Source organism: Mesorhizobium qingshengii (assembly GCF_900103325.1).
Classification (GTDB): Bacteria; Pseudomonadota; Alphaproteobacteria; order Rhizobiales; family Rhizobiaceae; genus Mesorhizobium; species Mesorhizobium qingshengii.
In genome coordinates this window covers 1-49,182 of record NZ_FMXM01000030.1, presented here as the reverse complement: position 1 = coordinate 49,182, position 49,182 = coordinate 1, and the positions used below count along the sequence as shown (strand labels likewise).

General features: G+C 63.8%; 47 protein-coding genes. 27 read left to right on the top strand and 20 right to left on the bottom strand.

Features of this window, described 5'->3' with window-relative positions:
* On the bottom strand, positions 1–524 hold a 524-nt coding region (locus BLS48_RS31120; RefSeq protein ID WP_143019559.1), incomplete at its 3' end, for a sulfate ABC transporter substrate-binding protein.
* 758 nt (positions 525–1,282) lie between these two features.
* Positions 1,283–1,840 (bottom strand): transglutaminase-like cysteine peptidase, encoded by a 558-nt coding sequence (locus BLS48_RS31115; protein WP_091586030.1) that lies wholly within the window; start codon positions 1,838–1,840, stop codon positions 1,283–1,285.
* A 174-nt stretch (positions 1,841–2,014) separates the two neighbouring features.
* Between BLS48_RS31115 and BLS48_RS35355 the strand changes: the two genes are divergently transcribed.
* Entirely contained in the window at positions 2,015–2,479 is a 465-nt protein-coding gene (locus BLS48_RS35355; protein WP_143019558.1) for a hypothetical protein, read from the top strand.
* Positions 2,480–2,594: 115 nt separating this feature from the next.
* On the opposite strand, the gene BLS48_RS31110 is transcribed toward BLS48_RS35355, so the two are convergent.
* The 5 genes from BLS48_RS31110 to BLS48_RS31085 form a co-directional block, all read right to left on the bottom strand.
* Entirely contained in the window at positions 2,595–3,272 is a 678-nt protein-coding gene (locus BLS48_RS31110) for a YjbE family putative metal transport protein (RefSeq protein ID WP_091586051.1), read from the bottom strand.
* A gap of 522 nt (positions 3,273–3,794) precedes the next feature.
* Positions 3,795–4,895, bottom strand: coding sequence for an alcohol dehydrogenase family protein (locus tag BLS48_RS31100; RefSeq protein ID WP_167365318.1), 1,101 nt, complete (start codon positions 4,893–4,895; stop codon positions 3,795–3,797).
* A gap of 18 nt (positions 4,896–4,913) precedes the next feature.
* Entirely contained in the window at positions 4,914–6,293 is a 1,380-nt protein-coding gene (locus BLS48_RS31095; protein WP_091586026.1) for an aspartate aminotransferase family protein, read from the bottom strand.
* 32 nt (positions 6,294–6,325) lie between these two features.
* Positions 6,326–7,819 carry an NAD-dependent succinate-semialdehyde dehydrogenase gene (locus tag BLS48_RS31090; protein WP_091586049.1) on the bottom strand — a complete coding sequence of 498 codons (1,494 nt, stop codon included), beginning with the start codon at positions 7,817–7,819 and terminating at the stop codon, positions 6,326–6,328.
* 135 nt (positions 7,820–7,954) lie between these two features.
* A complete protein-coding gene (locus tag BLS48_RS31085; RefSeq protein WP_091586046.1) occupies positions 7,955–8,446 on the bottom strand; it encodes an Lrp/AsnC family transcriptional regulator in 492 nt (163 codons plus the stop codon).
* Between the two features lie 83 nt (positions 8,447–8,529).
* Here BLS48_RS31085 and ehuR point away from each other — a divergent pair, with 83 nt between their 5' ends.
* The 11 genes from ehuR (at position 8,530) to BLS48_RS31030 (ending at position 19,021) form a co-directional block, all read left to right on the top strand.
* Complete coding sequence (gene ehuR, locus BLS48_RS31080) at positions 8,530–9,915, top strand: MocR-like ectoine utilization transcription factor EhuR (RefSeq protein ID WP_091586024.1); 1,386 nt, start codon at positions 8,530–8,532, stop codon at positions 9,913–9,915.
* 125 nt (positions 9,916–10,040) lie between these two features.
* Positions 10,041–10,832 (top strand): ectoine/hydroxyectoine ABC transporter ATP-binding protein EhuA, encoded by a 792-nt coding sequence (gene ehuA, locus BLS48_RS31075; protein WP_091586022.1) that lies wholly within the window; start codon positions 10,041–10,043, stop codon positions 10,830–10,832.
* Positions 10,833–10,921: 89 nt separating this feature from the next.
* Positions 10,922–11,773 carry an ectoine/hydroxyectoine ABC transporter substrate-binding protein EhuB gene (gene ehuB / locus BLS48_RS31070; protein WP_091586020.1) on the top strand — a complete coding sequence of 284 codons (852 nt, stop codon included), beginning with the start codon at positions 10,922–10,924 and terminating at the stop codon, positions 11,771–11,773.
* Positions 11,774–11,880: 107 nt separating this feature from the next.
* Positions 11,881–12,540: an ectoine/hydroxyectoine ABC transporter permease subunit EhuC gene (ehuC, locus tag BLS48_RS31065; RefSeq protein WP_091586018.1), complete on the top strand. Its 660-nt coding sequence runs from the start codon at positions 11,881–11,883 to the stop codon at positions 12,538–12,540.
* Between the two features lie 34 nt (positions 12,541–12,574).
* Positions 12,575–13,234 carry an ectoine/hydroxyectoine ABC transporter permease subunit EhuD gene (gene ehuD, locus BLS48_RS31060; RefSeq protein WP_091586016.1) on the top strand — a complete coding sequence of 220 codons (660 nt, stop codon included), beginning with the start codon at positions 12,575–12,577 and terminating at the stop codon, positions 13,232–13,234.
* A gap of 3 nt (positions 13,235–13,237) precedes the next feature.
* Positions 13,238–14,017 carry an ectoine utilization protein EutA gene (gene eutA / locus BLS48_RS31055; protein WP_091586014.1) on the top strand — a complete coding sequence of 260 codons (780 nt, stop codon included), beginning with the start codon at positions 13,238–13,240 and terminating at the stop codon, positions 14,015–14,017.
* Between the two features lie 5 nt (positions 14,018–14,022).
* Positions 14,023–15,015 carry a hydroxyectoine utilization dehydratase EutB gene (gene eutB / locus BLS48_RS31050; protein WP_091586043.1) on the top strand — a complete coding sequence of 331 codons (993 nt, stop codon included), beginning with the start codon at positions 14,023–14,025 and terminating at the stop codon, positions 15,013–15,015.
* Positions 15,012–16,004: an ectoine utilization protein EutC gene (eutC, locus tag BLS48_RS31045; protein ID WP_091586012.1), complete on the top strand. Its 993-nt coding sequence runs from the start codon at positions 15,012–15,014 to the stop codon at positions 16,002–16,004. Before eutB ends, eutC begins: the two co-directional genes overlap by 4 nt.
* Before the next feature lie 135 nt (positions 16,005–16,139).
* Positions 16,140–17,318, top strand: coding sequence for an ectoine hydrolase DoeA (gene doeA / locus BLS48_RS31040; protein WP_091586010.1), 1,179 nt, complete (start codon positions 16,140–16,142; stop codon positions 17,316–17,318).
* A 5-nt stretch (positions 17,319–17,323) separates the two neighbouring features.
* Complete coding sequence (doeB, locus tag BLS48_RS31035; protein ID WP_091586008.1) at positions 17,324–18,322, top strand: N(2)-acetyl-L-2,4-diaminobutanoate deacetylase DoeB; 999 nt, start codon at positions 17,324–17,326, stop codon at positions 18,320–18,322.
* A gap of 444 nt (positions 18,323–18,766) precedes the next feature.
* Positions 18,767–19,021, top strand: coding sequence for a DUF768 domain-containing protein (locus tag BLS48_RS31030; RefSeq protein WP_091586006.1), 255 nt, complete (start codon positions 18,767–18,769; stop codon positions 19,019–19,021).
* Positions 19,022–19,177: 156 nt separating this feature from the next.
* Here BLS48_RS31030 and BLS48_RS31025 read toward each other — a convergent pair whose 3' ends face one another.
* Both BLS48_RS31025 and xseA read right to left on the bottom strand, forming a co-directional pair.
* The gene (locus BLS48_RS31025) at positions 19,178–20,296 is read right to left on the bottom strand and encodes a DmpA family aminopeptidase (RefSeq protein WP_091586004.1); all 1,119 of its coding nucleotides are present in this window, start codon (positions 20,294–20,296) and stop codon (positions 19,178–19,180) included.
* A 4-nt stretch (positions 20,297–20,300) separates the two neighbouring features.
* Positions 20,301–21,866, bottom strand: coding sequence for an exodeoxyribonuclease VII large subunit (xseA, locus tag BLS48_RS31020; RefSeq protein ID WP_091586002.1), 1,566 nt, complete (start codon positions 21,864–21,866; stop codon positions 20,301–20,303).
* A gap of 105 nt (positions 21,867–21,971) precedes the next feature.
* On the opposite strand from xseA, the gene BLS48_RS31015 reads away from it, so the two are divergent.
* Both BLS48_RS31015 and BLS48_RS36635 read left to right on the top strand, forming a co-directional pair.
* Positions 21,972–23,804: a bifunctional diguanylate cyclase/phosphodiesterase gene (locus BLS48_RS31015; RefSeq protein WP_280142558.1), complete on the top strand. Its 1,833-nt coding sequence runs from the start codon at positions 21,972–21,974 to the stop codon at positions 23,802–23,804.
* Positions 23,686–24,129: an EAL domain-containing protein gene (locus tag BLS48_RS36635; RefSeq protein ID WP_483127885.1), complete on the top strand. Its 444-nt coding sequence runs from the start codon at positions 23,686–23,688 to the stop codon at positions 24,127–24,129. Before BLS48_RS31015 ends, BLS48_RS36635 begins: the two co-directional genes overlap by 119 nt.
* 5 nt (positions 24,130–24,134) lie before the next feature.
* Here BLS48_RS36635 and BLS48_RS31010 read toward each other — a convergent pair whose 3' ends face one another.
* Entirely contained in the window at positions 24,135–25,091 is a 957-nt protein-coding gene (locus BLS48_RS31010; RefSeq protein ID WP_091586000.1) for a LysR substrate-binding domain-containing protein, read from the bottom strand.
* A gap of 179 nt (positions 25,092–25,270) precedes the next feature.
* Here BLS48_RS31010 and BLS48_RS31005 point away from each other — a divergent pair, with 179 nt between their 5' ends.
* Entirely contained in the window at positions 25,271–25,561 is a 291-nt protein-coding gene (locus tag BLS48_RS31005; RefSeq protein ID WP_091585998.1) for a DUF1127 domain-containing protein, read from the top strand.
* A 173-nt stretch (positions 25,562–25,734) separates the two neighbouring features.
* Here BLS48_RS31005 and BLS48_RS31000 read toward each other — a convergent pair whose 3' ends face one another.
* From BLS48_RS31000 to BLS48_RS30985, 4 genes are all read right to left on the bottom strand, one after another.
* Positions 25,735–26,745 (bottom strand): DUF937 domain-containing protein, encoded by a 1,011-nt coding sequence (locus BLS48_RS31000; protein WP_091585996.1) that lies wholly within the window; start codon positions 26,743–26,745, stop codon positions 25,735–25,737.
* Positions 26,746–26,835: 90 nt separating this feature from the next.
* The gene (locus BLS48_RS30995; RefSeq protein ID WP_091586041.1) at positions 26,836–28,209 is read right to left on the bottom strand and encodes a glutamate--cysteine ligase; all 1,374 of its coding nucleotides are present in this window, start codon (positions 28,207–28,209) and stop codon (positions 26,836–26,838) included.
* Positions 28,210–28,454: 245 nt separating this feature from the next.
* Positions 28,455–29,189 (bottom strand): 16S rRNA (uracil(1498)-N(3))-methyltransferase, encoded by a 735-nt coding sequence (locus BLS48_RS30990; protein WP_091585994.1) that lies wholly within the window; start codon positions 29,187–29,189, stop codon positions 28,455–28,457.
* Between the two features lie 31 nt (positions 29,190–29,220).
* Complete coding sequence (locus BLS48_RS30985; protein WP_091585992.1) at positions 29,221–29,868, bottom strand: hypothetical protein; 648 nt, start codon at positions 29,866–29,868, stop codon at positions 29,221–29,223.
* Between the two features lie 87 nt (positions 29,869–29,955).
* On the opposite strand from BLS48_RS30985, the gene BLS48_RS30980 reads away from it, so the two are divergent.
* Complete coding sequence (locus tag BLS48_RS30980) at positions 29,956–30,654, top strand: type 1 glutamine amidotransferase (protein WP_091585990.1); 699 nt, start codon at positions 29,956–29,958, stop codon at positions 30,652–30,654.
* Positions 30,655–30,947: 293 nt separating this feature from the next.
* Positions 30,948–31,079 carry a hypothetical protein gene (locus BLS48_RS36630; protein WP_256750304.1) on the top strand — a complete coding sequence of 44 codons (132 nt, stop codon included), beginning with the start codon at positions 30,948–30,950 and terminating at the stop codon, positions 31,077–31,079.
* Between the two features lie 37 nt (positions 31,080–31,116).
* Here the strand turns inward: BLS48_RS36630 and BLS48_RS30970 are convergent, their stop codons facing one another.
* From BLS48_RS30970 to BLS48_RS30960, 3 genes are read right to left on the bottom strand one after another with little or no spacing between them, the layout of a single operon-like run.
* Entirely contained in the window at positions 31,117–31,884 is a 768-nt protein-coding gene (locus tag BLS48_RS30970) for a metallophosphoesterase (protein WP_091585986.1), read from the bottom strand.
* A gap of 35 nt (positions 31,885–31,919) precedes the next feature.
* Positions 31,920–33,056, bottom strand: coding sequence for an alpha-hydroxy acid oxidase (locus BLS48_RS30965; RefSeq protein ID WP_091585984.1), 1,137 nt, complete (start codon positions 33,054–33,056; stop codon positions 31,920–31,922).
* A gap of 18 nt (positions 33,057–33,074) precedes the next feature.
* On the bottom strand, positions 33,075–33,878 hold the full coding sequence (locus BLS48_RS30960) for an FCD domain-containing protein (RefSeq protein WP_091585982.1): 804 nt from the start codon (positions 33,876–33,878) through the stop codon (positions 33,075–33,077).
* A gap of 209 nt (positions 33,879–34,087) precedes the next feature.
* On the opposite strand from BLS48_RS30960, the gene BLS48_RS30955 reads away from it, so the two are divergent.
* The 5 genes from BLS48_RS30955 (at position 34,088) to glcF (ending at position 40,545) form a co-directional block, all read left to right on the top strand.
* Positions 34,088–35,410, top strand: a complete 1,323-nt coding sequence (locus BLS48_RS30955) for a DUF3422 family protein (protein WP_091585980.1) — start codon at positions 34,088–34,090, stop codon at positions 35,408–35,410.
* A 373-nt stretch (positions 35,411–35,783) separates the two neighbouring features.
* Positions 35,784–37,280 (top strand): FAD-linked oxidase C-terminal domain-containing protein, encoded by a 1,497-nt coding sequence (locus BLS48_RS30950; protein ID WP_091586038.1) that lies wholly within the window; start codon positions 35,784–35,786, stop codon positions 37,278–37,280.
* A gap of 221 nt (positions 37,281–37,501) precedes the next feature.
* The gene (gene glcE / locus BLS48_RS30940) at positions 37,502–38,743 is read left to right on the top strand and encodes a glycolate oxidase subunit GlcE (RefSeq protein WP_091585978.1); all 1,242 of its coding nucleotides are present in this window, start codon (positions 37,502–37,504) and stop codon (positions 38,741–38,743) included.
* Positions 38,744–38,754: 11 nt separating this feature from the next.
* Positions 38,755–39,150 carry a DUF4870 family protein gene (locus BLS48_RS30935; protein ID WP_091585976.1) on the top strand — a complete coding sequence of 132 codons (396 nt, stop codon included), beginning with the start codon at positions 38,755–38,757 and terminating at the stop codon, positions 39,148–39,150.
* A 69-nt stretch (positions 39,151–39,219) separates the two neighbouring features.
* Positions 39,220–40,545 (top strand): glycolate oxidase subunit GlcF, encoded by a 1,326-nt coding sequence (glcF, locus tag BLS48_RS30930; RefSeq protein ID WP_091585975.1) that lies wholly within the window; start codon positions 39,220–39,222, stop codon positions 40,543–40,545.
* 15 nt (positions 40,546–40,560) lie between these two features.
* Here glcF and BLS48_RS30925 read toward each other — a convergent pair whose 3' ends face one another.
* Together BLS48_RS30925 and BLS48_RS30920 are read right to left on the bottom strand one after the other, a co-directional pair.
* Positions 40,561–41,481: a bifunctional 5,10-methylenetetrahydrofolate dehydrogenase/5,10-methenyltetrahydrofolate cyclohydrolase gene (locus tag BLS48_RS30925; protein WP_091585973.1), complete on the bottom strand. Its 921-nt coding sequence runs from the start codon at positions 41,479–41,481 to the stop codon at positions 40,561–40,563.
* Positions 41,482–41,753: 272 nt separating this feature from the next.
* Complete coding sequence (locus BLS48_RS30920; protein WP_091586034.1) at positions 41,754–42,491, bottom strand: L,D-transpeptidase; 738 nt, start codon at positions 42,489–42,491, stop codon at positions 41,754–41,756.
* Between the two features lie 215 nt (positions 42,492–42,706).
* On the opposite strand from BLS48_RS30920, the gene BLS48_RS30915 reads away from it, so the two are divergent.
* Entirely contained in the window at positions 42,707–43,345 is a 639-nt protein-coding gene (locus BLS48_RS30915) for a DNA-3-methyladenine glycosylase I (RefSeq protein ID WP_091586032.1), read from the top strand.
* Between the two features lie 3 nt (positions 43,346–43,348).
* On the opposite strand, the gene BLS48_RS30910 is transcribed toward BLS48_RS30915, so the two are convergent.
* On the bottom strand, positions 43,349–43,603 hold the full coding sequence (locus BLS48_RS30910) for a hypothetical protein (RefSeq protein WP_091585971.1): 255 nt from the start codon (positions 43,601–43,603) through the stop codon (positions 43,349–43,351).
* Between the two features lie 257 nt (positions 43,604–43,860).
* On the opposite strand from BLS48_RS30910, the gene hisS reads away from it, so the two are divergent.
* The 4 genes from hisS to BLS48_RS30890 all read left to right on the top strand — a co-directional run bounded on the left by hisS (position 43,861) and on the right by BLS48_RS30890 (position 49,055).
* Positions 43,861–45,357: a histidine--tRNA ligase gene (gene hisS / locus BLS48_RS30905; RefSeq protein WP_091585969.1), complete on the top strand. Its 1,497-nt coding sequence runs from the start codon at positions 43,861–43,863 to the stop codon at positions 45,355–45,357.
* 12 nt (positions 45,358–45,369) lie between these two features.
* A complete protein-coding gene (locus tag BLS48_RS30900) occupies positions 45,370–46,491 on the top strand; it encodes an ATP phosphoribosyltransferase regulatory subunit (protein WP_091585967.1) in 1,122 nt (373 codons plus the stop codon).
* Positions 46,488–47,186 carry an ATP phosphoribosyltransferase gene (gene hisG / locus BLS48_RS30895; protein ID WP_091585964.1) on the top strand — a complete coding sequence of 233 codons (699 nt, stop codon included), beginning with the start codon at positions 46,488–46,490 and terminating at the stop codon, positions 47,184–47,186. The genes BLS48_RS30900 and hisG overlap by 4 nt, the downstream gene beginning before the upstream one ends.
* Before the next feature lie 96 nt (positions 47,187–47,282).
* Complete coding sequence (locus BLS48_RS30890) at positions 47,283–49,055, top strand: AMP-binding protein (protein WP_091585962.1); 1,773 nt, start codon at positions 47,283–47,285, stop codon at positions 49,053–49,055.
* The last annotated feature ends 127 nt before the right edge of the window (positions 49,056–49,182 follow it).

Genomic DNA, 49,182 nt, shown 5'->3' with positions numbered 1-49,182 from the left:
TTGGCGTTGGCGTAGGCCCAGGCGGCAAGATAGTTCCAGCGCGCGCCGCCCGAGGTCTTGGGGTTGGGGGTGATCACCTGGACGCCGTCCTTGACCAGGTCGTTCCAGTCGTGAATGGCCTTGGGATTGCCCTTGCGGACAAGGAAGATGATGGTCGAGGTGTAGGGCGCCGCGTTGTTGTCGAATTTGGTACGCCAGTCCGCATTGATCTTCTTCGACTTGGCGACGATGGCGTTGATGTCGCCTTCGAGCGCCAGCGTCACCACATCGGCGTCGAGGCCGTCGATCACGGCGCGGGCCTGGGCGCCCGATCCGCCATGCGATTGCTGGATGGTGACCGTCTCGCCGGTCTCGGCCTTCCAGTGCGCGGCGAAGGCTTCGTCATAGGCCTTGTAGAGTTCGCGTGTCGGATCGTAGGACACGTTGAGGATGGTGGTGTCGGCGAACGCGAAACCGAGCGTGCCGAACTGGACAGACGTGGCGACCAGCGCGCCGAGCAGTTTCCGGAAATGAGGTTTGGTCATTTCTGCCTCCGTTGAACTCGCGCCAAATCTACGGAATTGATAGAAATAAGATGCATTCATCTTAATGGGCAAACATGCCGGACCAGCTAATCCAAAAGTGGAGCCTTGGCTGGGATACCCGCCAAAATGCGGCCGCACGCAATTCTGGCCTGTTCATTGCTTCAGCAATCCCGAGGGCAACCAGTGCATCGACGTGATGCGAAACTGCCAGCGTGCGAGCGCATTGGCACTACGATCCATCATCGTTCAAAGACTGTGTGGATCGCGGCAGGAAGCTAGCAACTGGATTTGAGGTGAAAGGACTGTCGCCAGCACTTGCGCTGGCGTTGTGGATGAAAGCAGCCCCGTGTGGAGGATCTGGGATACCTCCCCGCCGTGACCAAGGCCGGTCGCTCTGCAACCAGGTCTTTTTGCGGGAAGAACTTCTCCGTCACGATCGTTTCTACAGCTTCGATGGCAATGGGATTGGAAAAAATGTCTCGAAATCACGCAGAGCTATGCGCTCGGGCGAGTGCGCGCGGCATCACGATCTATCAACGTTCAAAGACAGTGTGGATTGCGGCGGGGAGCTATCGGGGACGGGATTTTGAAGTGAAAGGACGGTCTCCAGCAATCGCTCTCGCATTCTGGGTGGAAGCCGCCCGGTATAGAGGCTCGGAAATATAAAGCCGTCCAGGCCCCGTTGGGCGGAAATTGGTCGGCGCCAAGTCTAGCCTGACACGGAGCAGTGAAGTCGGATGCAAGGAACTCGAAAGCCGTCAAGAGCTGATCCGCACCCACTTCCCGCTGGCGGACTGGGATTGGCGGGCAAAATAATGGTACGAAGTGCGTGACCAGTCCCTGATCACGCTGCCACGGTTATCCAGAATCAAGTCTCCCTTGTCGGTTCGCACTGTAAGCACCGTGTGACCTTCGCCGCCGAGTGTCGCGACCGTCAGGAGCAAGGCGGAAGCCGGCCATCCACGCTTCAAAAGCTCGCTCTTTTTCAGGATCGCAATATCCTCGCAGTCGCCCTGTTTGGTCGGCACGCGCCAATCGTCGACGCTGCCCGCCGTGACGAGGTCGCTACGCTCCTCGATCCGGCGATTGACGGAGGTGTTCACGGCTTCGAGTTCGGCCTTGCGTGCCGGCGTCAGCGTCACCAGCTTGACCTGCCCGTCGGTGCTGCAGAGTCTCGGATGGCTGACGCAGAAAACACGAGCGGCCGGTGGTGGGAATGCATACCCCTTTGTGACCATCATCGCATTGGTTGTCTGCATGGTTTCACTGCAACCAGTTGCCACCATGGCTACGGCAACAAGCGTAGCGAAACGCATCACGTACCGTCTCCTTTAGTTGTCAACATGACGAACAAGCCTCGCAGAATAAGGTAAATCAATCCTTAAAAAGGTATTTTCAGTCAATATACATAACAATATGTTACCAAATTGTAGAAATTGGTTGATAGCGCCTTGGTTTGGGGCCATGTGCGCTTTCCGTTGGAGGAAGAAATGTTACGATATCTGGCTTGGAGGGGAAGAACTCATTCGGCCTTACTCATTTCATCTGCTCTTCTGGCTGCGAATTGGGCGAGTTCCGCAGCAGCACAGGACAGTATTCGGCCGCGGCTGACAGCAGCCCAATGCCAACCACTTACCGACGCCAACTATGCGCGGTGTTGTATCGCGATCAATCGCAGGAGTATCCTTTCGTCAGACCAAATTGAGCAATGCCCACCCCTCACAACCTCGCTGATAGCGACAACGCTTACACGTCTTGGCGACAGCAACGTTCCCGGCGGTGGAGATGATACCAGCGGCGGTGACACTGGTGGCAAGGGCGGCGACACTGGTGGCAAGGGCGGCGACACCGGTGCCAAGGGCGGCGATACCGGCGGCAAGGGCGGTGACACCGGCGGCAAGGATGGCGATTCCGGCGATAAAGGTGGCGATTCCGGCAGGGGTTCCGGCAACTAGGTTCCGGGTGTTGCCAAAGCGGCTGTTTGGGGCATCACTTCACGCCCAGCGTACGGCGAGGCTACTCTCCAATACTGCCGGTTGAAGATCCGGGGCCGCCGAGCGCCCCGGAGGTCTAATAAGTCTGGGCCGATGAGGCCTTCGAAAAAAACGTTCCGTAGTCGAGCGCTTTCAACTGCCCGACGCCATCCAGCACCATGCTGCCCGCGACATAGACAATGACCGCAAGGCCGAGCCAGCCGATCCAGCGGTATCTGGCCAGCAGCGCCGCCGCCAGCGTCGAGGCGACCGCCATCAGGACCACCGACAGGATGAGACCGAAGATCAGTGCATCCATGTCGTCGCTTGCCGCGCCGGCCACGGCGAGCACATTGTCCAGCGACATCGAAACGTCGGCGACAATAATCTGAATGATCGCGGTGCGTAGCGCCTTGGCCGGTCGTTTCGCCACAAGGCTGGCCGTGTCGAGATCGACGTCTGTGCCGTTTCCGTCACTGGCGTCGCCGGCGGATCGCAATTCCTCGAACATGTTCCAGCAGACCCAGAACAGCAGCAGGCCGCCGACAAGCATGATGCCCGGGATTTCCAGCAATTGCACCGCCACCACGGCAAAGACGATACGGATCACCGCCGCGGCGGCGATGCCGGTCATGATCGCCTTCTGGCGCAGGTCTCTTGCCAGGCCGACCGCCGCCATGCCGATCACCACGACATTGTCGCCCGAGAGAACGAGATTGATGGTGATGACTTCCAGATAGGCCGCGATCGTCGCCTGGTCGATCTCAAACGGCATCAGGCAAGCTCCGCTGGGGGTGGCAAGCACCAGGCCCATCGCCGGCATTGCCCGAAAAAGACAGCAGCATGCCGGTCATGCTTGTCAAAAAAATCACCGACAATGTGACGTCCCCCGCCCCCACGGCGACCAGCAAGATGGCTGGATCGTACCATATGGTGTTTCGCGTCCGAGAAGATAGGGGTAGGCCGTGGCCACCGAAGTGGAAGCGACGCAAGGCAGGATGCCGTGGACCGTCAGGCGATGGAAAAGCCGCCGCCGATCGGTCGGCCGCGCTTCACCACATCATGGAGTGAAGCGACGCAGGCTGAGATTGCTTACGGCACCGTCTCCGTCTGCTATGCGGGCAGTGCCGCCGCCAGGCGGTTCGCCCACTCCTCGATGCCGGACCCTGTCGACAAAAGGTCCTGCCGGATCTCGACGAGGACGGCGGGATCCCGCGATCGTCGCCATGGATGGGGGCGGCGTAGTCGGCGTCGCGGCTGATCACATAGGGCACGTTGGCCGCGACGTCTGTTTGGCTCAGAAACCGGATCCGCTTTTCCACATGGCGTCCGGCACCACCACCAGCTTGCCGACGAAATCCTTGGCGATGAAATCCGCCTGAGCATGGTGGAAATCGGAGAGCTTGTAGACGCCGCCGACCAGCGGCCAGATTTTCTTCGCCTCGATGTATCCAACGATGCGGCGAAAATCGGCGCGCGTGCCCTGGCTTGAACCATGCAGCTGCAGCTGTTTCAGATACATGGTCCTCAGATCGAGCTGGACGACCGGACCGGCGATCGCGCCGGCGGTGGTGTAGCGGCCCTCGGGCCGAAGGATGCGCAGCAGGTCGTTGAAGATCGCTCCACCGACGAGGTCAGCCACGACGTCGATCGGCTGACCGCTGGTCGCCTCGTTCACGGCTTGCGGCAGGTCGGCGATGCCACGGGTGATGACAGCCTCGGCGCCGATGTCGAGCACCGCCTGTTCCTTGCCCTTGCCGACGACGGCGTAGGGAACGGCGCCGCGCGCCCGCGCCAGTTGCACGATGCCGGAACCGACGCCGCCCGAGGCGCCGGTGACCAGCACACGCTCGCCGGCCTTCAAGGCAGCGCGCTCCAGCATCTGTTCGCCGGTGAGGTAGGCGCAGCAGAAGGTGGCGAGCTCTACGTCGCTCAGGTTCGTGTCGACGACATGGGCGTTATCGGCCGGCACGGCTTGGTACTCGGCGTAACCGCCATCGCGGCCATGGCCCATATAGTCGATGTCGGCCAGGGAATCGTCTTCGCGATTGTAGATGGAGAAATCGACCATCACTCGTTCGCCGATACGGTACGGCGAAACGCCTTCACCGACGGCAACGATGGTACCGACCGTGTCGGTGCCCTGGATGCGCGGGAAGGTCAGCGTGTTGCCTTGGCGCCGCCAAGTCGACACCGCTGCCGCGTCCTCTTCGGTGCCGTAGGCGCCCTGGCGCACCCAGACATCGGTGTTGTTCATGCCGCAAGCTGTGACCTTGACCAGCACTTCACCAGGCGCGGGCGAGGGCACTTTGACATCGGTGCGGTAGACGAGCTTTTCCGGGCCGCCGTGCCCGGTCAAAAGCACGGCGGCCATGGTGGCGGGGAGGATTTTGGTCATGGCATTCACAGGTCGATTTCAGAGATTGGCAAACACGCTCTTCACCGCATCGGCGGTCTTGGCCACCACGATGTCGGCCTCTTCACGCGTCAGGCAGAGCGGCGGCGCAAAACCCAGGATGTCGCCCTGCGGCATGGCGCGGCCGATGACGCCGCTTGCCGCAAGCGCTGTCGCCACCTGCGGGCCGACCTTCTGCGAGGCGTCGAAGAACACCCGGTCGTCCCTGTCGGCGACGAATTCGACCGCCGCCAGCATGCCGTCGCCGCGCACGTCGCCGACATTCTTGTGGCCGCCGACCGCCTTGCCGAGCTCCGCGCGGAAATAGGCGCCGGTCTCGCGGGCATTTGTCACCAGGTCCATTTCGTCGATCAGTTCTAGATTGGCCACACCTGCGGCAACGCAAATCGGATGCGCCGAATAGGTCCAGCCATGGCCGAGCGAGCCGAGCTTGTCAGAACCCTCGACCAGCACCTGCCACATCTTGTCGGCGACAATGACGCCCGACAGCGGCGCATAGGCCGAGGTGAGGCCCTTGGCGATGGTGATCAGGTCCGGCTTGATGCCGTAATGGTCGGAGCCGAACATGGTGCCCAGTCGGCCGAAGCCGGTCACCACCTCGTCGGCGACCAGCAGCACGTCGTACTTCTTCAGCACGGCCTGGATTTTTTCCCAGTAACCGGCAGGCGGCGGCACGATGCCGCCGGTGCCGAGGATCGGCTCGCCGATGAACGCGGCGACGGTTTCCGGACCCTCGGTCAGGATCATCTCCTCGAGCTTGTCGGCGCAATGCTGCGAGAACTGCTCCTCGCTCATCGAGCGATCGGCGCGGCGGAAATAATAGGGCGCCTCGGTGTGCAGGATCGGCGCGCGCGGCAGGTCGAAGGCATTGTGGAACAGGTCGAGCCCGGTCAGCGATCCCGTCATCACGCCCGAACCATGATAGCCGCGCCAGCGCGAGATGATCTTCTTCTTCTCCGGCCGTCCGAGCACATTGTTGTAGTACCAGATCAGCTTGATGTTGGTTTCGTTGGCGTCCGAACCGGAGAGACCGAAATAGACCCTCGACATGCCCTTTGGCGCGCGGTCGATGATCATCTTGGCAAGCGTGATCGAGGCCTCGGTCCCGTGACCGACATAGGCGTGATAGTAGGCGAGGTTCTTGGCCTGGGCTGCGATCGCATCAGCAATCTTCTGGCGGCCATAGCCGACATTGACGCAATAGAGTCCGGCGAAGGCATCGATGCTCTTCCTGCCATTGTTGTCCCAGACGGTGACGCCTTCGCCGCCGGCCATGATGCGGGTCGGGCTCTCGCCGCGCGCATGCGTGCCCATATGCGTCGAGGGGTGGAAGAAGTGGTCGCGATCCCAGGCGGCGAGTTCGTTGGACTGGTCGAGCATTTTTTGACTCCTTGAGGGATGGCCGGACGAACCTATGCGACGTCCAGGCAGAGGTATTTGAGATCCGTGAAAGCTTCGAGCCCGTGGCGCGAGCCCTCGCGGCCGATGCCGGATTGCTTGACGCCACCGAACGGGATCGGCGCGCCGGTGATCTTGACGCGGTTGATGGCAACCATGCCGTAGTCGAGCGCGCGGCCCATGCGTTGCTGGCGGGCGCCGTTCTCGGTCACGACATAGGCGACAAGGCCATATTCGGTGGCGTTGGCGCGGGCAATCACCTCGTCCTCGCTGTCGAACGGAGTGACGGCGGCGACGGGGCCAAAGGTCTCCTCGCGCATGATCAGCGCTTCATCGGCGACATCTACCAGCAGCGTCGGCTGGTAGAACAGTGGCCCGGCCTGGTGCCGCGCACCGCCGGTGAGACAGCGCGCGCCATGGGTCAGCGCATCGGCGACCTGCGCTTCGACCTTCAGGACGGCGCGCTCATGCATCAGCGGCCCGATCTCGATTTCCTGGGCAAGGCCGTTGCCTGTCCGCAATTGTTCGATGCGCCTGGCGAAGGCGGCGCAGAAGCGATCGTAGATCGGACGCTGCACATAGATGCGGTTGGCGGCGAGGCAGTCCTGCCCCGACGTGGCGAATTTGGCGTCGATGGCGATGCTCACGGCCTTGTCGAGATCGGCGTCGGCAAAGACGATCAGCGGCGCGTGGCCGCCAAGCTCCATCACCAGTCGCTTCATCGTCGCGGCACTTTGTGCGGCGATCAGCCTGCCGATCTCGGTCGAGCCGGTGAAGCTCATGGCGCGAACACGCGGGTCTTCGCACATCCGGCCGACGATCGTCGAAGCCTTGCCGGTGACGATGTTGAAGACGCCTGCGGGCAGGCCGGCGCGCTCGCCGAGTTCGGCCAGCGCCAGCGCCGAGAGAGGCGTTTCCGAGGACGGATGCGCGACGATGGTGCAGCCGGCGGCGAGTGCCGCGGCCGCCTTGCGGGTCAGCATCGCCGACGGAAAATTCCACGGCGTGACGACACCGACGACACCCAGCGGCTCGCGTCGCACCATCATTTCGGCGTTCGGCAGATGGCTGGTGACGCTCTCGGCGTTCTGGCGCCTGGCCTCCTCGGCATACCATTCGACGAAGGAGGCGGCATAGTCGATCTCGCCCAGCGACTCTTGCAGCGGCTTGCCCTGTTCCAGTGTCATCAGCAGGGCCAGATCATCCTTCGCGGCGATGATCAGCTCGAACCATTTTCGCAGAATCCTTGAACGCTCCTGCGGCAGCAGCGACCGCCAGGCCGGCAAGGCTCGCGCGGCGGCATCGATCGCGTTTGTCGTCTGCCGCGCATCCAGCGCGGCAACGAAGGCGACAGTGGTGCCGGTCGCCGGATCGGTGACCTCGAAGCTCTCGGCCGCCTCGCTCGCCGTCCAGTGGCCATCGACATAGGCAAGCTCACGCAGCAGCCGGCGGTCGGCGAGGCGGTCAAGCGCTTCGTGGCGGTGCGAACGGGCAAAATGCGCGGACATCATCGGCTGCTCCCGGTTGGGGTGATGCCGCAAGAGTAGGTCTGTCCCGCGAAGGAAAGAGGCTGTTTAAGCGCCGGTGCGTAGAGAGATTATCTCTATTGCGTGGCCCATGCAGATGATCTCTCTCGGATGTTGCTACATCTGTACCGGCAACAGATCGGCCACCGGCAGAACGGTCTCGTCCTTCACCGTCTTGATGACGATGTAGGTGAAGTAGCGGTCGATGCCGATTTCGCGCTCGAGCAAGCCGTCGACCAGCCGTTGATAGGCGTCGATGTCGCGCGCCATCACCTTCAGCACATAGTCGACGCCGCCGCCCACCGACCAGCAGGCGACGATCTCGGGGATGTCGCGGATGACGCGCTCGAAGCGGTCGAAATCGGCCTGGCGGTGGTTGGCCAGCGTCACCTCCATCAGCACTGTGGCAACGGGTGCCACGACGCGCATGGCGATCCGGGCGTGATAGCCCGAGACGATGCCGGCCTTCTCCAGCTTGCGCAGCCGCATCCAGCAAGGCGTCGGCGACAGCCCGACCTGCTCGGCCAGCGCCAGCTTGGTGATGCGTCCGTCACGCTGGATGGCTTCGAGGATTTTCAGGTCGATCGGGTCGAGTTTCGCTGATGTCATCGGCGTCCACTTTTTCGTCCACCGCACCATGACGGCGCATTATTTCGATTGTCAATTGCACTGATTTCGATCTCTAATAAGTCATGACATTGTGGCAACCCGATCCCACGCTCATCCGGCGGCCAGCCTATCAATCGCTGGCCGACCAGTTCGCGCGCGCCATCCATGACGGGCGCCTTGCCAACGGTGCACGGCTGCCAACCCATCGCCGGCTGGCCGACGATTTGAAACTGTCGGTGCAGACGGTCAGCCGTGCCTATGAGGAGTTGATCCGGCGCGGCCTGATTTCGGGCGAGATCGGTCGCGGCAGTTTCGTCCAGACGCAGCGCCGCGAGCCGGAGCCGCCCTATTTGCCCGAGCGGCTGGGCGAGGTCATCGATCTCTCGATCCTGAAGCCGGTCTGCGAGCCGATGCATCTGGAGCGGCTGAAGCAGGCGCTCGGCTGGCTGGCCGAAAACCTGCCGTCGAGTTCGGCGCTCTCGTTCCGGCCCAACATGGTGTTTCCGCGCCACCGCGCGGTGGCGGTCGAATGGCTGAAGCTGTGCGGGCTCGACATCTCCGCGCAGAACATCAGCCTGACCAATGGCGCCACCGCCGGCATGACGGTGGCGCTGATGAGCGTGGCGCCGCCTGGTTCGACCGTCGCCACCGAGGCAATCGGTCACCACACGCTGGTGCCGCTGGCGCGCTATCTCGGCTTCAACCTCGAAGGACTGCCGATCGACGGCAATGGCCTGATCCCCGAGGCGCTGGACGAGGCCTGCCGGCTTTCCGACATCCGCGCGGTGTTCGTGCAGCCGTCGGTGATCAACCCGACGGCGACGCTGATGGATGCCGCACGGCGCGAGCAGATCGCTGCGGTCGCGCGCAAGCACGACATCGCCATCATCGAAAACGATGTGCTGGGTCCCCTGGTCGAGGACCGGCCGCCGCCGGTCGCAGCCTTTGCGCCGGAGCGTACGCTCTACGTCACCTCGTTCACCAAGATCACCGTGCCTGGTCTGCGCATCGGCTATCTCGCCGCTCCCGACCGCTATGTCGCAGCCGTCGCCAACCGGCATCTGGTTTCCAACTGGATGGCGACGCCGCTGGTGGCCGAGATCGCCACCAAATGGGTGACCGACGGCACCGCGATGGAACTTGTCCGCTGGCAACGCACGGCACTGCGGCGGCGGCAGGACATCGCCGCCGAGGTGCTGGCAGGGGTCGACTATCGCGCCCGCCGCGACGGGCTGCATATCTGGCTGCAATTGCCCGCCGATCGCACCGAGGAGAGCTTTGTCGCCCAGGCACGGCTGCGGGGCGTGGCGATCGCGCCCGGCACCTCCTTCCGCATTTCGGACGCGCCATGGCATCCGGCGGTGCGCATCTCGCTGGGTTCGACCACCGAGGGGGAACTGCGTGCCGGCCTCGGCGTTGTCACCAAGTTGCTGCTTGGCGATCCGGAGCATCTGCTGCTGGCAATCTAGGCAGGCGATGTTCCGAAATTGTGCGGAATCAGAATAATTGTCATGATATTATTTTCCCAATTGACATGATTTGGCGCGTTCCGCATCGTTAAGGGCACAGGCTTCTCCTGCACGGGGAAATTCACTTGTCCGCAACCGCGCCCATCATCAAGATCGACGGCATCTCGAAGAGCTTCGGCAGCTTCAAGGTGCTGGACGGCCTGTCGATGCAGGTCATGCCACGCGAGAAGCTGGCGCTGATTGGCCCGTCCGGCTCAGGCAAGACGACGATCCTGCGCATCCTGATGACGCTGGAGCGCATCGATGGCGGTCACATCCAGGTCGACGGCGAGCAGCTCTATCACATGGAGCGCAATGGCCAGTTGCTGCCTGCCTACGAGCGCCATCTGGCCAAGATGCGCCAGAAGATCGGAATGGTCTTCCAGCTGTTCAACCTGTTTCCACACAAGAGCGTCATCGACAATGTCACGCTGGCGCCGATGCTGACCAAGGGCATGCCGCGCGCCGCCGCCGAAAAGCGGGCGATGGACCTGCTCGAGATGGTCGGCATGGCCGACAAGGCCAAAGCGATGCCGGCGCAGCTGTCCGGCGGCCAGAAGCAGCGCGTAGCGATCGCCCGGGCGCTCGCCCTGCAGCCGAAAATCATGCTGTTCGACGAGGTGACGTCGGCGCTCGACCCCGAACTGGTCGAAGAGGTGCTCAACGTGTTGTGGCGGCTCTGCGCCGAGACCGACATGACAATGCTGCTGGTCACCCACGAGATGGGTTTTGCCCACGACTTTGCCGACCGGGTTCTGTTCTTCGATCGGGGAAAGATCGTTGAGGAGGGCAAGCCCGACGAGATTTTCCGCCATCCCAAGCAGGAGCGCACGCAAGGCTTCCTGAAGAAGATCATCGCGGCTGGACATCGCGTCTGACCGCCATGCCCGAGGCGGAAACGCCGTCCTCAAGGGCGGCGAGGCCGTCTCGTAACAAAACCAAGACAAGAAGCAAGGAGTTGGGAACAATGAAGAAACTTGGTATTCTGGCCGGCGTCGCCGGCCTTGCACTGACGGCGGTGCTGGCCGCCTCGACCGCCGGTTCGGCCGACGACAGCAAGCTCGAACAGTTGAAGGCGCAAGGTTTCGCCCGCGTCGCCATCGCCAACGAGCCGCCCTATACGGCGGTCGCCGCCGACGGCAAGGTTTCGGGTGCCGCACCCGATGTGGCGCGTGAGATCTTCAAACGTCTTGGCGTCAACGACATCGTCGCCTCGATCTCCGAATATGGCGCGATGATCCCTGGCCTGAAGGCCGGGCGCTTCGACGTCGTCACCGCCGGCCTGTTCATGAAGCCGGAGCGTTGCGCGGCGGTCGCCTATTCCGAGCCGGTGCTGTGCGATGCCGAGGCGATGCTGGTGAAGAAGGGCAATCCGAAAGGCTTCAAGAGCTATGAGGATGTCGCCAAGGACGCGACAGCGACGATTGGCGCGCCGGGCGGCGGCACCGAGGAGAAGCTGGCGCTCAATGCCGGCGTGCCGCGCGAGCGCGTCATCGTCGTACCGGACGGCCAGAGCGGCGTGAAGATGCTGCAGGACGGCCGCATCGATGCCTATTCGCTCCCCGTGCTGTCGATCAACGACCTGGTCAAGAAGGCCGCTGATCCGAACCTCGAGGTGATCGCGCCGGTGCAGGGCGCGCCGGTCTATTGCGACGGCGCCGCCTTCAAGAAGGGCGACGAGGCGTTGCGCGACGCCTACGACGTCGAACTGGCCAAGATGAAGAAGTCCGGCGAGTTCGCCAAGATCATCGAGCCCTATGGCTTCTCGGCGGCGGCTGCGATGTCGACGACGCGCGACAAGCTCTGCGCGGCCAAGTAGGCGCTGCCCATCACCCTCACCCCGTAAAGAACGGGGAGAGGGTGCCGGCAGGCGGATGAGGGGCGGCTCCGACGTTCGATGATGATCGGTAAGGAAAACTCAAGTCCATGACCCAGTGGTCCGGCTATCTCGGCCTGATATTGCAGGGAGCGCTTGTCACCATCGAGCTGACGCTGATGGGGTCGGTGCTTGCCCTGATCATGGCCTTCCTCGCCGGCATGGGGCGGCTGTCGCGCTTCTTCGCGCTGCGCGCGCTGGCCACCGCCTATATCGAGTTCTTCCGTGGCACCTCGATCTTCGTGCAGCTGTTCTTTGCCTATTTCGTGTTGCCGTTGGCGGGCGTCGAACTGACCCCGTTGCAAGCCGGCGTGTTGGCACTGGGCTTGAATGTCGGCGCCTATGCCGCCGAAGTGGTGCGCGGCGCCGTGCAGTCGATCGGCCGCGAACAGCACGAGGCCTGCATCGCGCTCAATCTCGGCCGCTGGCAGGGCATGCGCCATGTCATCCTGCCACAGGCGTTTCTGGTGATGCTGCCGACGTTCGGCAACAACGCCATCGAATTGCTCAAGGCGACCGCCGTCGTCTCGCTGATCTCGCTCGCGGACCTGACTTTCCAGGCACAGGTGGTGCGCGCCCAGACCGGCAACACCATGGTGCCGTTCACCACCATCCTGATCATCTATTTCATCCTGGCGCTGCTCATTTCGTGGGGCGTGCGCTCGCTGGAACGCCGCATGGCGCGCGGCCTTGATGGGGTGCGTGTCTGATGGCCAACGCCCTTCTGATAAATTGGGCCTGCTGATGGAATGGGATTGGAATTTCGTCTGGGAAATCATGCCGACCCTGATCCAGGGGGTGAAGATCACCATCCTGGCGACGCTGCTCGGCTCTGTGCTGGCGGCGATCATCGGGCTGGGCATCGCGCTGGCGCGCCGCTCGCCAAACAGGGCCTTGTCGCGCACGGTCGGCTTTCTGGCCGAGTTCATCCGTGGCACGCCGCTGTTGGTGCAGCTCTATTTCATCTTCTATGTGCTGCCCGACATCGGCATCCTGTTGCCGCCGCTCGTCGCCGGCGTCATCGGGCTCGGGCTGCACTATGGAACCTATACGGCGGAAGTTTACCGGGCCGGTATCGACAATGTGCCGCGTGGCCAGTGGGAGGCCGCCAAGGCGTGCAATCTCAACGCCAGGCAAACCTGGACCCACATCATCATTCCGCAGGCCATTCCGCCGATGATACCGGCGCTGGCCAATTATTTCATCGCCATGTTCAAGGAAACGCCGCTGCTGTCGGCGATCACTGTGCTGGAGCTGATGAACCAGGCGAAAAGCGTGGCCAATACTTATTACCGCTATATCGAGCCGATCACGCTGGTCGGCGCTTTCTTCCTCGCCATCAGTCTTTGCTCGGTCGTGCTGCTGCGCTGGCTGGAACGCCGCTACGGCAAGATCGAGAGGTAGTCCGTGAAACCCTTACCTGAGATAAAGGTCTATCCGAAACGGCCGGTGTTGGATGACCGCCCGCTGGAGCGGCGCGTCGGCCTGATCATCCTTGCCACCGACCACACGACCGAGCCGGACTTTCGCCGCATGGTGGCGAGCGAGCGCATCGGCGTCTATGTCGCGCGCATCCCCTACGCCAACCCGACGACGCCACAGAACCTGCGCAAGATGCAGCCGGCGCTGACGGCCGGCGCCGCGCTGGTCCTGCCCGACGAGAAGCTCGACGCCATCTGCTATTCCTGCACTTCGGCCTCGGTGGTGATCGGCGATGCCGAGATCGAGGCGGCGATCCAGGCCGCCAAGCCCGGCGTGGCCGTCGTCACGCCGCCAATGGCTGGCGTACGTGGGCTGAATTCATTCGGTGCGCGCAAGATCAGCATCCTCACCCCTTACACGGTCGAGACCAGCAGGCCGATGGCGGCCTACTTCGCGGCGAAAGGGTTCGAGATCGCCAGCTTCACCTGTCTCGGTTTCGAGGACGACCGCGAGATGGCGCGCATCGCACCGGCTGCGCTTGTCGATCTCGCGCGTCAGGCGACACACGCGCAGGCTGACGCATTGTTCGTGTCCTGCACGGCGCTGCGGGCCGCGCTCGCGGTCACCGGGATGGAACAGGCGATCGGCCGCCCGGTGGTGACCAGCAATCAAGCGACCGCCTGGAACTGCCTGCGTCTTTGCGGCGACGAGACAGCCCATCCCCAATTCGGTCGTCTGATGACGCTGCCGCTGCCGCGCGATTGACGATCATGGCACAGGTTACTCCCAACGACATCGACGCCGCGCGTGAACGCATCGCCGGCAAGATCGAGCGCACGCCGACTGTGATATCCCAGAGCCTTTCCGATCGTCTTGGCGTCCCGGTCCATCTCAAGCTCGAACACCGTCAGATCACCGGCAGCTTCAAATTGCGCGGCGCCTCGAATGCCGTCGCTTCGCTGAATACCGAGCAGAAGGCGCGCGGCGTGGTTGCGGCCTCGACCGGCAATCACGGTCGGGCGCTAGCGCATGCGGCGAAGCTTGAAGGCATGCGCGCGGTGATTTGCATGTCGCGGCTGGTGCCGGGCAACAAGCTCGACGAAATCCGCCGGCTTGGTGCCGAAATTCTTATCGTCGGCAACAGCCAGGACGATGCCCAGCAGGAAGTCGAGCGGCTGGTGGCGCAAGAGGGGCTGGTCATGTTGCCGCCCTTCGACCATCCGGCGATCATTGCCGGGCAAGGCACGCTCGGCTTGGAGATGCTCGAGCAGGTCCCGGACGCCGCTCTTGTCCTGGTGCCGCTGTCCGGCGGCGGGTTGGCCACGGGCATTGCCGCTGCCGTCAAGGGCGTCAGCCCCAGGACAAAGGTCATCGGCGTCTCGATGGCGCGTGGCGCGGCGATGAAGGCCAGCCTCGATGCCGGCCGACCGATACTGGTGGAAGAATTGCCGACGCTGGCGGATTCGCTCGGCGGTGGCATCGGCCTCGACAACCAGCTGACCTTCGCTATGTGCCGCGACCTGCTCGATGATGTCATCCTGCTTGGCGAGGACGAAATCGCCGCCGGCATCCGCCACGCCTATGCGCAGGAGCGCGAGATCGTCGAAGGCGCCGGCGCGGTCGGCATCGCCGCACTGCTCGCCGGCAAGGTCAACGCAAAGGGGCCGGTCGTCGTGCTGCTCTCGGGCCGCAACATCGATATGGGTCTGCACCGGACAATCGTCTGCGGCGAGGCGTTGGCAACTTCGGAGCGCGCGGCATGAGCCGGATGACGATCCTCACCGAAGCCGAATTGCGCAAGATCGTGACGCTCGACCTCGATGCCGTCGCTTGCGTCGAAAATGCCTTCCGCGCGCTCGCCACCTTGCCGGTGGCGATGCCGCCGATCCTGCGCCTCGACATTCCCGAACATCGCGGCGAGGTCGACGTGAAGACCGCCTACGTGCCCGGCATCGACGGCTTTGCCATCAAGATCAGCCCCGGCTTCTTCGACAATCCGAAGCTCGGTCTGCCCAGCGTCAACGGCATGATGGTGCTGTTGTCCGCCAAAACAGGTTTGGTCGAAGCGCTGCTGCTCGACAACGGCTATCTCACCGATGTCCGCACGGCCGCTGCCGGGGCGGTCGCGGCCCGGCATCTGTCGCGGCCGGATTCGGCTGTTGCCACGATCTTCGGCGCCGGCGTGCAAGCCGGATTGCAGCTGGAAGCACTCATGCTGGTGCGGCCGATCGCCGAGGCGCGTATCTGGGCGCGCGATGCCGTCAAGGCTGAAGCCGCGGCCGGCGCCTTGCGCGAAAAGCTCGGCATCGTCGTGCGCGCCGAGCCGGATGCAGCAGGGGCCGTTGCCGGCACCGATATCATCGTCACCACCACGCCCTCGACCGAGCCGCTGGTCAAGGCCGGCTTCGTCTTCGCCGGGCAGCATATCACCGCGATGGGCTCGGACGCCGAGCACAAGAACGAGATCGCGCCGGCCATCCTGCGCATGGCCGATCTCTATGTCGCCGACAGCGCCCGCCAGACAAGGCGGCTGGGCGAGCTGCATCACGCCATCGCGGCGGGCGTCATGGCCGCCGACGAACAGGTGACCGAACTCGGTCAGATCATCGCCGGCGAACGACACGGCCGGCGTTCGGCCAGCGACATCACCATCGTCGACCTGACCGGCACTGGCGCGCAGGACACGGCGATTGCCACGCTCGCTCGCGACCGGGCGCGCGCGGCCAATTCCGGAACGATTTTCGAAAGCTGATGCTGGCCGCAGGAGCATGATCCGGAAAAGTGGAAACCGGTTTTCCGAGAAGATCATGCTCAGGCAAAAAATGCCTGGAGCCGGATTCAACGAAGTTGAAACAGGCCCCAGGCCCAACAAACGAGGAAGCAAAGAATGATGCCGAACCTGAAATTCTCGCGCGGCGAATATGCGGATCGCCTCGCCAAGACACGGCAAGCCATGGAGGCCAAGGGTGTCGATCTCCTGATCGTCAGCGACCCGTCCAACATGGCCTGGCTGACCGGCTATGACGGGTGGTCGTTCTATGTGCACCAGGCGGTCATCGTGCCACCATCGGGCGAGCCGATCTGGTACGGCCGTGGTCAGGACGCCAACGGCGCCAAGCGCACTGCCTACCTCGCGCACGACAATATCGTCGGCTACGCCGACAACTATGTGCAGTCGACCGAGCGCCACCCGATGGACTATCTGTCCAGCGTGCTTGCCGATCGCGGCTGGGGCAAGCTCACCGTCGGCGTCGAGATGGACAATTACTGGTTCTCCGCCGCGGCCTTCGCATCGTTGCAAAAGCATTTGCCCAATGCCCGCTTCGTCGATGCCACCGCTCTGGTCAACTGGCAGCGCGCGGTGAAGAGCCCGACCGAAATCGGCTATATGCGCAACGCCGCCCGCATCGTCGAAGCCATGCACCAGCGCATTTTCGACAAGATCGAGGTCGGCATGCGCAAATGCGATCTGGTCGCCGAGATCTATGACGCAGGCACGCGCGGCGTCGACGGCATCGGTGGCGATTATCCAGCGATCGTGCCGCTGCTGCCGTCCGGCGCCGACGCCTCGGCGCCGCATCTGACCTGGGACGACAAGCCGATGAAGCGGGGCGAGGGCACTTTCTTCGAGATCGCCGGCTGCTATCACCGCTATCATTGCCCGCTGTCGCGCACCGTGTTCCTCGGCAAGCCGACGCAGGAGTTCCTCGATGCCGAGAAGGCGACGCTGGAAGGCATGGATGCGGGCTTGGCGGCAGCGAAACCCGGCAACACCTGTGAGGACATCGCCAATGCCTTCTTCGCGGTGCTGAAGAAATATGGCATCGTCAAGGACAACCGCACCGGCTATCCGATCGGCCTGTCTTATCCGCCGGACTGGGGCGAACGCACGATGAGCCTACGCCCCGGCGATCGCACCGAGCTCAAGCCCGGCATGACCTTCCATTTCATGACCGGTCTGTGGCTGGAGACGATGGGGCTGGAGATCACCGAGTCGATCCTGATCACCGAGACCGGTGTAGAGTGCCTCGCCAATGTGCCGCGCAAGCTGGTGGTGAAGGATTGAAACCGATGTCCAGTCTCCGCCCGTCGCCGATAGCGCCGACCGTCGATTTCGACCGCGACGGCGTCCAGCACGGCTTCCTGCGCCTCCCCTACAGCCGCGACGATTCGGCCTGGGGTTCGGTGATGATCCCGATCTGCGTCATCCGCAATGGCAAGGGGCCAACAGCGCTGGTGACCGGCGGCAACCATGGCGACGAGTATGAGGGGCCGTTGGCGCTCTACGATCTCGCCCGCACGCTCGACCCGAAGCATGTCGGCGGCACGGTGATCATCGTGCCGGCGATGAACTATCCGGCCTTCCGCGCCGGCACACGCACCTCGCCGATCGACAAGGGCAACATGAACCGCAGCTTTCCCGGCCGGCCGGACGGCACGGTGACCGAGAAGATCGCCGATTATTTCCAGCGCGAATTGCTGCCGCGCTCCGACATCGCGCTCGATTTCCATTCCGGCGGCAGGACACTCGACTTCGTGCCCTTCTGCGCGGCCCATATCCGGCCGGACAAGGCGCTGGAGGCGCAGGGGTTCGCGGCTGTCGAAGCGTTTTCCGCGCCCTGGTCGATGAAGATGCTGGAGATCGATGCGGTCGGCATGTTCGACACTGCCGCCGAGGAGATGGGGAAGCTGTTCATCACCACCGAACTGGGCGGCGGCGGCACCTCACGCGCGCAAACCGTGCGGATCGCGCGGCGCGGCGTGCTCAACGTTCTGCGCCATGCCGACATCGTTGCCGGCGCGGTCGAGACGAGCCCGACGCAATGGCTCGACATGCCGTCGGGTGACTGTTTCTCGTTCGCCGAGGATGACGGCATGATCGAGACTATGGTCGATCTTGGCGAACCCGTCGAACAAGGTACGGTGCTGGCGCGGATCCATTCCGTCGGCCGTACCGGCGTTGCGCCCCAGGAGATCCGGGCAAAGATGTCGGGCCTGCTGGCGGCGCGGCATTTCCCTGGCCTGGTGAAGGCCGGTGACTGCGCGGCCGTGGTGGCTGTGGAAGTTTGAACGATTCCCGGGGGGATTCCTTGCCTTGAATCCCTTGCGGGGCCCTCTGACGCGGCGGAAAGAAGCAGGATAACGAGCAGAGTCGACATTGCATGAGGATGTCACTATATAGCGGCGGCTTCGACCCGCGCGCCTGAGGGCAGCACCCCCGGAGCAACTGTGAATGTGTTACGCATTGCGCCATCTATTGTGACGAAATCGGCTCGGAAACCGGAAAAAAGCAAATAGAAACAGTGGCGCAAAGCTGGGTGTGGCCCAGCGAACGGTACCAACCCTCCAGAATCAGAAAATGCTCTTGAACCCTCGATTTCCTTTGGCTCTGTGGACCTTGGATGAGATCGGCTTGCCGGCTGGCGACGACTCGGCTGGAATGGGGACATGCATCCTTTGCCGGATGCGGACGTTTATGATTACCAACCGGCTTTGCCGCCAGGGAACAGCAGCATGAGTGAACACGCGATCGAGTTCTTGCGGGGATGGATCGGCGAAAAGGTCCAGTGCCAGCCGTCCCAGGCCAGGATCGAGAAGCAGGCCGAGACACTGGCCAAGGAATGCGCTGCCAAGGCGGCGGAGGTCGGCATCCCCCTGGAGGACATCCAGGAGGAAGTCGGCGACATTCAAGAGCTGATTGCTTCCCGGCTCGAGGAAGCGGCCGAGGCCGACGAAAACCAGCAGGCATCCAGCAAAGCTGCGGAATGACCGCTTAGAGCAATTCCAGGAAAAGTGCGAAACGGTTTTCCCGGGAAAAGCGCACAGCGCTTTCCCTTGGGAATTGCGTCAAAACAGAGAGTCTAGGGCGACCCTGTCTTGAAACGCGGGTCTATTCGGCCCGCGTATTCGTCTCGGCTTTTCCGTTCAGCCAAACGTCTCTTTCAGCCACGTCTTCGGCAGCGCCGGGACGAAATTACCGTCGCGCCCGGTCATGTCGTCATTGGCGACCAATGCGTTGAGGATCGCTTCCTCAATGCTCTGGATCACCGCATCGAAAAACGGATCGATGTCGGTGTCCGGGACAAAATCAGCGCTGGCGATCCGGCCCGACTGTGCCAGCGCCGCGCTCGCATTGGCGGTCGAGAAGGCGAGAAAAATGTCGCCGGAACTGTGATAGCCGAAGCCACCGGTCATGGCGACGCCGAGCGGCACGCGACGTGCCAGCCGCTTCATCTGATGCGGCAGGAACGGCGCATTGGTGGCAATGACGGCGATGATCGAGCCCTTTTCGGCGCGCGGCGTGCCTTCGCGGATCGCCGGTTCGGCGAGCTCGGGCCCGGCGCGCCGGCCGCGAACCGTGAAATTGTGCCGCTTGCCGAAATTCGACTGCACGAAGGCGCCGACCGTATAGGCGCGGCCGTGCCATTCGACGACGCGCGATGCGGTGCCGGAACCGGCCTTGAAGCCGAAGGTGATCATGCCGGTGCCGCCGCCGACACTGCCTTCCTCGATCGGGCCGCTGGCCGCACCGTCAAGCGCCTGGGCAACGTGTTCGAACGTCAGATGATGGCCGTTGATATCGTTGAGGAAGCCGTCATAGGTCTCCGCCGCTACCGGCAGGCCCCAGGCGCTGTCGAGTGCCGCCGGCAGCACTTGGCTCATCCAGTGCAGCGTGCCGTCGCGTGAGACACCGCAGGAATGCGTGTTGGTGATGGTGACCGGGAAGTTGAAAGCGCCGGTTTCCTCGACGATGTGCGAACCAGTCAGCTCGCCATTGCCGTTTTGGCTGAAGATTCCGGCAAAGACCGGCGTTGCAAGATCGGCGCGCGGCCTGGGCAGGATCGCGGTCACGCCGGTGCGCACCGGTCCCTTGCCGACGACGAGCGCGCCATCGCCTGAAACAAGCGTCGCATAACCGACCGCGACGCCGGGCACGTCGGTGATCGCATTGAACGGCCCTGGCGTCCCGTCGAAGCCGATGCCGAAGCTTCTTGCGCGCGGCTTGCCTGAAGGTGTTGCCAGATGGTGCGGATTGTCGGTCATGGCGTCAGAACAGCGATCCCTGATTGCCGGGCTCCTTGGCCTTGGCCGCTGGCTTGGCCACTGCTTTCGGTTTTGCCGCGCCGCTGGTCGCAACCGCATCCGCGGTGCCGTCGGCGAACTCCAGCGAAAGCGCCATCCCCGAGGCCACGTCGGCCGCCTGCTTGATCACGGCGCCGTCGGCGTCCTTCACCAGCGCAAAGCCGCGCGCCAGCACGGCCTTGTGCGACAACGTGGTCAGCAGGCGATCGGCCTGACTCAGTTGTCCGCGCAGGCGCTCCAACCGCACCGAGATCACCCGATCCTGCCGGCGCGCCAGTGCCGCCAGCGCGTCTCCCTGCAATTTCTGGCGCCGTGCGATCGGTGCCGGCGACAGCCGCGTCGCGGTGCGCGAAAACCGCGCGCGGCGCTCGCGCACGATGGCGAAGAACGCCGCCTGCGCGCGGGCGAGGTCGCGGCCGGTCAGCGTACGGGCTTCGTTGATGCGCCGCGACAGCGTGGCCGGCGTCAGCCTTTGGCCTTGGAGCCGTGCCCGCTTGCGGTCGACGCTGACGGACAGGGCCCGGCCGAGCCTAGATGTCGCTTCGTCGAGGCGTCGGCGCGGCAGCGCCAGCAATTGATCGGGCGACGGCAGCGCGCGGGCGGCGGCGCGGGCTGCCTGCCGCTTGCGTTCGAAATTGCGCAGGACCGCCGCCTTGAGCCGTGCGCCAAGACTGGCAAGCGTCGCTTCGAGGTCGGCCTTCACCGGCACGGCAATTTCGGCCGCACCCGTCGGTGTCGGCGCCCGCACGTCGGCGACGAGGTCGATCAGCGTCCAGTCGGTCTCGTGGCCGACGGCCGAGATCACCGGAATGCCGGAGGCGGCGACGGCGCGGGCGAGCGCCTCGTCGTTGAAGCCCCAGAGGTCTTCGAGGCTGCCGCCGCCGCGCGCCACGATCAACAGGTCCGGGCGCTGAATGGCGCCATCCCAGGCCAGCGCGTTGAAGCCGGTGACCGCGGCGGCCACTTCCGCGCCTGACGTCTCGCCCTGCACGCGCACAGGCCAGACCAGGACATGCAGCGGAAAGCGGTCCTTGATCCTGTGGATGATGTCGCGGATGACGGACCCTGTCGGCGAGGTGACGACGCCGATGACGCGCGGCATGAATGGCAGCAACTGCTTGCGACCGGTGTCGAACAGGCCCTCGGCCTGCAGCCGGCGCTTGCGCTCTTCCAGCAGCGCCATCAGCGCTCCGGCCCCGGCGGGCTCCAGATTGTCGATGACGATCTGGTAGTTGGACTTGCCGGGATAGGTGGTGAGCTTGCCGGTGGCGATCACCTCCATCCCTTCCTCGGGGCGGAATTTCAGCCGGCTCATCGTGCCCTTCCACACCACGGCGTCGAGCCGGGCACGGTCGTCCTTCAGCGCGAAATAGGCATGGCCGGACGAATGCGGCCCGCGGTAGCCGGATATTTCGCCGCGCACCCGCACATTGCCGAAGACATCCTCGACCGTGCGCTTCAGCGCGCCGGAAATCTCGCTCACCGTGTATTCAGTGGCATTGGTGCGTGATTCGGATACTGCCTCGCTCATCGCCCGATTGGGCGATGGTTGGGCGTCTGCGTCAAGGCACCTTTCATAACGCGATCTTAAGCCTGGTTTGATTGAGTTGGATCTAAAGGAACTGGCTAAGGACGCATGAGCGCAGGCGCACACCGCAGCCCACTGACATACCAGGTTACGCTGACGGTGCTGGTGCTCGCCGCCTTGGCACTGCTCATGGTCGTCGGTTTTGGCTCTTACGCGATGGTCCAGGCTGACCGCGCCTCGCTTGAGCGACAAAAGATATTCTTCGCCAACGGCTTGCAGGATCAGATTGCCGCCGTGCAACGCGAGCAGGAAAGTGTCACGGTCTGGGATGATTCCGTCTCCAACGCCAAGGCCAACAATCAGACCTGGATGGTCGAAAACCTCAGCGTCTGGATGTATTCCTATTACGGCCACAACCGAGTCTATGTGCTGGACGAAGCCAACCGGCCGATCCACGCGATGCGCGAAGGGCAAGTGGTGGCACCAGCCGCCTATGGCGAGGACGAGCCTGCTCTGCTGCCCACCATTGAAAAGCTGCGCCGGCTGATTGCCCAACCGGCGAAAGAGAACGCATCCGGCGGGCCGGTCAAATTGGCCGCCGAGGATCTAGTGTCGCTCGACGGAAGGCCTGCCATCCTCAGCGTCATGCCGCTGGTGCCGAGTTCGGATCGTGTCTTTCAGGCGCCGGGAAGCGAGTATCTGCATGTCTCGGCCGAATTCATCGATGACGCCGTCGTCGGCAAGATCGCCGAGAAATACCTGCTCGATGGCGCGCACCTGCTGCCATTGTCGCGACCGGTCGGCTCTGCCTCCATTCCGTTGGTCGATTCCCGTGGTGTCATTCTCGGCTATGTCGGCTGGGATCAGGAGCGTCCTGGCCTGACACTCGTGCGCAAGGCCGGTCCGGCTCTGATCCTCGCGGTGTTGGTCGCCGCGAGCGTGCTGGCGTTCCTGTTGCGTCGTCTGCGCCGCGCATCGTCGGCCCTGCAGATCAGTCAGAGCCAGGCTCAGTATCTCGCCTTTCACGATACCCTCACCGGTCTACCCAATCGGGCCCTGTTCGAGGACCGGCTGCGCCGCGTGTTGCTGACGGCCAACCACGACGGCGTGAAGGTGGCGCTGCTTTATCTCGATATCGATCGGTTCAAGCATGTCAACGATACACTCGGCCATCCCGCCGGCGACGAGCTCGTGCGCCAGACCGCCTCGCGGCTACAGCAGACAATTCGCGAAGTCGATACGGTGGCCCGGCTCGGCGGGGACGAATTCGCCATCATCCTGATCGATGTCCGCGACGTTCGGGATGCCGAGGATATGTCGGAGCGCCTGCAGCAGAAATTCCAGCTGCCCTTCAGCCTGATGGACGATCAAGTTTTTGTCAGCGCCAGCATCGGCATCGCCTTGTCGACGGGGCCCGAGACCGATGCCGATGACCTGCTGCGCAGGGCCGACATCGCTCTGTACGAAGCCAAGAGGAATGGCCGTGGTCGCTACCAGGTCTTCGCCGGCGACATGGACGATCTGTTGCTGCGCAAGCGCAAGGTCGAAAGCGAACTCCGCAACGCCCTGGCCGGTGGCGGCGGCATCAAGCTGGCATATCAGCCGATCTTTGCCGCCGACGGCAGGACTATCCTCGGTGCCGAAGCGCTTGTGCGCTGGACGCACGAAGTTCACGGCGCATTGCCGACGCAGCAGTTCATCGCCATTGCCGAAGAGCGCGGCATGATCGGCGAACTCGGCAAATGGGCGCTGCTCGAAGCCTGCCGCTTTGCAGCCGGGACACGCTTGCCATGGGTGGCCGTCAATCCTTGCCGAGACCGGGCTGGCGCCGGGGCGCCTGCAACTCGAGATCACCGAAAGCGTGTTGCTCGAAAACAACGACACGACACTCACGGCCCTGGCAAAGCTACGCAGGTTGGGGATCAGTGTGGTGCTCGATGATTTTGGTACCGGCTATTCCTCACTGAGTTATCTGCGCCGGCATGCCATCGACAAGCTGAAGATCGACCGTTCATTCGTTCGTCTTCTCGGCGAGGACAGCAGCGCCACCGCCATTGTCAGGGCATTGATCGACCTTGCGATTGCGCTCGATGTCGAGGTGACCGCGGAGGGCGTCGAGACGGAAGTGCAGAAAGCCCTGCTCATCGGCATGGGTTGTCACCAACTGCAAGGCTATCTTCTGGCCCCGCCACTGGAAGCGGTCCAGTTGCTGGGTCTCCCGGGTCTGTCGCTCGGTCAGAGCGAGCCAACTCCGGTCCGGGCGTAGCCTGCCTACCAGCCTGGCAGGATCTGGTTCGGCTTGGCTCGCTTCATCTTGGCGAAGGCGAGTGCGGCGAAGTCGAATGTGCCGGTCTCTTCGCCCAGCGGTACGGAGATGTTGTCCAGGCTTTCCGAAATATGGCGGGCGAGCGCGTCGACGATCTCCGGCCGCGATGTCTGGCCGCGCATGATGCCGATGCGGCAATCGGGCAGGGCGCCGAAGCCGTCGGCTTCGCCCAGCACGCGCATGCCGGGTCTGAGCGCGCATTCTGGCAGCACGGAGATCGCCAGGCCAGAAAGCACCGCCGCGGTGATGACGGTTGCCGAGAAACTGGTGAACAGGATGCGATAGTCGCGGTTCTGCCTGTCCAGCACGTCGACAGCGGCGCGCCGCCAGATGCAGTTCGGCCGGCCAAAGGCCATCGGCAGTGTCTGCTGCTCGTGCGTTGCATGGTTGGCCGAGGTGACCCACAGCAGCGGCTCGCGCCGCACCACTTCCGACTGGCCGCGCGTGTCGTTGTGTGTCACCAGCGCCAGATCGAGATTGCCGCGCTTGATGTGTTCGACCAGCCCCGGCGTCGGTTCGCAGATGACGGTCAGTTCGACGCGCGGATTGGAGCGCGTGAACCGCGCCATGATCTCGGGCAGGAAACGGTCGGCATAGTCGTCGGGCGTGCCGATGCGGATCGTGCCTTCGAGCCGCTGGTCGTCGAAGGCCGCCAGCGTTTCGCGGTTGAGATAGAGCAACCGCCGCGCGTAGGAGAGCAGTTTGTCGCCTTCTTCGGTCAGCTTGTTGGTGCGCCCATCCTTCTCGAACAGCGGCTTGCCGATCCGCTCCTCCAGCCGGCGCATCTGCATGGATACCGCCGACTGGGTCCGGTGCACCTCTTCGGCCGCCCGCGTGAAGCTGCCTGTGTCGGCAATCGAGATGAAGGTCTGCAACTGATCGAGATCGAGCGGCGCTTTCATCGGTCCAATCCATCACTAGTGTTGATGCTAAAGATTAGAAACATTCGTTGGATTAATCAATCGGGCGATGGCAAATTGCTGATATCCACATGAAGGCATGTGAATCGAAGCCGAAACGGTCGCTGTCGCCAGCGCCGATTGGCAAGGCTTTGCCCGTTCGAGTCTGAAGGAGACCGACAATGACCACGTTTGATTTCGCCACCGAGACCTCGCGCATCACCTCGCGTCCGGCCGTTGCGACGCGCGTGGCAAACACCGTCTCCAACGCCTACCGCGCCTGGAAAAACCGCCGCGCCTTCTATCGCCTCGGCGAGATGTCGGATGCCGAACTCGCCGATATCGGCCTGACGCGCGCCGACCTGCACGTCGCCATCGACGTGCCGTTCGGCCGAGACCCGACGGCGATCCTGCGTGAAATCGCCAGCGATCGCGTCGAAACGATCGAGGACATCGCTCGCAAGGTGGCCTGATCTGCCGAATTTCGGTCCTGCTGAACCTTTTCAGGGGCCAGCGCGACCAAGGATTATGCAGGCTCCCCACTCCCTGCCGGTTCCCCCCCGGCCTGCCTGCACGTTGCCCGGTCCTCCCAAGGACCGGGCTTTTCTTTGTCTGCGTTGCCGATGATCGGCCGTTGGCCTGCTGGCTACCGCCGGTCCATGTCCCGTTTGAACTGGTCGAAGATCGTTTCCACGCCCTTCTGGTACTCGTCACGCTGCTGGGCGCCGGTCTCGAACATCTTGCCGAACAGATCGTCGAACGGGTTCCTTGGCCGGCCGCTCGGATTGGTCTGTGGCTGCGGTGCCTGACGCTGCTGCTGTGCCTGAGGTTGCGGCGCCGGCTGTCCACCGGGCATGCCGAAGCCGCCGCCACCGCCTTGCCGCAGCATCTCCTCGAAGATCTTCCCCAGCGGGTTGTCTCCGTAGGGGCTCTGCGTCTGTTGCGGCTGCGGTTGCGCGCGGCCTTGCGACTGTGGCGCGCCGCCGCCGAACATGTCCTGCAGCACCTTGCCGAGCGGATTGTCGCCATAGGGATTGGGTGCCGGCTGCGGTTGGCTTTGCGGCTGCGGTGTCCCGCCGCCGAACATATCCTGCAAAACCTTGCCGAACGGGTTGTCCATCGGATTCTGGGGCTGTGGGGCCGGGGCCTGCATGCCGCCGCCTTGCCGCATCATCTGTTCGATGATCTCGCCCAGCGGATTGCCGCCGCCACCGAAACCGCCAGCGGCCTGCATCTGGCTGGTCGTCTGCTTGAACAGTCCCCCCATGACCATTGAGGCGATCGCCGGCAGCATCTGCTGCAGGATCTGCTGGCTGACGCCGCTCGCCTGCGCCGCCTGGCTGGCCACGGCGCGCGACAGATCCTTCGAGCCGAACAGATGCCCCAATATGCCGTTGCCTTCGTCGACGCCTTGCGGCGAGAAGGCCCGCGTTGCGTCCTCGAAATACTTGGCATGCTGGCCGCTCGCCATCGCAGTCATGAAGGCGCCGAGCCCATAGGGGTCCGCGGTGTTGCGTTGCAGCCCCTGCGAGAAGGCCGGCAGCAGTGCGGCAACCGCCGCCTGCGTCTGCTGCATCGAAAGCCCGTATTGCTGGGCAAGCGCCTGCATGCCGTTGCCGTTCTGGGCCTGCGCCAACATGTCGAACAAGGTAGGCATCGGCTTCTCCTCCGGGAAATCCTTGGCGGAGAGCCTAGTTCGTTTCGATGCCCGATTGAAGCGACTTTTGCCGCTCCTAAACGCGCAGGGTCAATAGGCGTATTCCATGAACACCGGCTCGATCGAGCCGCCCCAGCGCGTGTGATAGGCGGAGAGCAGTTCCTCGGCGCTGGTGGTGCCGCGCGCGACCACTTCGTCCAAAGTGTTGAGGAACGAGGTTTCGTCGTAGCCGTCGCGGTTCTTCTTGCCCCGGTTCTTCAGGCCCATGCGCGAGATGACCAGCACGTCACGCGCGATCTCGCGCAGCGTGGTGTTGCGGAAAGGCGCGGAAATGCCCTGTTCCGGCACTGCATTGCGCATTGCCAGCACCTCATCGTAAGCCCAGCTTGAGGTCAACGCCTCGGCGGCGTCGAGCGCTGCCTCGTCATAGAGCAGCCCGACCCAGAAGGCCGGCAGCGCGCAGATGCGCCGCCACGGCCCGCCGTCGGCGCCACGCATTTCCAGAAATCGCTTCAACCGCACGTCCGGAAACAGCGTCGACAAATGGTTCGCCCAATCGCCCATTGTCGGCAGCCCGTCCGGCACTTCGTTGCGCGCGGCACCGGCCATGAACTGACGGAAGGTGACGTGTGTCATGTCGTGATAGTGGCCGTCGCGAATGACGAAATACATCGGCACGTCGAGCGCCCATTCGACATAGTCGGCGAAGCCGAAATCGGGTGAGAAGCAGAATTCGAGCAGGCCCGAGCGCTGGTTGTCGGTGTCGCGCCAGATGTCGCCGCGCCAGCTTAGCAATCCGTTCGGGCGGCTCTCGGTGAAAGGCGAATTGGCGAAAAGTGCCGTCGACAGCGGCTGCAGCTTCAGCGACACCTGCATCTTGCGCCGCATGTCGGCCTCACTCTCGAAGTCGAGATTCACCTGGATAGTGCAGGTGCGGTACATCATGTCCAGGCCCTTGCTGCCGACCTTGGGCATGTAGCGCGTCATGATCTCGTAGCGCGACTTCGGCATTTTCGGCGTCTCGGCCAGCGACCATTTCGGGCTGCCGCCAAGGCCAAGAAAGCGGATGCCCATCGGTTCGGCGATCTCGCGCACTTGCGCCAGATGCGCATTGCCCTCGCGACAGGTCTGGTGGATCGTTTCCAGCGGCGCGCCGGACAATTCGAACTGGCCGCCGGGCTCCAGCGAAATCGCACCCTGGCCGGTGGGCTCGACCAGGCCGATGATGCGGCCGTCATCGATGATGGGATCCCAGCCGAGCTTTTCCTGCATGCCTTCGAGGATGGCGCGGATGCCGCGCTCGCCGCCATAGGGCACAGGCGCGTTGCCGTCGACATAGAACGGGAACTTCTCATGCTCGGTGCCGATGCGCCACTTGTCGCGCGGCTTGTTGCCTTCGGCCAGGTGCTCGACGAGTTCGTCGATGCCTTCGATGGGCCGGAAATCGGTTGTGTCGCGCGCCATGATCAAGCCCTCCGCACATGACCCCGAAAATCGGCTTTCGATTTCGGAAGGGATCATGTGCCCAATCAAAGTGCTACAGCGTTCTTTGCGCGTCCGAAAGGAGGCGCGGCGCTGCAGGACGGCCGGACGACCGCCGGCGCTAGATGGACGAAATGTCAGCAGACGATCAAGCGAAAAATCCTGAGCCACAGGTCAACAGGAATTGAACGCCACGGCCCGGTCCGTCCCTTGCAAGAGATGAAGTCTCACCAGTCTCCGATCGTTGCCTGGATCACAGCCAGTGCGGCCACCCCCGCCGTATCGGCGCGCAGGATGCGCGGTCCGAGCGGAATGGCTGTGACGAAGGGCAGCGCGCGCAGCATCTTGCGCTCGTCATCGGAGAAGCCGCCCTCCGGCCCGACCAGCAGGCCAAGCTTCTTCTCCTTCACCACCTTCAACGCGGGCAGCGGATTGTTGGTCGCTGCGTCCTCGTCGCAGAAGATCAGCCGCCGCTCTCTATCCCAGCCGGTCAGCAGGCGATCGAATTTTTCCGCTTCGCGCACGTCCGGCACCGCCAGGATGCCGCATTGCTCGGCGGCTTCGACGACATTGGCGCGCAGGCGATCGATGGAAGGTTTCGCCACTTGCGTGTGCTGTGTGACGACCGGTTGCAGGATGCCGGCGCCCATCTCGACCGCCTTCTGCACGAGATAGTCGAGCCGGCCCTGCTTCAGCGGCGCGAAACAATAGATGAGATCGGGCAATGGCGGCTGCGGCCGTTGCAGGGCCAGCACCTTCAGGCGCACCGCCCTCTTTGTTCTCGCTGATATGGCCGCCGACCATTCGCCATCGCGGCCGTTGAAGACAAGGATCTCGGCGCCTTCGCCGAGCCGCAGCACATGCATGAGATAATGGCTTTGCTGCTGCCCGGCATCGAACTCGACATCCGGTCCGAGATCGTCGGGCACGAACAGGCGTTGCATCTTGTAATTGGCGCGCATCGTCGAGGAATGAGCGAGCGGGCCGCCGGCGTCAAGCCTCGGCGGACGGATGCCACACGGGTCGAAAGCCTTGCCGCAGGACAGCGAGCGTCGTGGCCGGCGTCAGCAGCGAAAGCGTCCTGCCTTCGAGCAGGCCGAGATCAGCGGGTGGGCCATATCCGGCAAACGACCAGCAAAGGACCTTGCCGTCGCGCAGGGCATGAGCGTTAACGCCATCCGCAATCATCGCGCCGTCCGGCAGGCCCGGAAGCTCTTCGATGGCCACTATCGGCAATTTGCCAGCCGACGCCAGCCGCTCCTTGTGCAGCCGCTTGTCGACCTGCGGCGTGCGCGGCTCGGCAATGCCGAAGGCCTCGCCGAAACGCCGGACAAAGTCCTTGGCCCGTTCGCGCCGGCAGTAGAAGCAGGGGCGATGCCCGGCAGCCAGCGCCGTCACCTCGTCGAGGAAGAACAGTTCCGTCCAACCAGCCTTGCCTCCAGTCCGGTTGCGGCCCATCGGCTCGCGCCGCACGTCGCGGAATTGGCAAACGCAGATGATCCAGGCATGAAGCGCCCAGCGCTTTTTCAACAGCGTCTTGGTCTCGGGATCATGGATGATGCCGCGGTTGCCCATGAACAGGCCGCGCTCGGGCACGGCGTGCAGGGCGCCGAACGGATCGACCCGGTTCTGCAGTGGCATAGCTTTCTCCCCAAATGCGCATCTTGGCGGCAAGGCTGGCGGCATGATATCGCTCGTCGCATCATTTCATGTCAGCAGGGTTTTGCGATGCGGGTGCTGGTGGTCCAGAATTACGATAATACCGGCCTCGGTCAGCTCGGCGCCGCTCTTGCGGAAGCCGGCGCCGACCTCGATCTGCGCCTCCCTTACAGAGGCGATCCCCTGCCGGATGACGCGGCCGAACATGACGCCTTGGTGGTGCTCGGCGGCGGCCAGAATGCGCTGGCCGATGATGAATATCCCTATTTTCCGGCGCTGCTCGAACTGACCCGCGATTTCGCCGGCAAGGACCGCGCCGTGCTCGGTATCTGCCTCGGCAGCCAGCTCGTCGCCCGCGCCTTCGGCGGCGAGAACCGCATCGGCGCCGCGAACGAATTCGGCTGGCGCGGCGTGTCGCTGACGCCGGATGCCAAGGCCGATCCGGTGCTGGCGGAATTGCCGGAAGAATTCCCGATCTTCCAGTGGCACGACGACACCTTCGTGCTGCCTGAAAACGCCGTGCGGCTTGCCGGCAACGATGTCGCCGAGAATCAGGCGTTTCGCGTCGGCCGCGCCGTCTACGGCTTCCAGTTCCATTTCGAGGCCGATCGGCCGATGGTGCAGGACTGGAGTTCATCCTTCGCACCGACCATCGCCGCGCGCCACCCCGACTGGGCCGGCAAGCTCGATGGCGAAATGGCCCGCAACGGGCCTGACGCGGACGCTGCTGGGCTGGCCATTGCCCGCGCCTGGGTGGCGATGATCTGAGCGGTCGCCGCTACGCACCTGCCGCGTGACATAATTGGCACGCCGCGGTGAATCCGCTTGGGGAAAACGCTTTTCATCCTTGGCTTGCGGCCGCCCGCCATCCTAGAAGGCGCGCGCTCTGCATCGGCAGTGCAACCGCGATGAACCATTTGTGTGGCCCGTGCGACACACCACCGATACAGAACACACCTAGAAGCGCGAAATCGTCGAAACTTTGAAGCGAATTCTCCGTTTCAACGCATTGGTAACCGCCACGTGTACAGATGCAGAAAGCTCAACAAGAGATGACTTCCGTGAAAGCAGCGCTTCTGTCCTTTGCCATGCTGTCAGCCATTGTGCTGTGCGGTCTTGGTATCTATGCCGCCGACGCAGCCAGCAACCACAACGCCGTCGACGGTTACGGCGTCACCGCCTCACTTCGCTAAAAGCTGGAGCGTCTTTCGCGTCCTCGGACGCGGACGCTCATGCTTCCTTTATCGCCATTTCCAGGATGCGTTTGTCCGCGCCGTCGACGACGAGCGCGCTCAGCATGCCTGACTGCCATGCAAGCGTGTCGACATTGACGCGGTTGGCCATCACCTCGGCCTCCGGTACCGGCGTATGGCCGTGCACCACGATCTTCGGATAGAGGCCGGAATAATTGTGGAAGACGTCGCGGATCCAGACCAGATCCTGCGGGTTTTGCTTCTCTAGGGGAATGCCTGGCCTGATGCCGGCATGGCAGAAGAAGAAGTCGCCGAAAGTCACTGAGAACGGCAGCGACCGCAGGAAATCGACATGGCTTTGCGGCGCGGCCTCGATCAGGGCCGCGTGTCCCCGCCTCATCGTCTCCGCCTTGCCGAACCAACTGGCGTCGGCGGTCAGCGACACACCATAGGACAGCGCCGTCTGGACACCGCCATAGCGCATGAAAAGTCCTTCCGGATCCGGGGTTCCCAGAAATTCGAGAAAGCCGATGTCGTGGTTGCCGGCTAGCATCAAATGGCGCGGCTCGCGCTCTCGCGCCTCGATCAGAAAATCGATCACGCCCTTCGAGTCTGGTCCGCGGTCGACATAGTCGCCAAGATGAATGACGCGCCAGTCGGCAGGCCTATCCTGCTCGATTTCGGCCTTGATACGTTGATGCATGGCGGCCAGCAGGTCGAGCCGGCCATGCACGTCGCCAATCGCATAAAGACGCACGCCGTCCGGCCCACGCGCGTCGAGAAAATGAATGCCGGGTTCTGCCAACGTCTCGTTGTCTCCGTGGTCAGGCCGTCACGGACTTAGCGCCGGAGCTGGTCCTTGCCCATGTCGGTGACCAGACGTTTTCCGCACAGTGCCAGCGTGATGTCCATCTCCTTGCGGATGATTTCCAACGCCTTGGTAACCCCTTCCTTGCCAAGCGCGCCCAGGCCGTAAAGAAATGGCCGGCCGATATAGGTGCCCTTGGCGCCAAGGCAGAGCGCCTTCAGCACATCCTGGCCGGAGCGGATGCCGCCATCCATATGCACTTCGATGGTGTCGCCGACCGCATCGGCGATCTCTTCCAGCGCCATGATCGACGACGACGCGCCGTCTAGCTGGCGCCCGCCATGGTTGGAAACGATGATCGCATCGGCGCCGGTCTTCACCGCCATCAGCGCATCCTCCTTGTCGAGTATGCCTTTCAGGATCAGCTTGCCGCCCCAGCGCTCCTTGATCCAGGCGACATCGTTCCACGACAGATGCGGATCGAACTGCTCCGACGTCCACGATGCCAGCGAGGCCATGTCGCCGACGCCCTTGGCGTGGCCGACAATGTTGCGGAAGGTTCGCCGCTTTGTGCCGGCCATCGCTGCGCACCAGCGCGGGCGGATGGCCATGTCGACGATGTTCTTCAATGTCAGCCTGGGCGGCGCCGAAAGTCCGTTGCGGATGTCCTTGTGGCGCTGGCCGAGAATCTGCAGATCGAGCGTCAGCACCAGCGCCGAGCATTTTGCTGCCTTCGCCCTGTCGATCAGGTTGAACACGAAATCCTTGTCCCGCAACACATAGAGCTGGAACCAGAACGGCTTCGTCGTTGCCGAGGCGACGTCCTCGATCGAGCAGATGCTCATCGTCGACAGCGTGAACGGCACGCCGAATTCCTGCGCCGCCTGCGCCGCCAGCATCTCGCCATCGGCATGCTGCATGCCGGTCATGCCGGTTGGCGCCAGAGCCACCGGCATCGAGACCTTCTCGCCGATCATCGTCGAAGCCAGCGAACGGTTGTCCATGTCGACAAGAACGCGCTGCCGGAACTTGATCTTCTGGAAGTCCTCCTCGTTGGCCCGATAGGTGCTCTCGGTCCACGCGCCTGAATCGGCATAGTCGAAGAACATCTTCGGCACCCGACGGCGCGCGAGGTCCTTGAGGTCTGCGATGGTCAGGATTTGGCTCATGGGCTTTCCGTTTCGAATTTAGGAGCGTTTGCGTGCGGGTTCGGTATCGGTGGCGTCGACGCGCTGCTTCAGCCTGAGCCGTGACACGCGCTGCCAGTCGCCGCTGCGCTCCGCCTCGGCCATCGACCGCTCGACATAGATCATGTGGTCCATCGCTGCCTGCCGGGCGGCAGCCGGGTCGCCGGCCTTGACCGCTGCATGGATCGCCCGGTGCTGCGCAAGCAGGGCTTCGCGCGCGCCGGGCACGGTGAACACCAAGAGCCGGTTCTGGAACACGCCTTCCGACAGCAGCCGATAGCAGGAGCGCAGCGTGTGCAGGAGCAGGATATTGTGCGCGCACTCGCAGATCGCGTGATGGAACTCGACGTCGATTTCAGCTTCGTCGTCGAAATCGCCGGTGCGATGCGCCTCGTCCATGCGCGCCATGATGCGGTCGAGCAGCGCCAGATCGTCCGGGGTGGCACGCCGCGCCGCGTATTCGGCAGCGATGCCCTCGATCTCGCGGCGGTATTCCAGATAATCGGTCACCGCCTTGCGGTGCGTCGAGATCAGGTCCGCCACCGGTTTGCTGAACAGCTGGCCGATGATGTCGGCGACATGCGTGCCGCCGCCGGCCTTGGTCGTCAAAAGGCCGCGCCCTTCGAGCGCCTTTAGCGCATCGCGCAGGATTGGTCGCGACACGTCGAACTGGCGCGCAAGCTCGCGTTCGCCCGGCAACCGGTCGCCGGTGCGCAGGACGCCTTCGAGGATCAGGCTCTCGATCTGCTGCACCACCTCGTCGGCGGTGCGCGAATGCTCGATCCTGGAAAAAATGTCGCTCAACAGGGTGCCTGGAAGGTGAACCGGTGTCGCGCAGGATAAAGCCTGCGTCGCCAACTGGTCAAATTATTTATCCAATTGGTCGCAGCGGGTCGGTTTTGCCGCCCGGCGCCATATCATCTTCGGCTAAACTTTGCTGTTTGCGTCATCTGGCGATTGGCTCTAGAGGGACGCGATTGCAAGAGGGTTCACAGAAACCCGGGGGACAAGCCGTGTCAGACGACCCGTCCAATCTCGAGTTCCAGCCGCGCGCCAAGGGCAGCGTCATGGGTTTTCCCGCGCATGAGGGACGGCCCGGGGCGCTCGGCGAGGTCCATGCCCGGCCGCATCCGCTGATCGAAAAGCCGCGCGTCCTCGTGCAACTCGCCTTCATGACCGAGGGCGGCTCCGGCGTCGATCACGCGGTGCTTTCCGAACTGTCGCGACGCCTCGGCATCGCCGCGCCCGACCGCCAGGCCCGCCACCACGCCATGAAGTGGGGCAAGGGCTCGCTGCGCTGGGAACGGCATACGGAGTTCTCGACCTATCTATGGGAAGGGCCGCTCTCCGAGAGCGGCCGGATGCAGGAGGACTCGCCTTTCGGCAACGGGTTTTCCCCGCCGGGAACCGTCATCTCGGGCATCAGGCTCGAGATCCGCAAATGGACGCAGGCGAGTGAGCGATTGATCGCCGGCTTCGATCCGACCAGCCTGTGCTATTCGCTGGTCGAGCGCGGCAACGCCGCCATCGTCACCGACTTTCGCCAGGATGGCGACGGCATGACGCGCATGCTGGTGCTTGATCGCGGCCTGACGCCGGCGCGCACCGGGGCACTGTCGCAGCGGCTGATCGACATCGAAACCTACCGGACGCTGGCCATGCTCGGCCTGCCGCTGGCGCTGACCCTGTCCAGCCGCGCCCGCCGCATCGAGGACAGGCTGGCCCAGACCACGCTGGAGATGAAGGTCGCCGAAACCCGCGACAGCCAGACCTTGCTGGCCGATCTCACCGAGCTTGCCGCGGAACTGGAAGCCGACGCGGCGTCGAGCCTCTACCGTTTCGGCGCCAGCCGCGCCTATGACGGCATCGTCGGCGAGCGGCTGGAAGCACTCGAGGAAGAAGCCGTGCCGGGCTATGACACCTGGGGTGGGTTCCTGCAGCGCCGCGTCGCGCCAGCGATGCGCACCTGCCGATCGGTCGAGGAGCGGCAGGCCAACCTGTCGCGCAAGCTGACCCGCGCCACCACGCTGCTGCGCACCTGGGTCGATGTCGAGGTCGAGAAGCAGAACCGCGACCTGCTCGCCTCGATGAACAACCGCGCGCGCCTGCAACTGCGCCTGCAGCAGACCGTCGAAGGTCTCTCGGTCGCCGCCGTCTCCTATTATGTGGTCGGCCTCATCGGCTATATCGCCAAGGGCGCCTCGATCTTCGGCCATGCCTTCGCGCCCGAGGTCGTCACCGCCGCTTCGGTGCCGATCGCCATCCTGCTGGTCTGGTGGGGCGTGCGCCGCGTGCGCCGGATGCATTCCGAGCCCGGCAAACTGGCGGGCGAATAGCTACCGCTTTACCCTGCCCCCTTGTGGGGGTGAGAAGCGGTCCGCGTGGCGGACGAAAAGCCAATTGCTTGGCTTTTCGAGCTTCGAACGCTCTGAGCCTGCGAAGGGCCGGCGATGACATCTGCTCTGCCGGGTCCCCGCTGCTACGCAGCGCCCCGGCGTTCACCGACCTTTCATCGTGCCACCGGCACGATGAATTCGCTGCGCGAACCGGCGGCTCACCCCCACAGAGGGAGGATAAAGCACAGCGGCAGATTGCCGCTGCGGAAGCTTGTCCCGGCCTTGACGTTGGAGTCTCCACCAAAGCAGGATTTGCAACGAACGCGCTTCACTGGTAAAAGATTTTGACCAGTTGTTCGAAACGAGGCTGCTGATGTCCGGCTTGGCCATGCCGAAACCAGACGACGCCACGATGCGCCGGCGCGACGAGATCGTCGCCGACATGCGCATCATCGTTCCGGGTGAAGGCGTCGTCGACGCGACCAATCAGATGCGCGCCTTCGAGAGCGACGGGCTGACGGCCTACCGGCAATTGCCACTTGTCGTGGTCTTGCCCGAAACGGTGGCGCAGGTTTCCCGCGTGCTGAAATACTGCAACGACCGCAACATCCGTGTCGTGCCGCGCGGTTCCGGCACTTCGCTGTCGGGTGGCGCGTTGCCGCTCGAGGACGCGGTGCTGCTGGTCATGAGCCGCTTCAATCGTATCCTCGAGATCGATTTCCCCAACCGCATCGTCGTCGCCCAGCCGGGCGTCACCAATCTCGGCATCACCACCGCCGTCGAGCAGGAGGGCTTTTACTACGCCCCCGATCCATCCTCCCAGATCGCCTGCTCGATCGGCGGCAACGTCGCGGAAAATTCCGGCGGCGTGCACTGCCTGAAATACGGCCTCACCGCCAACAACGTGCTCGGTATCGAGATGGTGCTGATGAACGGCGAGGTGGTGCGGCTCGGCGGCAGTCACCTCGACGCCGAAGGCTACGACCTGCTCGGCGTCATGACCGGCTCAGAAGGCCTGCTCGGCGTCGTCACCGAGGTCACCGTGCGCATCCTCAAGAAGCCGGAGACGGCGCGTGCCCTGCTGATCGGCTTTCCGACCAGCGAGCAGGGCGGCCAATGCGTCGCCGACATCATCGGCGCCGGCATCATCCCGGGCGGTATGGAAATGATGGACCGGCCGGCGATCCACGCGGCGGAAGATTTCGTCCATGCCGGCTATCCGCTCGATGTCGAGGCGCTGCTGATCGTCGAACTCGACGGGCCGGGCGTCGAAGTCGATCATCTCATCACCGCCGTCGAGGCGATCGCCATCCGCAACGGTTCGACTACCTGCCGGATCTCGCAGTCCGAACAGGAGCGGCTGAGCTTCTGGGCCGGCCGCAAGGCGGCTTTCCCTGCCGTCGGCCGCATATCGCCCGACTATTACTGCATGGACGGCACCATTCCACGCAAGGAACTGCCGCGCGTGCTCGCCGGCATGCGCGAACTGTCTGAGAAATATGGTCTCGGCGTCGCCAATGTCTTTCATGCCGGCGACGGCAATCTGCACCCGCTGATCCTCTACGACGCCAACGTGCCGGGCGAACTCGACAAGGCCGAAAGCTTCGGCGCCGACATCCTGCGCCTCTGCGTCAAGGTCGGCGGTGTGCTCACCGGCGAACACGGGGTGGGCGTTGAAAAGCGCGACCTGATGCCGGAGATGTTCAACCAGATCGACCTCGACCAGCAGATGCGTGTCAAATGCGCCTTCGATCCGAACCATCTGCTCAACCCGGGCAAGGTGTTCCCGCAGCTTCGCCGCTGCGCCGAACTCGGTCGCATGCACATTTCCGGCGGCAAGCTGCCATTTCCGGACATTCCGAGGTTTTGAGTGGACATGTCGGCGCCTGAACACCCCCCTCTGTCCTGCCGGACATCTCCCCCGCAAGGGGGGAGATTGGCCGGCCGCAATGTCGGCGCTTCTTTCTCCAACGGGATTGGCGAAGGCTGTCATGAAAGCGTGATCTCCCCCCTTGCGGGGGAGATGTCCGGTAGGTCAGAGGGGGGGAAGGATCGCGGCATCTCCGCAATTGCGATTGGCGACCCTACCACATGACCACCTTCACCCCGACCACCTCGGACGAAGTCCTGTCCACCGTCGCCTGGGCCGTGGCGGAAGAATCGCCGCTGGAAATCCTGGGCCACGGCTCCAAGCGCGGCATCGGTCGGCCGCTGCAGACCGAACACACGCTCGACCTGTCGAAGCTCACCGGCGTCACGCTCTATGAACCCGCCGAACTGGTGCTATCGGCAAAGGCCGGCACGCCGTTGGCCGAGATCGAAAAGCTACTGGCGGAAAACGGTCAGCAACTGGCCTTCGAGCCAATGGACTACGGCCCGCTGCTCGGTGGCGAACCGGGGAGGGGCACCATCGGCGGCGTGCTTGCCGCGAACCTTTCCGGCCCGCGGCGGCTGAAGGCGGGTGCTGCGCGCGACCATATCCTCGGCATCAATGTGGTGTCCGGACGTGGCGAGGCTTTCAAGTCCGGCGGCCGCGTGGTCAAGAACGTCACCGGCTATGACATGTCGAAGCTGATGGCCAACAGCTGGGGCACGCTGGCCGTGTTCACCGACGTCACCTTCAAGGTGTTGCCCGCCGCCAAGACCGAAGTCACGCTCGCCATGCGTGGCCTGCTCGACGATGCGGCTGCCACTGCCATGGCGCTGGCGCTCGGCTCCAGCGCGGAAGTGTCGAGTGCCGCCCATCTGCCGGAGCGCATCGCCGCGCGTGTCGCCGGCGGCACGCTCGGCAGCGACGCGGCCACGCTGCTGCGCGTCGAAGGCTTTGGCCCCTCGGTCGCCTACCGTATCGCCGCGCTGAAAACGCTGTTCGCCAATGCCGGTCCACTGCAGGAGATTTCCGGCGAAGCCTCACGGCTGATCTGGCGCGATGTGCGCGATATCAGGCCTTTCGCCGACGGCAGCGAGAAGCCGGTCTGGCGCGTGTCGATGACGCCGTCCCAGGGCCACCAGATGGTGTTGACCCTGCGCATGCAGGCTGCCGTCAGCGCCTTCTACGACTGGCAAGGCGGGTTGGTGTGGCTGCGTATGGAAGAGGGTGATCCGGAAGCCGCACTGCTGCGCGGGCTGTTGCGGAAACATGGCGGCGGCCATGCGACGCTGGTGCGTGCCGCACCCGCCCATCGCGCCGCCGTGCCGGTGTTCGAGCCGCAGGCGCCGCAACTGGCTGCGTTGTCGGCCAGGCTCAAGGCCGAGTTCGATCCCAAGGCCATTCTCAACCCCGGACGCATGGCGCCGGGCGCAGGCTCTGCTACTCTCGGCATCGCAACCTAGGGAGCGACACAATGAGCGACATCAATTCCGGCCAGAACGACAAGCCCGCACCGCGCCAGACCGACCGCTGGCTGGAACCGGGGCCGACCAATGCGCTGGTCATCTACATCCTCTATCTCGCCGGCCTCGTCATCGGCATCAGCGGCCTTGTCGGCATCGTGCTGGCCTATGTCAACCGTGGCAAGGCCGGCGGCTTCGTCGAGAGCCACTACACATTCCTGATCCGTACCTTCTGGATCGGCCTGCTCTATGCACTGATCTCGGCGGTGCTGATCTTCGTGGTGATCGGCTTCCTGCTGATGTTTGCCGTCGCCGTCTGGTTCATCGCCCGCTGCATCCTCGGCCTTCAGGCGCTGCAACGCGGCGAGCCGGTCAAGAACCCGGAAAGCTGGTTCCTCGGACTTTAGAGCATGATCCCGAAAAGTGGGGACCGGTTTTCGGAAAAGATCATGCTCGGACAGTAAGGAATTTTTCTAGTGCAGACCAATTTTTCGCTTGCCCAGCTTGCCGATCCGCACGTCGCGGAATCGGAAAAGATCCTGCGCAAATGCGTGCATTGCGGCTTCTGCACCGCCACCTGCCCGACCTATGTAACTTTAGGCAACGAGCTCGATTCACCGCGCGGGCGCATCTACCTGATCAAGGACATGCTGGAGAACGGCCGTCCGGCCGACAAGGAGATCGTCACCCATATCGACCGCTGCCTGTCGTGCCTTGCCTGCATGACCACCTGCCCGTCGGGCGTCAATTACATGCATCTGGTCGACCATGCCCGCGCTCATATCCAGGAGACTTACAAGCGGCCGCTGCTTGACCGCCTGACCCGCGCCATGCTGGCCTTCGTCCTGCCCTATCCCCAGCGCTTTCGCGCCGCGCTCAGGCTGGCGAAGCTCGGCAAGCCGTTCATTGGGCTGTTCGAAAAGATCCCGGCGCTGAAGCCGTTCGGCGCAATGCTGAAGCTCGCGCCGGCATCGGTCCCCACGGCCTCACCGATGGCCTCGCCGGGCATCCATGCCGGGCAGGGGACTAGGAAGGGTCGTGTCGCCATCCTCACCGGCTGCGCGCAATCGGTGCTTGATCCCGCCATCAATGAGACGACGATTTCGCTGCTGACGCGGCTCGGCGTTGAGGTCGTGGTGCCGCCGGGCGAGGGCTGCTGCGGCGCGCTGGTCCATCATATGGGTCGCGAAGAGGCCGCCCTTGCTTCGGCCAGGCAAAATGTCGACGCCTGGACGCGAGCCGTCGAACAAGGCGGGCTCGATGCCATCGTCATCACCGCGTCCGGCTGCGGTACGACGATCAAGGACTATGGCTTCATGCTGCGCCTCGATCCGGCCTATGCCGACAAGGCCACGCGCGTCTCGGCGCTGGCCAAGGACATCACCGAATATCTCTCAGGCATCGATCTGCCGGAGCCGGTGCGCAAGCCGGGCACGGTGGTCGCCTATCACTCGGCCTGCTCGATGCAGCACGGCCAGAAGATCACCCGCGAGCCGAAGGAGTTGCTGGCCAAGGCCGGTTTCGTGGTGCGCGAGCCGCGCGAGGGCCATCTGTGCTGTGGTTCGGCCGGCACCTACAACATCCTGCAATCCGAGATTTCGGCCAAGCTGCGTGATCGCAAGGTCCGAAATATCGAGGCAACGGGCGCTGCAATCGTCGCCACCGGCAATATCGGCTGCATCACGCAGATCGCTTCCGCCGCCAGGATGCCGGTGGTGCACACTGTAAGGCTGCTCGATTGGGCCTATGGCGGGCCAAAGCCGGAAGGCGTTGTGGGTGAGAGCCTGATCGCCGCGGAGTAGGGCTTGTCGCGGCGCTTACTCTGCCGCGAGCCTGTGCGCCGTGCCGTAGGTCGCTTCGTAAAGCGCACGCTGCCGGCTGAGCGCCACCATCGTATTGCGCAGCAGGATCGCGACAGTGATCGGGCCGACACCGCCCGGCACCGGCGTGATCCAGGAGGCGACGTCCTTGACGCTCTCGGCATCGACATCGCCGACGATACGGCTCACCCCGTCAGACCCAATCTCGGAATTGATCCCGATGTCGATGACGGCCGCACCGGGTTTCACCATATCGGCCTTGATCAGCCGCGGCTTGCCGACCGCGACGAACAGCGCGTCGGCGCGGCGCGCATGGGCGGCGACCGACCGCGTCATGTGATGGCAGACCGTCACTGTCGCGCCTTCGCTCATCAACAGGAAGGCGATTGGCTTGCCCACGATTTCCGAATGACCGACGATGACGACTTCCAGCCCCTTGAGGTCGAGGCCGGTCTCCTTCAGCAGTTCGACCGAGGCGGCCGCCGTGCAGGGGGCGAGGTCGAGCTGGTTGTAGACGATGTTGCCGATCGAAGCCGGATGCATGCCTTCGACATCCTTGAGCGGGTGCACGGCAGCCTGCAGCGTCCTGATCGGGATATGCGCCGGCACTGGCCGCTGGATGATGATGCCGGTGACGCGCGGATCGGCGTTCAGGCCGTGGATCGCCGCTTCCAACTCGCCTGACGTGATGGTGGCGGGAAAGCGCCGCTCCTCGAAATCGATGCCGGCGAGCTCGGCCTTGGCACGCTGGTTGCGCACATAGACATCCACCGCCGCCGTGTCGCCGACGGTGATCGAGATCAGCTTGGGCGGAAATCCTTCGGCCTTGGCAATCGCCGCATCCTCGCGCACGGCTGCGATGATGCGCTGGGCGACCGGGCCGCCTCTGAGATAACGGCTGTCATCGGACAAGGGCATGGATGAACTCTCTCGATGGAACTTGCGCCGAGATAGCAAAAGAATACAGCGAAGGGCAGCACGAAAGCGAACCGCTATGCCCGTTGCGCGACGTGCGGTCGAGGTTTAGTCCCGACACCAGGCCGCGTCTTGCTCGAAAACGGAAAGGGCAGCGCGGTTTCCCGTGCTGCCCTTCCTGACTGACCGCATCCCCATACGGCCCGTCCCCCGTTGTCTCTGGTCTGGCCTGGAAAAGCTGGTTGCTTTGCCGGCCAAGTGATTCGCGTCAGAAACTATATCACCTCGACCGTGGTTCCGACATCGACCCGTTCATAGAGATCGACGACGTCCTCGTTGCGCATGCGGATGCAACCCGACGACACCGCGCCACCGATTGTCCACGGCTGGTTGGTGCCGTGGATGCGGTATTCCGTCGTGCCGAGATAGAGCGCGCGTGCGCCGAGCGGGTTCTCCATGCCGCCGGCCAGATAGGTCGGCAGGTAGCGCCCCTTGGCGGCCTCGCGCTTGATCATTTCCGCCGGCGGGCGCCAGTCCGGCCAGACGCGCTTGTTGGTGATCTTGTGGGTACCCGACCATTCAAAGCCCGGTTTGCCGGTGCCGACGCCATAACGCCGTGCCTTGCCGTTCTTCTCGATCAGAAACAGGAAATTCTGCGTGGTATCGATGACGATCGTGCCCGGCTTCTGCGGACCGTCATAGGCGACTTCCTGCGGCAGGTAGATCGGATTGATCTGCGGGCGCATGACCATGCGCTTGGCTGGCGCCTGCACGGCCGCCGTCTGCACACGATCGGGTTGCACATAGCGAGGGCGCGGCTGTTGCTGCACGGACTGGCGGTTTTGCCGGACGATGCCGGGCGCATGGCCAAGCTGCAGCACCCAGGGCGCGGAAAGGTCGGGGCTCACCATCACCGGCGGCCGGTCGGCATAGCGGTCACCGGCAGCGGAGGGCGTGGCGCCGGCGGCAAACGCAGCCACGGCGCCGAACAAGGGAAACAGAACTCTCTTCATCTGGAACGCACCTTGATCGTCGAACACAAACGGGTGGAAACGTCCTCCCGGTTCGGCGATCATTGGCGTGGAAGCAGCAACCGAAACATGAATCGGAATGCGTAAAATGCAGGACTGTCAGTAAACCTTTTGGTGTGGTTACCGCCAGGTTCAGGAATCTGGTAAAGCCGCGGTAAATGCAGCGCAAAGGCGCGTTAACGAACGGATTTGTCGCCATGGAAAAAGAAAACACCGGCCTGCTTGCCGGCCCCGACGGTGTCGCGCGCTGCTTCTGGCACGGCAACCTGCCTGACTATCTGCATTACCACGACCATGAATGGGGCCGGCCGGTGGCGAATGACCGCAGGCTGTTCGAGAAGATATGCCTCGAAGGCTTTCAGTCGGGCCTGTCGTGGCTGACCATCCTGCGCAAGCGGGAGAATTTTCGCCAGGCCTTCGCCAATTTCGAGTTCGACAAGGTCGCCGCCTTCACCGACACGGATGTCGAACGCCTGCTTGGCAATGCCGGCATCATCCGCCACCGCGGCAAGATCGTCTCGACCATCAACAACGCCAAGCGCGCCCGCGAGATGGCCGATGAATTCGGCTCGCTGGCCGCCTGGTTCTGGAAGTTCGAACCCGGCAAGAACGAACGACCCGAGATCGTCGACCTCGCCCATCTGCGCGCCAACCCGACCACAGCGGTCTCGGTCCGGATTTCGAAGGAACTGAAGAAGCGCGGCTGGAGCTTTGTCGGCCCGACCACGGTCTATGCCTTCATGCAGGCGATGGGCCTGGTCAACGATCATCTCGAGGGCTGCGCCTGCCGCAGGCAAGTCGAGAAGGAGCGGAAGGCTTTCAAACGGCCGAAGTAGGGCTCAGGTACCGTTGGCGCCGGCCAGGAAGAGCCCCGCGACGATCGCCGCCACCGTGGCAAGCGCAGGGTAGATCACCAGCAGGCCGGTCATCAACGCGTCGCGCATCGTAGGTCCCTTGCCGTCCTTGGCCGCTACCTCGAACGGGCCCGCGACCTGGCTGACCATTTTCGGCGCATGACTGTCGGCGGGGCGCAGGCGTACGGGCAGGTTGCCGGCGCTGCCTTCGATGGCACGAAATCTTGCAGCCGTTGTCATGTCCCGAACCCCTTCGCTTCGGTGCGCTTTATCGGCGGCGATTGTGTCGGCACAATGCCGCGCTCATGGCGGGATTGTTTCATTTTTGGTGCGTTTTTGTTTCAGATGAGGTTGGAGCGAAGGTGGATGCTCGCGCTCATCCTGTCGCCAAAGGCCGATACGGTGCGCCTCATCGGCCTTGCCGCTCCCTGCGGCATCGGTTAGGACACGCGCACTCGAAACAAGTCCGCAATTACCCAACAAAAAGACCCCAACTCATGGCCGACAAATCGGAAAAGACGAAAGCGCGACTGCCGCGCGGTTTTGCCGACCGCAGCGCCGAGGACATCCGCGCCGTCGAGAAGATGATGGCGACGATCCGCTCGGTCTATGAGCTTTATGGTTTCGAACCGGCCGACCAGCCGCTGATCGAATACACCGATGCACTGGGCAAGTTCCTGCCTGACCAGGATCGGCCGAACGAAGGCGTGTTCTCGTTCCAGGACGATGACGACCAGTGGCTGTCGCTGCGCTATGACCTGACCGCGCCGACGGCGCGCTTCGTCGCCGAGAACTACGAGCGCCTGCCCAAGCCCTATCGCAGCTATCGCTCCGGCTGGGTGTTCCGCAATGAGAAGCCCGGCCCGGGCCGTTTCCGCCAGTTCATGCAGTTCGATGCCGACACGATCGGCACGCCGGGCGTGGCGGCCGATGCGGAGATGGCGATGATGATGGCCGACGTGATGGAAGCGCTCGGCATCAAACGAGGTGACTACGTCATCCGTGTCAACAACCGCAAGGTGCTGGACGGCGTGCTCGAAGCGATCGGCCTTGGCGGTGACGAAAATGCCGGCCGCCGGCTGACGGTGCTGCGGGCAATCGACAAACTGGACAAGCTCGGCCCGGAAGGCGTGAGACTTTTGCTGGGACCGGGGCGCTGGGATGGCGGCAAGGAAGGCGAAGGCGACTTCGCCAAGGGCGCCGGGCTGAATGACACGCAGGCCGAGGCGGTTCTTCTCGCGACGGCGAGGAATGAGCAGGCCGGCCAGGATTCCAATGTCAGTGCGAACGCGGTCTTCCAGGAAGGCGTTGGCGAACTCTCGATGATCGAAGCCCTGGTCAGGGCGGCGGGCTACGGCGAAGACCGTATTGCCATGGACCGCTCCGTCGTGCGCGGCCTCGAATACTACACCGGCCCCGTCTTCGAGGCCGAGCTGCTGGCTGAAATCCCCAATGAGGATGGCCAGATCGTCCGCTTCGGTTCGGTCGGCGGCGGTGGCCGTTATGATGGTCTCGTCTCGCGCTTCCGTGGCGAGCCCGTCCCGGCGACCGGTTTCTCCATTGGCGTTTCCCGGCTGATGACCGCGCTGAAGAATCTCGGCAAGCTCGACGCCTCGGACGTGATCGCGCCTGTCGTCGTGCTGGTGATGGACAAGGACACCGACAGCCTCGGCCGCTACCAGAAGATGGTCAGTGACCTGCGTGCCGCCGGCATCCGCTCCGAAATGTATCTTGGCGGCGCTGGCATGAAGGCGCAGCTCAAATATGCCGACCGGCGCGGCTGCCCCGTAGCCGTCATCCAGGGCGGCGACGAGCGCGCCAAGGGCGAACTGCAGATCAAGGACCTGATCGAAGGCGCGCGCATGTCCGCCGAGATCACCGGCAATGCCGAATGGCGCGCCGCGCGCCCGGCGCAGGTGACGGTGGCGGAAAGCGAACTGGTCGCCGCGGTGAAGAAGATCCTGGCGGCGCAGGCCGCTGATCGCGCGAAGTAAGAAGCGCGGCCAGTGACCTCCCGCTATCCCGCCATATCAGCCGACATCACCAACCTCTTCGCGGCGCGCAACACGCATGCGGTCGAGGTCGCCGTGCTGCAGCCGGCCGACCCGTTCCTCGACATGGCCGGCGAGGATCTGCGCCGCCGTATTTTCCTCACCGAAAGCGAGACCGGGCAGACGTTGTGCCTGCGCCCCGAATTCACCATTCCGGTCTGCCTTGACCACATTCGTTCGCAGGCCGGCACGCCGCGCCGCTATTCCTATCTCGGCGAAGTGTTTCGCCAGCGCCGCGATGGCGGCAACGAGTTCTTCCAGGCCGGCATCGAGGATCTCGGCGACCGCGACACCGCTGAGGCCGATGCTCGCTCGATCGCCGACGCACACGCGCTGCTTGCCCTCGTGCTGCCGGGCCAGGCATTGGCGATAACGCTCGGTGACCAGACCATTTTCGAGGCCGTGCTGGCCGCCCTTGGGCTTCCGCGCGGCTGGCGCATGCGTCTTGCCCGCGCTTTCGGCTCGGCGCCGATGCTGGAGGCGGCGCTCGCAGATCTCGCCAATCCGCCGCGCAACGGCCAGCTCTCCGGCCCGGTCGCCGCCCTTGTCCTCGACGGCGATCTGGAAGGTTTGTCCGTGCACATCGCCAGCGGCATGGAAGAGGCGGGCCTGTCGGCATCCGCCGGACGCTCGCCGGCCGACATCGCGCGGCGGTTGATCGAGAAAGCCGAACTGCGTAGCGTGCGGCTGTCCGACGAGGCATTCGCGGCGCTGAAGGGTTTCCTGGCGATCGACGTGCCGCTTGACGCCGCCGCCCAGGTGTTGGATTTCTTCGCCACGGGAGCCGGACTTTCCCTGGCTCCTGCACTGGAGAAATTCGCGGCCCGCGCCAGGGCGATCGAGGCGCATGGCCTGCCGGCGCAGAGAATCCGCTACGATGCCGCCTTCGGCCGTCCGCTCGACTACTACACCGGCCTGGTCTTCGAAATCGCGGCGCAAAGCGGCGACCGGCCCTTGGCCGGTGGCGGCCGCTATGACCGGTTGCTGACCTTGCTCGGCGCGAAGACGCCGATCCCCGGCGTCGGCTTTTCCGTCTGGCTCGACCGCATCGATGCGCTGCGGGAGGCGGGGCAATGATCACACTGGCGATTCCGTCGAAAGGCCGCCTCAAGGAGCAGGCGCTGGACGTTCTGGCCACAGCCGGCCTCGCCGTCAGCCTGCCCGGCGACGAGCGCAAGTATCGCGCCCGCATCGAAGGCGCGGAAAGTATCGAGGTGGCGTTCCTGTCGGCTTCCGAGATTGCCGGCGAGATCGGCAAGGGGGCAATCGATCTCGGCATCACCGGCGAGGATCTGGTGCGTGAGAATCTCGCCGACTGGGAGACCCGCGCCGAAATCGTCGCCCGTCTCGGCTTCGGCACCGCCGATGTCGTGGTGGCGGTGCCTGACATCTGGCTTGACGTCGACACCATGGCCGATCTTGATGACGTCGCCGCCGATTTCCGCCAGCGCCATGGCAGGCGGCTGCGCATCGCCACCAAATACTGGCGGCTGACCCAGCAATTCTTCTCGCAGAAACATGGCATCCAGGTCTATCGCATCGTCGAAAGCCTCGGCGCCACCGAAGGGGCACCGGCAGCCGGGCTCGCCGATGTCATCGTCGACATCACCACCACCGGCTCGACCCTGCGCGCCAATCATCTCAAGGTGTTGGGCGATGGTGTGGTGTTGAAGTCGCAGGCTTGCCTGGTGGCGTCGAAGAAGACGCGTGCGGCGGCTGACGAGGCTCTGTTGCGCGACATCGCCAAGAAAATGGCTTCGGTAGCCGGATAGCGGCAAAGGGGGCCTTCCTGCCTCCACGACCATCGACGGATTTCCACTGCCCCGCCGGGCTGATAGACTCCGGCCTGTCTTGGGAGGACAAAAGCCATGCCGGTCAATCTCGACGAGCTGAAGAACGCCACCAACCTGCGCGGACGTGGAGCGCGCGGTGGTAGCACCTTCTTGGCACCCGTCGACGGCAAGGCGCATGTCTCGGGCGAGCGCGCCGTGCCGCTGCTCGACAAGACGATTCCCGCGCTGTTTTCCGACACCGCCAGCAAATACGCCACGCAGGATGCCGCTGTTTTCGTCGGCCAGGACAAGCGCTTCACCTGGGGCGAGCTGTCGGACACGGTGGACGCGTTGGCAGCCGGCTTCTTGGCGCTTGGCCTCGGAAAGGGCGATCGCGTCGGCATCTGGTCGCCCAACCGTTGGGAATGGCTGGTGACGCAGTTCGCCACCGCGCGCATCGGCCTCATCCTGGTCAACATCAACCCTGCCTACCGGCTGACCGAGCTCGAATATGCGCTGAACAAGGTCGGCTGCAAGGCGCTGGTCACGGCAGCCAAATTCAAGACCTCCGACTATCTCGGCATGATCGAGACGCTGGCGCCGGAGATCGCCACGGCGACAGCGGGCAAGCTCAAGGCAACGAAATTGCCGGCGCTCAGGATCGTCATCCGCATGGGAGAGGACAACTCGCCCGGCATGTTCAATTTCGCCGACGTGCTGGCCATGGCTGGGCGCGACGAGCATGACAGCCTCGACCGCATTTCCGAAGGGCTCAAACCCGGCGACGCGATCAACATCCAGTTCACGTCGGGCACCACGGGGGCACCCAAGGGCGCGACGCTGACCCACCACAACATCGTCAACAATGGCAATTTCGTCACCTCGGCGATCCGGCTCACCGTCGACGACCGGCTCTGCATTCCGGTGCCGCTCTATCACTGCTTCGGCATGTCGATGGGCACGATGGGCTGCGTGTCGAAAGGCGCGACCATGGTTTTCCCGGGCGAGGGGTTCGACCCCGGCGCCACGCTGAAGGCGGTGGCCGCGGAGCACTGCACCGGGCTCTATGGCGTACCGACCATGTTTGTCGCCCTGCTCGATCATCCGGATTTCAGCAGCTTTGATCTCTCCAGCCTGCGCACCGGCATCATGGCCGGCTCGCCGTGCCCGATCGAGGTGATGAAGAAGGTGATCTCGCTGATGCACATGCAGGAGGTGACCATCGCCTATGGCATGACAGAGACCAGCCCGGTCTCGTTCCAGAGCAGCGTCGACGACCCACTGGAGAAACGCGTCTCGACCGTCGGGCGCATCCACCCTCATGTCGAGGTCAAGGCGGTTGATGCCGATGGCGCCACCGTCGCCGTCGGCGCGCCGGGCGAACTGTGCACGCGCGGCTATTCAGTGATGAAGGGCTATTGGGACGACGACGACAAGACCCGCGAGGCCATCGACACTGACGGCTGGATGCACACCGGTGACCTCGCCACCATCGATGCCGAGGGCTATTGCAACATCGTCGGCCGGGTCAAGGACATGGTCATCCGGGGCGGCGAAAACGTCTATCCGCGCGAGGTCGAGGAATTCCTCTACCGCCATCCCAAGATCAAGGAAGTGCAGGTGTTCGGCATTCCCGACCCCAAATATGGCGAAGAGCTATGCGCCTGGATCGTGCTCAAGCCCGGCCAGATCGCCACCGAGCAGGAGGTCAAGGCCTTCTGCGCCGGCCAGATCGCCCACTACAAGGTCCCGCGCTACATCCGCTTCCGCACCGAATTGCCGATGACGGTGACCGGCAAACCGCAGAAGTTTTTGATGCGCAATGCGATGGTGGAAGAGTTGGGGTTGGTGACGCAGAAGACGGCGTGAGGGGATAGGTTGCGGATTGTTCGCTTTGCGCCGATATTGTTGAAAAAGCCGGCCGCGTCTCGGCCACGACATCGACTGATGCTAGGTCGTGAGCAAACGCCTTCCGCCTCATGCCGGTTTCGGCATC

Excerpts from the sequence above, each read along its gene's own strand:
- BLS48_RS31115 (WP_091586030.1), bottom strand. The coding sequence starts at position 1,840 with ATGCGTTTCGCTACGCTTGTTGCCGTAGCCATGGTGGCAACTGGTTGC.
- BLS48_RS35355 (WP_143019558.1), top strand. The coding sequence starts at position 2,015 with ATGTTACGATATCTGGCTTGGAGGGGAAGAACTCATTCGGCCTTACTC.
- BLS48_RS31110 (WP_091586051.1), bottom strand. The coding sequence starts at position 3,272 with ATGCCGTTTGAGATCGACCAGGCGACGATCGCGGCCTATCTGGAAGTC.
- BLS48_RS31100 (WP_167365318.1), bottom strand. The coding sequence starts at position 4,895 with ATGACCAAAATCCTCCCCGCCACCATGGCCGCCGTGCTTTTGACCGGG.
- BLS48_RS31095 (WP_091586026.1), bottom strand. The coding sequence starts at position 6,293 with ATGCTCGACCAGTCCAACGAACTCGCCGCCTGGGATCGCGACCACTTC.
- BLS48_RS31090 (WP_091586049.1), bottom strand. The coding sequence starts at position 7,819 with ATGTCCGCGCATTTTGCCCGTTCGCACCGCCACGAAGCGCTTGACCGC.
- BLS48_RS31085 (WP_091586046.1), bottom strand. The coding sequence starts at position 8,446 with ATGACATCAGCGAAACTCGACCCGATCGACCTGAAAATCCTCGAAGCC.
- ehuR (WP_091586024.1), top strand. The coding sequence starts at position 8,530 with ATGACATTGTGGCAACCCGATCCCACGCTCATCCGGCGGCCAGCCTAT.
- ehuB (WP_091586020.1), top strand. The coding sequence starts at position 10,922 with ATGAAGAAACTTGGTATTCTGGCCGGCGTCGCCGGCCTTGCACTGACG.
- ehuC (WP_091586018.1), top strand. The coding sequence starts at position 11,881 with ATGACCCAGTGGTCCGGCTATCTCGGCCTGATATTGCAGGGAGCGCTT.
- ehuD (WP_091586016.1), top strand. The coding sequence starts at position 12,575 with ATGGAATGGGATTGGAATTTCGTCTGGGAAATCATGCCGACCCTGATC.
- eutB (WP_091586043.1), top strand. The coding sequence starts at position 14,023 with ATGGCACAGGTTACTCCCAACGACATCGACGCCGCGCGTGAACGCATC.
- eutC (WP_091586012.1), top strand. The coding sequence starts at position 15,012 with ATGAGCCGGATGACGATCCTCACCGAAGCCGAATTGCGCAAGATCGTG.
- doeA (WP_091586010.1), top strand. The coding sequence starts at position 16,140 with ATGATGCCGAACCTGAAATTCTCGCGCGGCGAATATGCGGATCGCCTC.
- doeB (WP_091586008.1), top strand. The coding sequence starts at position 17,324 with ATGTCCAGTCTCCGCCCGTCGCCGATAGCGCCGACCGTCGATTTCGAC.
- BLS48_RS31030 (WP_091586006.1), top strand. The coding sequence starts at position 18,767 with ATGAGTGAACACGCGATCGAGTTCTTGCGGGGATGGATCGGCGAAAAG.
- BLS48_RS31025 (WP_091586004.1), bottom strand. The coding sequence starts at position 20,296 with ATGACCGACAATCCGCACCATCTGGCAACACCTTCAGGCAAGCCGCGC.
- xseA (WP_091586002.1), bottom strand. The coding sequence starts at position 21,866 with ATGAGCGAGGCAGTATCCGAATCACGCACCAATGCCACTGAATACACG.
- BLS48_RS31015 (WP_280142558.1), top strand. The coding sequence starts at position 21,972 with ATGAGCGCAGGCGCACACCGCAGCCCACTGACATACCAGGTTACGCTG.
- BLS48_RS31010 (WP_091586000.1), bottom strand. The coding sequence starts at position 25,091 with ATGAAAGCGCCGCTCGATCTCGATCAGTTGCAGACCTTCATCTCGATT.
- BLS48_RS31005 (WP_091585998.1), top strand. The coding sequence starts at position 25,271 with ATGACCACGTTTGATTTCGCCACCGAGACCTCGCGCATCACCTCGCGT.
- BLS48_RS31000 (WP_091585996.1), bottom strand. The coding sequence starts at position 26,745 with ATGCCTACCTTGTTCGACATGTTGGCGCAGGCCCAGAACGGCAACGGC.
- BLS48_RS30995 (WP_091586041.1), bottom strand. The coding sequence starts at position 28,209 with ATGGCGCGCGACACAACCGATTTCCGGCCCATCGAAGGCATCGACGAA.
- BLS48_RS30990 (WP_091585994.1), bottom strand. The coding sequence starts at position 29,189 with ATGCGCGCCAATTACAAGATGCAACGCCTGTTCGTGCCCGACGATCTC.
- BLS48_RS30985 (WP_091585992.1), bottom strand. The coding sequence starts at position 29,868 with ATGCCACTGCAGAACCGGGTCGATCCGTTCGGCGCCCTGCACGCCGTG.
- BLS48_RS30980 (WP_091585990.1), top strand. The coding sequence starts at position 29,956 with ATGCGGGTGCTGGTGGTCCAGAATTACGATAATACCGGCCTCGGTCAG.
- BLS48_RS30965 (WP_091585984.1), bottom strand. The coding sequence starts at position 33,056 with ATGAGCCAAATCCTGACCATCGCAGACCTCAAGGACCTCGCGCGCCGT.
- BLS48_RS30950 (WP_091586038.1), top strand. The coding sequence starts at position 35,784 with ATGTCCGGCTTGGCCATGCCGAAACCAGACGACGCCACGATGCGCCGG.
- glcE (WP_091585978.1), top strand. The coding sequence starts at position 37,502 with ATGACCACCTTCACCCCGACCACCTCGGACGAAGTCCTGTCCACCGTC.
- BLS48_RS30935 (WP_091585976.1), top strand. The coding sequence starts at position 38,755 with ATGAGCGACATCAATTCCGGCCAGAACGACAAGCCCGCACCGCGCCAG.
- BLS48_RS30925 (WP_091585973.1), bottom strand. The coding sequence starts at position 41,481 with ATGCCCTTGTCCGATGACAGCCGTTATCTCAGAGGCGGCCCGGTCGCC.
- BLS48_RS30920 (WP_091586034.1), bottom strand. The coding sequence starts at position 42,491 with ATGAAGAGAGTTCTGTTTCCCTTGTTCGGCGCCGTGGCTGCGTTTGCC.
- BLS48_RS30915 (WP_091586032.1), top strand. The coding sequence starts at position 42,707 with ATGGAAAAAGAAAACACCGGCCTGCTTGCCGGCCCCGACGGTGTCGCG.
- BLS48_RS30910 (WP_091585971.1), bottom strand. The coding sequence starts at position 43,603 with ATGACAACGGCTGCAAGATTTCGTGCCATCGAAGGCAGCGCCGGCAAC.
- hisS (WP_091585969.1), top strand. The coding sequence starts at position 43,861 with ATGGCCGACAAATCGGAAAAGACGAAAGCGCGACTGCCGCGCGGTTTT.
- hisG (WP_091585964.1), top strand. The coding sequence starts at position 46,488 with ATGATCACACTGGCGATTCCGTCGAAAGGCCGCCTCAAGGAGCAGGCG.
- BLS48_RS30890 (WP_091585962.1), top strand. The coding sequence starts at position 47,283 with ATGCCGGTCAATCTCGACGAGCTGAAGAACGCCACCAACCTGCGCGGA.